37 protein-coding genes and 1 pseudogene (2 of these 38 cut by a window edge) are annotated in these 57,671 nt (G+C 68.6%); 22 read left to right on the forward strand and 16 right to left on the reverse strand.

Annotation, left to right across the window (positions count from 1 at the left end; genetic code table 11):
• From ABT369_RS26565 to ABT369_RS26575, 3 genes are all read left to right on the forward strand, one after another.
• Window positions 1–1,154, forward strand: partial view of a DUF6884 domain-containing protein gene (locus ABT369_RS26565; RefSeq protein WP_350615861.1) — the end only. 1,918 nt of this gene lie to the left of the window's left edge; only the last 1,154 of its 3,072 coding nucleotides appear in the window; its start codon lies beyond the left edge, outside the window; it ends in the stop codon at window positions 1,152–1,154.
• An 81-nt stretch (window positions 1,155–1,235) separates the two neighbouring features.
• On the forward strand, window positions 1,236–1,793 hold the full coding sequence (locus ABT369_RS26570; RefSeq protein WP_350615863.1) for a hypothetical protein: 558 nt from the start codon (window positions 1,236–1,238) through the stop codon (window positions 1,791–1,793).
• 123 nt (window positions 1,794–1,916) lie between these two features.
• Window positions 1,917–2,177, forward strand: a complete 261-nt coding sequence (locus ABT369_RS26575) for a DNA-binding protein (RefSeq protein WP_350615865.1) — start codon at window positions 1,917–1,919, stop codon at window positions 2,175–2,177.
• A 137-nt stretch (window positions 2,178–2,314) separates the two neighbouring features.
• Here ABT369_RS26575 and ABT369_RS26580 read toward each other — a convergent pair whose 3' ends face one another.
• The 11 genes from ABT369_RS26580 to ABT369_RS26630 form a co-directional block, all read right to left on the reverse strand.
• A complete protein-coding gene (locus ABT369_RS26580; protein ID WP_350615866.1) occupies window positions 2,315–7,396 on the reverse strand; it encodes an NACHT domain-containing protein in 5,082 nt (1,693 codons plus the stop codon).
• A 217-nt stretch (window positions 7,397–7,613) separates the two neighbouring features.
• Complete coding sequence (locus tag ABT369_RS26585) at window positions 7,614–8,651, reverse strand: PIN domain-containing protein (RefSeq protein WP_350615867.1); 1,038 nt, start codon at window positions 8,649–8,651, stop codon at window positions 7,614–7,616.
• A gap of 80 nt (window positions 8,652–8,731) precedes the next feature.
• Window positions 8,732–9,985 (reverse strand): AlbA family DNA-binding domain-containing protein, encoded by a 1,254-nt coding sequence (locus ABT369_RS26590; protein ID WP_350615868.1) that lies wholly within the window; start codon window positions 9,983–9,985, stop codon window positions 8,732–8,734.
• 159 nt (window positions 9,986–10,144) lie between these two features.
• Window positions 10,145–12,241: a toprim domain-containing protein gene (locus ABT369_RS26595; protein ID WP_350615869.1), complete on the reverse strand. Its 2,097-nt coding sequence runs from the start codon at window positions 12,239–12,241 to the stop codon at window positions 10,145–10,147.
• Window positions 12,238–14,256, reverse strand: a complete 2,019-nt coding sequence (locus ABT369_RS26600) for a type IV secretory system conjugative DNA transfer family protein (RefSeq protein WP_350615870.1) — start codon at window positions 14,254–14,256, stop codon at window positions 12,238–12,240. The genes ABT369_RS26595 and ABT369_RS26600 overlap by 4 nt, the downstream gene beginning before the upstream one ends.
• Window positions 14,257–14,625: 369 nt before the next feature.
• Window positions 14,626–15,342, reverse strand: coding sequence for an adenine nucleotide alpha hydrolase family protein (locus ABT369_RS26605; RefSeq protein WP_350615871.1), 717 nt, complete (start codon window positions 15,340–15,342; stop codon window positions 14,626–14,628).
• The gene (locus ABT369_RS26610; RefSeq protein WP_350615872.1) at window positions 15,339–16,802 is read right to left on the reverse strand and encodes a putative type IV secretion/conjugal transfer ATPase; all 1,464 of its coding nucleotides are present in this window, start codon (window positions 16,800–16,802) and stop codon (window positions 15,339–15,341) included. Before ABT369_RS26610 ends, ABT369_RS26605 begins: the two co-directional genes overlap by 4 nt.
• 23 nt (window positions 16,803–16,825) lie before the next feature.
• Window positions 16,826–18,310, reverse strand: a complete 1,485-nt coding sequence (locus tag ABT369_RS26615) for an SCO6880 family protein (protein ID WP_350615873.1) — start codon at window positions 18,308–18,310, stop codon at window positions 16,826–16,828.
• A gap of 5 nt (window positions 18,311–18,315) precedes the next feature.
• A complete protein-coding gene (locus ABT369_RS26620) occupies window positions 18,316–19,749 on the reverse strand; it encodes a hypothetical protein (protein ID WP_350615875.1) in 1,434 nt (477 codons plus the stop codon).
• Window positions 19,750–19,781: 32 nt separating this feature from the next.
• Window positions 19,782–20,519: a DUF8175 domain-containg protein gene (locus tag ABT369_RS26625; protein WP_350615876.1), complete on the reverse strand. Its 738-nt coding sequence runs from the start codon at window positions 20,517–20,519 to the stop codon at window positions 19,782–19,784.
• 3 nt (window positions 20,520–20,522) lie between these two features.
• Window positions 20,523–20,837, reverse strand: a complete 315-nt coding sequence (locus ABT369_RS26630; RefSeq protein ID WP_350615877.1) for a hypothetical protein — start codon at window positions 20,835–20,837, stop codon at window positions 20,523–20,525.
• A 416-nt stretch (window positions 20,838–21,253) separates the two neighbouring features.
• Here ABT369_RS26630 and ABT369_RS26635 point away from each other — a divergent pair, with 416 nt between their 5' ends.
• From ABT369_RS26635 to ABT369_RS26665, 7 genes and pseudogenes are all read left to right on the forward strand, one after another.
• Window positions 21,254–22,294 (forward strand): C40 family peptidase, encoded by a 1,041-nt coding sequence (locus ABT369_RS26635; protein ID WP_350615879.1) that lies wholly within the window; start codon window positions 21,254–21,256, stop codon window positions 22,292–22,294.
• A 523-nt stretch (window positions 22,295–22,817) separates the two neighbouring features.
• Window positions 22,818–23,108 (forward strand): hypothetical protein, encoded by a 291-nt coding sequence (locus tag ABT369_RS26640; RefSeq protein ID WP_350615880.1) that lies wholly within the window; start codon window positions 22,818–22,820, stop codon window positions 23,106–23,108.
• Window positions 23,109–23,444: 336 nt separating this feature from the next.
• On the forward strand, window positions 23,445–23,702 hold the full coding sequence (locus tag ABT369_RS26645; RefSeq protein WP_350615882.1) for a hypothetical protein: 258 nt from the start codon (window positions 23,445–23,447) through the stop codon (window positions 23,700–23,702).
• Window positions 23,703–23,740: 38 nt separating this feature from the next.
• Window positions 23,741–34,156 (forward strand): helicase-like domain-containing protein, encoded by a 10,416-nt coding sequence (locus ABT369_RS26650; protein ID WP_350615883.1) that lies wholly within the window; start codon window positions 23,741–23,743, stop codon window positions 34,154–34,156.
• A 487-nt stretch (window positions 34,157–34,643) separates the two neighbouring features.
• Window positions 34,644–34,946 (forward strand): annotated as a pseudogene (locus ABT369_RS26655) (DUF4365 domain-containing protein); the annotation flags it as partial.
• 17 nt (window positions 34,947–34,963) lie between these two features.
• Window positions 34,964–35,959, forward strand: coding sequence for a hypothetical protein (locus tag ABT369_RS26660; protein WP_350615884.1), 996 nt, complete (start codon window positions 34,964–34,966; stop codon window positions 35,957–35,959).
• On the forward strand, window positions 35,956–37,401 hold the full coding sequence (locus tag ABT369_RS26665; protein WP_350615886.1) for an argonaute/piwi family protein: 1,446 nt from the start codon (window positions 35,956–35,958) through the stop codon (window positions 37,399–37,401). The genes ABT369_RS26660 and ABT369_RS26665 overlap by 4 nt, the downstream gene beginning before the upstream one ends.
• Here ABT369_RS26665 and ABT369_RS26670 read toward each other — a convergent pair whose 3' ends face one another.
• The 4 genes from ABT369_RS26670 to ABT369_RS26685 all read right to left on the reverse strand — a co-directional run bounded on the left by ABT369_RS26670 (window position 37,402) and on the right by ABT369_RS26685 (window position 44,442).
• Window positions 37,402–41,508, reverse strand: a complete 4,107-nt coding sequence (locus ABT369_RS26670) for a tetratricopeptide repeat protein (RefSeq protein ID WP_350615888.1) — start codon at window positions 41,506–41,508, stop codon at window positions 37,402–37,404.
• A 698-nt stretch (window positions 41,509–42,206) separates the two neighbouring features.
• Window positions 42,207–42,926: an A24 family peptidase gene (locus tag ABT369_RS26675; protein WP_350615890.1), complete on the reverse strand. Its 720-nt coding sequence runs from the start codon at window positions 42,924–42,926 to the stop codon at window positions 42,207–42,209.
• Window positions 42,927–43,559: 633 nt separating this feature from the next.
• Window positions 43,560–44,024, reverse strand: a complete 465-nt coding sequence (locus tag ABT369_RS26680; protein WP_350615891.1) for a winged helix-turn-helix transcriptional regulator — start codon at window positions 44,022–44,024, stop codon at window positions 43,560–43,562.
• Window positions 44,025–44,130: 106 nt separating this feature from the next.
• Window positions 44,131–44,442 (reverse strand): hypothetical protein, encoded by a 312-nt coding sequence (locus ABT369_RS26685; RefSeq protein ID WP_350615892.1) that lies wholly within the window; start codon window positions 44,440–44,442, stop codon window positions 44,131–44,133.
• A 474-nt stretch (window positions 44,443–44,916) separates the two neighbouring features.
• Here ABT369_RS26685 and ABT369_RS26690 point away from each other — a divergent pair, with 474 nt between their 5' ends.
• From ABT369_RS26690 to ABT369_RS26745, 12 genes are all read left to right on the forward strand, one after another.
• Window positions 44,917–45,489, forward strand: coding sequence for a hypothetical protein (locus ABT369_RS26690; protein ID WP_350615894.1), 573 nt, complete (start codon window positions 44,917–44,919; stop codon window positions 45,487–45,489).
• Between the two features lie 251 nt (window positions 45,490–45,740).
• Complete coding sequence (locus tag ABT369_RS26695; protein ID WP_350615895.1) at window positions 45,741–46,433, forward strand: hypothetical protein; 693 nt, start codon at window positions 45,741–45,743, stop codon at window positions 46,431–46,433.
• Complete coding sequence (locus ABT369_RS26700) at window positions 46,430–47,122, forward strand: SAF domain-containing protein (RefSeq protein WP_350615897.1); 693 nt, start codon at window positions 46,430–46,432, stop codon at window positions 47,120–47,122. The genes ABT369_RS26695 and ABT369_RS26700 overlap by 4 nt, the downstream gene beginning before the upstream one ends.
• The gene (locus ABT369_RS26705; protein ID WP_350615898.1) at window positions 47,122–47,961 is read left to right on the forward strand and encodes a CpaE/TadZ family protein; all 840 of its coding nucleotides are present in this window, start codon (window positions 47,122–47,124) and stop codon (window positions 47,959–47,961) included. The genes ABT369_RS26700 and ABT369_RS26705 overlap by 1 nt, the downstream gene beginning before the upstream one ends.
• The gene (locus ABT369_RS26710; RefSeq protein ID WP_350615900.1) at window positions 47,951–49,462 is read left to right on the forward strand and encodes a TadA family conjugal transfer-associated ATPase; all 1,512 of its coding nucleotides are present in this window, start codon (window positions 47,951–47,953) and stop codon (window positions 49,460–49,462) included. Before ABT369_RS26705 ends, ABT369_RS26710 begins: the two co-directional genes overlap by 11 nt.
• Window positions 49,459–50,403, forward strand: a complete 945-nt coding sequence (locus ABT369_RS26715) for a type II secretion system F family protein (protein WP_350615902.1) — start codon at window positions 49,459–49,461, stop codon at window positions 50,401–50,403. The genes ABT369_RS26710 and ABT369_RS26715 overlap by 4 nt, the downstream gene beginning before the upstream one ends.
• Window positions 50,385–51,266: a type II secretion system F family protein gene (locus ABT369_RS26720; protein ID WP_350615904.1), complete on the forward strand. Its 882-nt coding sequence runs from the start codon at window positions 50,385–50,387 to the stop codon at window positions 51,264–51,266. The genes ABT369_RS26715 and ABT369_RS26720 overlap by 19 nt, the downstream gene beginning before the upstream one ends.
• A gap of 39 nt (window positions 51,267–51,305) precedes the next feature.
• Window positions 51,306–51,488, forward strand: coding sequence for a hypothetical protein (locus ABT369_RS26725; protein WP_350615905.1), 183 nt, complete (start codon window positions 51,306–51,308; stop codon window positions 51,486–51,488).
• A gap of 5 nt (window positions 51,489–51,493) precedes the next feature.
• On the forward strand, window positions 51,494–51,943 hold the full coding sequence (locus ABT369_RS26730; protein WP_350615907.1) for a TadE/TadG family type IV pilus assembly protein: 450 nt from the start codon (window positions 51,494–51,496) through the stop codon (window positions 51,941–51,943).
• A complete protein-coding gene (locus ABT369_RS26735; RefSeq protein ID WP_350615909.1) occupies window positions 51,940–52,386 on the forward strand; it encodes a TadE/TadG family type IV pilus assembly protein in 447 nt (148 codons plus the stop codon). The genes ABT369_RS26730 and ABT369_RS26735 overlap by 4 nt, the downstream gene beginning before the upstream one ends.
• The gene (locus ABT369_RS26740) at window positions 52,383–52,811 is read left to right on the forward strand and encodes a pilus assembly protein TadG-related protein (RefSeq protein ID WP_350615910.1); all 429 of its coding nucleotides are present in this window, start codon (window positions 52,383–52,385) and stop codon (window positions 52,809–52,811) included. The genes ABT369_RS26735 and ABT369_RS26740 overlap by 4 nt, the downstream gene beginning before the upstream one ends.
• A 38-nt stretch (window positions 52,812–52,849) precedes the next feature.
• Window positions 52,850–56,371, forward strand: a complete 3,522-nt coding sequence (locus ABT369_RS26745) for an AfsR/SARP family transcriptional regulator (RefSeq protein WP_350615912.1) — start codon at window positions 52,850–52,852, stop codon at window positions 56,369–56,371.
• Window positions 56,372–57,076: 705 nt separating this feature from the next.
• Here ABT369_RS26745 and ABT369_RS26750 read toward each other — a convergent pair.
• Window positions 57,077–57,671, reverse strand: the 3' portion of a protein-coding gene (locus ABT369_RS26750) for a hypothetical protein (RefSeq protein WP_350615913.1). It continues 158 nt past the right edge of the window; 595 of the gene's 753 nt are visible here — the last part of the coding sequence; the start codon falls outside the window, past its right edge; the stop codon is at window positions 57,077–57,079.

The following is a 57,671-nucleotide window of genomic DNA, read 5'->3' on the forward strand; positions in this document are numbered from 1 at the left end:
CGCTCCCAGCCGCGATCATCTTCGCCGCCGGGTTCGAGCTGTCCACCGCCTACGTCGCCCGACTGGACTGGCGCGCCCGCGCAGCCGGCGACTCGTCGCTGCTATTCCGCGCGGCCACCTGGGGCTTCGCCGCCGGGGCCGCGGTCATGAACTACTGGCACGCGGCCGGCCCGAACTTCGCCCCCACCGGGGAGGCCGTCTCCTACGGGCTGATGTCGCTGACCGGCGTCATCCTCTGGGAACTCCTGTCGACCTACCGGCACCGCACGCGGCTGCGCGCCGAAGGCAAGCTCCCAGCCGCCCGGCCCCGCTTCGGGCTGGTCCGATGGCTGTACATGCGCCCAATCACCCGCATCGCCTGGCTCTTGACGGTCCGCGACGGCTACACCACCACCGACCTTGCCTGGCACGCCGCTGTCGACGCCATCGAGCAGTACGGCTCGGCCAAGCTGGCCCGAAAGGCGATCCGCCGCGGACGTCCGGCGTCGCGCCCAACTGCGGCCGGTCCCGACAGCCCGGAGCAGGCACCACACGAGGAAGCCTCCCGAACCGTCGTCCCGCCGCGCGACAGCGCGGACGAGCCGGACGAGACGACTGCGAGCCGCGAGACGAACACGCGACAAGAGACGACCGGCGGCAGCGAGACGGGCCAGGGAGACGAGACAGCCATCGGGAACGAGACGGAGCTGGAAGACGAGACGGCCATCGGCAACGAGACGCAGCCGAGAGACGAAACGACTGCCAGCAGCGAGACGGCTCACGCAGACGAGACAGCGATCGGCGACGAGACAGAGCAGAGAGACGGGGCGCCCGTCGGCCGTGAGACGAAGGTGGGAGACGGAACACCTGCCGGCCGCAAGACGAACGCCCGAGACGCCAGCGGCAAGCCCAGCGCGACCGCCCGCCGCGGGACTCGTGGCCGCAGCACCAGTCAGCGGGGCAGTGCTGCTGGTACCGGCGGCGCCGCTGGTCCAAAGGCTCGGCGGGGTGGGTCAGGTGCGTCGCTGCGGGCGCAGATGCTCGCCTACGCCCAGGACCGGATCGCGCAGGGGGCGCCCGTTACCGGCAAGGAGCTCGACGTCGCGTTCCACACCAACAACTACGGCTCCCGAGTCCTGCGAGAACTCGCTCGCACCCGGGTCGATGGCGCCTGAACTCGCCGCCCGTCGCGGCGAGACCACGCGGCAGGGCCAAGGGGTCTCTGCGAGTCGTCACCGCACGAGAGCGAGACATCCATGGGCATGATCTTCTATCCGGCCGGCTTCGAGCTGTACGTCGACAACCCGGGCCACGGCGAGCTGTCCGTCGTCGCGGCGCCCGAACCGTGGAACGGCGATCCCCTGGTCCACCAGGAGTGGCAGCTCGACCTCTATGGGCCGCAACTGGGCGAGTTCCTCGCCCGAGTCACCGACCGGACCCTGGACACCGACCAAGCCCGGCCAGGCCGGATTCGGTTGCCGGCATTCATCACCAGCGCGGTCGCCGCCACGCTGCTGCCCGCCCTGCAACGGGCGACCATGCTGGCGGTCGGCGGCTCCGACCGATACGAGCGGACCTTCCCCGAAACCGACGAGGCACCCGCCGGGCCGCTGTGCGTCCGGTGCAACCTTGGCACCCACTACTCGCCGGGTGCGCTCCCCTCGACCTGGTGCGAGCAGCACGGCCACCGCGCATACGGCGTCCGGACCGGCCGGTGGGACCTTGCCCAGGAACGCCACAGTCACGACCTCGCGATGTGGAAACGGGAACAGGCCCGCGAGCATGAGCGAGCAGCCTTGGAATCGCGGGGTTGACGGAGACGCTACCCGTCACCGCCCCAGCGTTACGGGGCACCGCTGCATCCACCCTCGCCGAGCACGCTCGGAACGACATCGAGCGGTGCTGGCCAACAGCCGGCGGCAGGAGGAACGACCACCATGACCGTCACGACCCAGAACCCCGGCGAGGTATGGACGATCGACGCCGTCCGCAAGCTGCCCGCCACGGTGGACATCGAGACTGCCGGCGCCGTGCTCGGCATCGGCCGTTCCAAGTCCTACGAACTGGCCAAGGCCGGGGACTTCCCGGTCCGGGTGCTGCGCATCGGCCGACGCTATCTGGTGCCCACGAACCTGCTCCTCAAGCTGCTCGGCGTTGACCAGGACACTGAGAGCAGCCGGCAACCCGCGGCGGCCTAACGAGAGCGAGATTGAACGGCCACAGATGACAGCTGCGCCCGGATGGTTCGCCCATCCGGGCGCAGTGCGTTACGAGGTCGCCGCCGGTGACAGCTTGGCCGCATTGTGTCGGGGTACTCGGCCGTAGAGGTTCCAGATCACTGCGCAGCGTTTTTGACATCCCGGTGCACGTCGCCGTACCGCCAGGAGCCCTCGGCGGTACGAACGGCGGTCTGGGACAGTTCTGCCCAGTGTCGGAGGGTGTCGGTGGCTGTGGGTTGTCGGTTCGCTTTCATGCCGACGAGCAGTCCGAAACCTGTACTGCGGAGACGTTCGTCGAGCCAGTCGGTTCGGACCAGGAGTGTGTTGATGGTGCCGGTGGGTCGTCGCGTCCTGCGGTGGGTGGCGACGCACTGTCCGCTGACGTCATACCAATCCGTTCGGTCTGGGTGTTGGGTGAGGTCGGCGCCGTTCAGGAGTACATCGGAGGGTAGTGTCACGTTGACGGTGACATCGAGTGAGCAGTCCGTGGTGACGGCTTCGCCGACGTATTCCTGCGTTGCCGGGATGAGCCGTACTGGCGCGCCGTGGGCGTCTCGGCAGAAGTACACCAGGTCGTCGGTGCTGTCGTTGGCGTCGTTGTTTGCCCGATCCAGCACCAGCCCGTACAGCTGGCTGATCGGATCGAAGTCGTCGACCTCTGCATCGGATGCGGCGCCTGCGTGCTCTTCCCCGGTTTCTCCCGACCACAGCTGGGCCAGCCCGATGAGTTTCGCGTCTTGTTCGAGGTCAGATCGCACAAGCTTGGCGACACGGTGCCCGACTGCTCGCGGACGCTGGCCTTCCGCCTGGGGTGCGTCGTCGTAATCGACGACACTCTGGGGTGTGGCATCGTAATTGACGAACCGCAGTTCGCTGTCGATGTCGTCCACGTTGCGGCCGTCCGAATCGGGCTTTGGGAGTTCGCCGAGGTACCGCCGGTACGTGTGCGATGCGTCGGGCATGCGAGCGTCGAACAGCGTCCGTTTCCTGAGAAAGTCAAAAGCAAGCTCAGCGTGGTCGGCGGCGACCAACCAGCTGTCGATGGAGTACGACTGGTCGGCCTGGCCAGTCTGCCCGCGGAATCCGAGCCCGTCCGTGGTATCGCTGGCATACTCGCTCAGGACCACCCAGGGCGTTCGCTGTTCATCGTGTCGCTCAGCGGTGTCCTCGAGCGGTGGGATCGATTCGGTGCCGGTGATCCAGTCGTCGACGGCGTGCACGTCGGGGAGCTCGGGCTGCGGCGGCAGCCAGAAGCCTTCCGGCTCGGCCAGAGGGAACGTGGCGCGGTGGTCCGCGGGATCGGGCCCTTGGTCCTCGTCGAGGTGCATCGGGTGAGGTGCTGGAGGAAGGCTTGGGTCGAGGTCGCGCTGGTCGCGTTGCCACGCGGCAACCAAGTCCGGCTCGGCGGCGTTGTCGAGCCCGTTGACGTGGTAGTGGTTGATGAGTCGTTCGCCGAGTTCGTGCAGGGCGAGCCATTGGTACTTCTTGCCGATCCGCTCTGACTTGTGCGCGTCACGTCCACGGTGCCCATGGATGCTGTCGAACACGCCGAACTGGTGTGGGCTCCAGCCGAGCGAGGCCACCCTGGCCACGATCCATCGGGAAGCGGAACCGACATCCTGATGCGCGTCGAACAGCACCTCGTCGTGTGGCTGCGGGACCGGGCATGCCTTGAGCAGTTCGTATTGCTCCCGGCTGAGGACATCGCGGGCGATCCAGTCGCTGCGGAGAAGGCGCTCTATGCTCGCTGGCGTGGCTGCATTCTGGGCAGCGATCGGCAGACTGGTCTGGAACGCACGCACGGCGTCAGGACTGAGCTGGACTGTTCGTAGCCGTCGTTCGGCGCGCGGGTCTGGGCGAGATCGCTGGATCGGCAGCCGACTGATCTTCCGGACCGTGGGCCTGACCACATAATTCCCGAAATCACCCTGTTTGTGTAGAGAGAGCGTGATTCTGCCCCAGGAGGTTTGGATGTCGTCGGTGCTGGGGAATCGCGCCTCGACGTCGTCCTCGGTCGGCGGCGTCTCGACCGTCTCGGCCGCGTGGGGATGTGCGGCTGCGGTTGCTTGTTCGCGGCTGAGCACGCCCAGGTTCACGGCGCTGGTGATGACGCCTCGGGCGGCGTCGCAGAGCAGCGTGTTGCGCGATGCGTGCGCTGGATGCTTCGGGTCGCTGTAGACATGCGTGAGCAGCTGTGACGCCAACTGCTCTACGGCGGTGGGGTAGCGGGCGCCGGCCCGCATGACGACGCCGTAGGTGGTCAGTGCGAGGCGCTCGAAGAGGTACGGGTCGTCGATGCGGCGTGCGTCTTCGCCGAGAAAGCGGTTGATGAGCATGCTGAGGACGTCGGGGTGGCCGAGGAGGAGTTGGACGAGTGCCTTCGTCGCGCGGTCACGCAGGAAACGGTTGGATGAGGTGAGGGTCCAGATCAGCGTAGTGGCGGCGAGTTGGACGACCTCGGCTGGCGGCTCATCGGGTTCAGGATCGACCGCATCTGAGGTGAGGATGCCTGCTCGGTGAGCTCGTACGCGGGAGTTCCGGCGGTCCGCTGCGTCGGGGGAGAGTCGTCGTGGTGTCGGGAGCTGTTCGGCCCAGCGCACCAGCCGATGCAGGGGGCCGTGTTCGCTGAGTGTGTCGTAGATCCGGGGTGCCCACCAGACGTCGCGGACGGTGCGCTCCATCGTGAGGAGTCTCGTGTGGAGCCAGTCAGCGTTGAGTGGGTGATCGGGCTCCGTCGTCACGGCCAGGATTGACCGCATCGCTGCACGGTCGAGTCCCGGGCTCGCGAGACCATGTTCCACGAGGGCGACCGTTCGTGCGGTGACGCCGTCCGCCGCCCGTAGCGGGAGGGTGTCGCACAGGCCGCGGAACAACCCGTACGGCCGGGTAGGGTCAACGCTGACGTCGAGCACGTCGATCAGCTCGACACCGGTCCGTTCCGGCAGCAGGACCGTCGCGGCCTCTTGCAGCCCCGGTGCCGCGTCCTGCAGCCATCGGCGCAGCAAGGAGTCCTCGGGGAGGCGACCATCTGCCGTGAGCGCGTCGACGTCGGACGCGTATCGGTCCAGGATCGCCCGGACGATCTGGTCATCGCTGAATGCCTGGTAGGAGAACGCGACACCGAGCCGCGGGTCAGCGTCGGGGACGTAGTACCGATCGGCTGCGAGGATTCCGTGGGACACGAGCTTGCCGAGCATCGTGTCCGGCCACTCGGTCTTGCCGGGCGCGTAGGCGTCCACGATCACCCGGGCCTCGTCCCGGTCGAGCACGTCGCGGCCGTTGTCGGCCATTCGGGTCGCCAGCGCCGACACGGCTCGATGCACGGGCCGGCCAGCCCGGTCGATGCGCAGCTGGTCGCAGATGATCTCGGCCCGGGTGTCCAGAAACAGCTCGAACACCTCGCTCCGGTGCTGGGAGCCGCTGACCGTCACCGGCTTCGTGGACCGTGCTGCACGGGCCCGAAGCCCCTCAGCGTACAACTTGACGAATAGCGGATTCGAGAACGCCGGAAGCAACAGCGGAGTCCGTGGCAGGGCATGCGGCACGTTCCGGAGGTACTGCTCCAGCGCTTCGACCTCGACGCCGTCGAAGCCAGGATGCTCGGTGACAGGCAGGTCGAGCGTACGCAGATCGGGCAGCACCACGTCGCGTACGGTGTCCCGGCAGGATACGACCACCGCTACGTGTGGATACTGCGCAACCCGCGCAAGCAGGCCAGGTAACTCAACCTTCCACCGCGCTGCCACGTCGGAATCATTGATGGCATCGACAATCATGAGGAACCGTGCGCTGCTCGCTGCGCCGGCGGCCTCCATTGCCTGCAACAGCACGTCATGGCCGAGATCGCCAAGGCCAAGCCGGCGGCTGATCTCGGTGAGGGGGTCTTCACCTTTCAGCTCCTCGCCGAGGATCACCACGGCGAGGCGGCCTTGGTCAAGGGCGCGGCGGGCGCCGTCGAGCAGCAGATGGGTTTTGCCCTGGCCCGGAGGGCCGATCATCAGCCAGGCGCCCGCTTCAGCGGCGCGGGCCTCGTCGCTGCGCAGCGACTGCAGGAGGTCGTCGGTCGCACGGGCCGCACGCCACCAGACGCCGCCGTCCTTGAGGAGGCCGGCCAGCGCGTCTGAAGGCGTTTGCTTCTGGGGTGCCCCGAGTACGTCAGTCTCCTGTTGATCGGCGGGCACTTTGGCGCGCTGGTCATGGGCCGGGTCGGTCGAGGAACCCGAGTCGAGGGCGTCCGCCAGGCGCTGGATACGATCGAGGAGGCCCTCAAGGACGCCGCCGAGGTCGGCGGCGTTTCGGCACAGCTCGGTGGTGGCGAGCTCCGCGGTGATACCGCACTGGGCCACACCCTGCTCGAGGGTGCGGACGAGGACCTCGGCGTCTTCGCACGCCTCGCCTACCGCCGTGTGCAGTGCGCTCGTGGCATGCGTCGAGGAGTGCCTCATGAGCCAGGACTGCCACGAGCGGACAAGATCGCATACCTGGTCGTGAGCTGCGCGCACACGGTCGCGGAGCCGCTGCAGGAACTGCTCACTCAGTACAACGCCGCCAAGCACTTGCGAGGTTGGCAGTGCGACGTGCCGATCGGGGGTGTAGCGCTCCTGCGCGGTCCGCTCGGCGATCCGCCATCGCTGATCGCACCAGTCGCGCCCAAGTGCCCGTTCGCCGAAGAAGAACCACCGCCGGCCCTCGTTCCCCGGACGGGTCAGCCGTTCGAGCAGTTGCCCACCGCCGATGAACTGGACGTCAATGCCAGCGACGCCGGGAAGCTCGGACTGCCAGCGCTGCAGAGCCTCGTCCCAGCGCTGGCGCGCGGGGCGCCGAGACCTGCCCCTGCTCGATACCGGCGCCGCGTCCGGCATGTCGAACGGCGCGTAGAAGGTCATCCGGACGACTCTGCGGAATCGCATGTTCGCACCGACGGTGCGGAGGCTCTCCCGAGCCAACGGGATCAAGTCGTCAATGTCGGCGACGAATTTCGCCTGGCCGCCGTGGGTAGCACCGTCGGTTGCCTGGTCGTACCATTCCAGGCCGCCGTCAGGGTTGCCCGTTTTGACCGTCCGCCAGCCCGACGGGGCTGGGTCGCGCAGTTGGAACGTCAGCTCCTCGAACGCGCGATGTTGACTACCGTCCCACTGCCGCAGCCGTCCCCAGTCGTGCGCGGGGCCGAACACGTCCCGCGCTGGCTGCCCAGGCATCCCGCGCTCCCTTCACCGTTACGTGGCGCAGTAGAGTACGCGTCCGTGGAGGCCGCCCAGTATCGACACGCCGGTACCCGGTAGCTGCGAGTGGCTCGGAGCTACCGTTCCCAGCGTGTCGGCGCCAGCGGATGCAGGGCTCGATGCGCTCGACGGGACATCAGAGTCTGATCATCTCAGTGCGATGACTGTCAATTTCTGCGCGATGCCTGCGAGGTCATGGGAGGGAGAATCCGCCGAAGTCCATGCGATCACGGCCGAGTTGCCACCGGCCTCGGGTTGCCTCGTGGAATGCTGGGTGGTGGCTCAGCAGGTCGGCGAGTGCCGCCATGGTAGCGCGACGAGCAGGCTGACCGAGTTCGTGCATCAACTCGGTGCGAGTCATGGGTGCGTCAGCCACAGCGAGCACTCGTGCCAGCCGATGGAGCAGGGGTGCGCCAGCCTCGCCGCGCTCGGCGTCGTTCCAGGTCGCCTCGGCACGTCGTACCCTGCTCGCGGCGATGACCAGCATCCTTGCCAGGGCTTCGCCGTACTCGCGCCGGCCGGTGACGCCCTCGCGCCAGGTCGTGCGCAGCTGCGGCACCCAGCCGTTCGCATACCTGCCGAGCAACAGTGTGCAGAGCGCGGCAGCCGCGACGATCCAAGGGTTTCGGGCAGCGCGGGCTGCCATCCGACCGGCGCCGACGAGCCCGTGGCCCGCGAGGACGACGAGTCCAGTTGCGCCGGTCAGGTAGGAACGGCCTGTAGTGATGGTCTCAGCAACGTTGTAGAAGTCGCGCCACTGCTCATAAGCCAAGCCGCTGGCAACGATGTCCCGGTCCTCGGCGATCACCACCACTGGTGCGATGAGACCGGCGAGGACGAGGGTGTTCGCATCGCTCGGGTCGCGACGCGTCAGGTTCGTGGCCTGATCGGTCGTGGGCAGCCCTGTGCAGTCGACGAACTTAACCAACGGTACGTATTCGTTCCACCAGATCGCCTCGAGTACCTCAACCGGGATCCTGGCGCGACCGGCTCGTCGGGCGAGCACACGAGGCACCTCCGCCCACACATGTGACGCCGCGTATCCACGGAGCACACCAATCCGCAAGGCCACGAGCAGCGGTGACGGCATGCCACCACGCGTGCGGGCAACGCTGATCACATCGCAGGTCAGGGGACTGGTGTCCAGCACGACCGGGCGGACGCGGAGCAGACCGGAGAGCCAGTCACCGGTGGGCAACTGGCTCAGATCCAGGTCACCGCTGATCGTCACATCGCCAGCGTACGACGACATCGTCCCCTCGCCTTGGGATTATGCACTGGTGCGGCTCGCCGCGTAACGTCCCGTGTCTGCTACGGCGCTGACGGCTTCCGGAAGGGGTCACCGAAGTCGATGGAACGCAGCAGCGGTCCAAAGAGGCCGTCCATCGGCGTGGTCAGGTCGGTGGCGAGCGTGGACTCGTTGACGATGGTGGTCTGGAGGTACTCGTCGTCGCGGTAGGGCGTCCGGTTATCACGGATCTTGCCGCCCGGTGCCCAGAAGCCGTTCAGCGGCTTGGCGTACGCTCCGGCGAGGTCGCGAACGAGGACGCCAAGGCCGTAGGAGGTTCGCGTGTCGGCCATCTCGGCGACGACGGACGCAATGGCGAGGGCGTGAACAGCAACCGTCATGAGTAGCCGGGGCGCAAACTCCGGTTCTGTGGTCTCGCTGCGCAAGACGATGCCGTCGGTCGCTACCCGCACCGCCCCCGACTCGTCCAACTCGATACGGTGGGCCTGGGACTGGTCGCGCCGGATGCACCACAAGGAGACACCCCGCGGGATTCGTCGCGGGCTTCGCGTCTCCGCACCGGTGGAGAACCAACCCCACCCCGGCGAGACCACGTTGGCGACCTCGGGAGCGGTCTCCAGCAGGCCCCGCACACGTTCCGCAGCGGTGTCAACGAGCCCCGGAAGGCGCTTCGTGGCCCAATCGACGTCCGTCACGAAATCGCGCAGCGCGTCCGGCCGCAGGGCCGGGATCGGTGTCGCGGTGATGACCGCGCTATCCGGGCCGAATCCGTGCTTCCTGAACAGGTCGTACGCCTCAACGACGTTCCGCTGGGCGATATCAGCGTCGGCCTCCCGGCTGGCGAGTAGCCTGGCCACCTCAGGGTGGTCGAGGTACCGGACAGTTCTGTTAGCACGTCCGAGATACCGGTTGTCCACCATGTGAGGGACGCCGGTCGCGGGGACCTCGATGGTGATCAGTCCCTGCGTGTCGTCATTGGGATCAACGAGTCGATCGGAAACGGTCAAGGCCAGCGGAGGCTGAATACGGGCGCCGCAGACCTGGTCGATCCGCTCGATGGCGCCCTTCAGACGAACCGAGGACAGACTAACCGCTCGCCCAGACTCTTTGTCTTCCTCGATGCCGAGGACCACGACACCACCATCAATGGCCATGGCAGCGACATCCTTGGCGAGTTCCCTATTCCCAGAATCGCCAGCGTTATAATCGTCTCGCTTGAACTCGATCGTGTGACTTTCGCGAAGTTCACCCGAGCTGACGTGCTGTTCGATATCCTGCCAGGTCTGCCACTTGCCGACCCGCCATTGATTCACCATCGGTCGATGATGACATCCGGTGCTCGGGAGCTGGGCAACACCTCCAGCGTACCGAGGCGACCCACAAAGCCTTACACCCCGCGTCGAGGACGGTCCAATGATCACGCAGAGCCAAGGCAGATCAGCGGGCACCACGCGCCCTATCGGTGGGGCATCAGGTCAGCGACTCACGGACGTGCTTGCCGGTCCCGGCGGCAGTGCCAGACGCGCATCGGCGTGACGAGCGGCGGTATGCGCCTGGCGACGGGGCAGGTAGGCACCCGTCTGGTCCTGGCGGGCCAGCCGGGCGGCGGTCATCACCTCGCGCTGTCGCGCAGCATCGGGGCGCACGACGATGGCGATGGTCTGCGGGCCGGCGAGCTGGCGAAGGTTGGCCAGGGTGACGTCGGGCCGGCGCGGTTCGACGGCGGTGCGGAGGAGTTCGGTGTCGACAGCGGCGGTGCGGCGGCCGGCGAGCACGATGCTCGTGGGCGGCAGATCGAGACGGTTGACACCGATCGCGCCACCACGGACTGACGCGGTCAGCAACTGCCCGCCCGCCGGAGTGTGTTGACCGCGCGGTTGCGGCGTTCGTGGCGCAGCAGCGCTCGATGCCGGCCGCGGCGCAGTTGCGGCGCTGGGGTGCCGAGAGCTGACGGCGTGGTCGACGGTCACGGCAGCGAACCACCTGCGTATCTGGGCGGCGTCGGTGACCGCCCTGGCGTGTGGCGGGTTGGCGGTGGCGTAGGCGCGGGCGTCGCCGGCCCAGGCCACGGTGAACTGCCCGGAGCCCGGCTGCGGCCGGTCGCCGTCGAACGAGCAGAGCACGACGATGCTGGCGTTGCCCTGCCGGGTACCGGGTTCGGCGAAGGCAGCGTTGACGGCGACCCGGGCGATTTCGACGGCCTTGTGGGCGCCGACGAGGATCGCGGCGCGCCCGGCGACTTCCGCGGCCAGGCGGGCAGCGTCACAGTCGGCGGGGTCGGCGCCGACACCTTCGCTGAGGACCCAGGCGGTGTGACCGGTCGTCGGGTCGTGCTGGACCCAGGTCGCAGCGGCAGCATCGGCAGGGCAGATCCGTGCGTATCCATGCCCCACGATGCTTGGGTCGGGGAACCCGCGAGTGCCCAACGCGACGGCATCCCGCCCCGGAGGGGCCGGCACGTCGACCAGGACGGCGTCGTCGTCCTCGTGCGGCGGGTAGATGGCCTCCAGCACCGTCAACGGTTCGACCTGCAACCGCAGGGCCAGCTCCACCGAGAGCCGAGCGGCGATGTCGGGATTGTTCTGGGCAACGTCGCCGATGAACGGCGCTACTGCCCGCACGGCGTTGAGGCGGATCAGCAGCGACTCCGACGCCGGGTCGCGACCGATCCGCGTGAGCTCGTCCAGCCGGGTGTCGAGCCGGGCGAGGTGCGGCCTCAGACGGTGCTCCAGGACGACGTCGACCAACGGCCGGCGCAGGTGGGCGAAGGTGCCGACGGCGGTGGCCGGGCTGTCGGCGACGAGCGACGCAGGGTCGGCGCGGCCCTCCAGCACGATTGCGTCGACGGGTCCCGGCCAGTCCCGCAACAACTGGTAGGAGTTGTCGATGGCGGCTTGTCCGGCGTCGTCGGCGTCGAACGCAGCCACGATCGGGGTTCCCGGCGGCAGGGCCGCGGCCAGCAGCGCGACCTGTTCGGCGGTCAGGGCGGTACCGCAGGGCGCGACGGCGTAGTACGGGTCCGGGTAGAGGGTGTCCGGCAGGCTGTTGCGCAGCCGGTCCACGGCCAGGACATCGGCCGGGCCTTCCACGAGCATCACCGCCGCGGGTTGGGCGGTGACATCGAGCTGCTCGGCGAGCCCGTAGAGCAGGTCGCTTTTGCGGTAGATGGGAGTGGTGGTGGTGTTGCGGTATTTGGGTGTGCCGGCGCGGCCGGATAGGTCCCGTCCGGTGAACGCCACGACGTCCCCGTCGGTGTTGCGGATTGGGAACATCACCCGGTCGCGGAACACGTCGATGCGGTTGCCGTTGCGGGCGGTGGTGATCAGCCCGGCCTTGAGCAGTTCGTCGTCGGTGAAGCCTTTGCGGCGGAGGTGGTCGCGGAGGATAGTCCAGCCGTGGGGCGCGTAGCCGATGGTCCACGGCGGGTCCGCTGCGCTTGCGGCGATGATGCCCCGGCTGCGCAGGTAGGCCAGGGCGCGAGGCTCGTCGAGGAGGTGGCTGCGGTAGAACTTGTTGGCGACCTGGTGGGCGGCGATCAGCCGGTCCGCGTCAGGCGGGCGGGCGGCGGTCACGGCTGCCTCGTCGGACCGCGGAACTGCGGCACGGACGGCTTCACCGTGCGTCGGGCTGCCCCTGGGCCGCCCTCATCGTCGTCGGACATTTGCGCATCCGGGAACCGTGACGCGGTCCCGGGGGGCTGGGACGCGGCCGGCGGTGTGGAGGTCGGTGGCCGCAGCACCGGCGGTGCGGGCGCGGCCGGCAGCTGCACCCCGTCCTGGGTGAGGTCAGCGATCAACCGTTCGCGTTCTGCGGCGTCGCTGATCTGCGTGATCGCCTTCGCGGTTGCCAACTGCAGGGCTGGCGCGTCCGGCTGGCGGAACCACGGGTTGAGGCGGAGCAGCGCGGGCCGGGCCCCGGAGGCGAGCAGGATGGCGGTGCCGCGTTTGATGGCGCGGACGTCCTCAGGTCCCATGATCCGCTGCCGGCGGACGCTGACCTGGCGGGACACGCTGCCGGTGCCGTCGCGGGTGAGCGACATGGTGGCCACGTCGTGTTCGCCGATGAGCGAGGACACGTCGGCGGCGAAGCGGGGGTCGTCGCCGCCGGCGCCGATGAGCTTGACGGTGGCGGCGCCCCACAGGGTGCCCATGCCCTTGTCGCCCCAGACGGTGCTGCCCTGCTGGTAGGTCTGCAGGATGGTGACGAGCACGATGGAGCGGCTGCCGTAGTGGCTGTACAGCAGGGGCAGATCCGCTAGGGGGCAGATGTTGGCGGCCTCGTCGAGCATGGCCAGCATCGGTGGGTCGAGCCGGCCGCCGCGGGCCTCGGCGCGGCGTACGCCGTGCCGCATGACCTGGTCGGTCAACGCCGCGACCAGCGGCCCGGACGAACCGGCGCCGTCCTTGGACAGCAGGAACAGCGTGTCGCTGCTGACCGGGAAGGCATCCGGATCGAATCGCTCGAGTTCGCTGTCGGTGGGTTCGTTGACCCAGGCCATGATGCGCGGGTCCTGCAGGCACCTCGCCGCGGTGCGGGCGGTCTCGTAGATGCCGTCACGGGTTTCGGGCGCCCCGTGCTGCCGGCCACGCAGGGCCCGCGCAACCTCGGGATAGCCGTGGGCGAACAGGATCCCGACCGGCTGGTCTTCGCTCGCGTCGGCCAGCCATGCCTGCACGTCGCTCATCGAGCCGTGGCTGACCCCGGCGGCGAGGAAGAACGAGGTGAGCAGATCCTCGGCGGCCAACAGCCAGAAGTCCTCGCCACGGTCACGGCGCAACGGCTGCACGAAATGGCTGGCCACCCGAGCGGCATCCTCCACGGAGGTCACCGCAGTCAGCGGGTCCCACCACCAGCGCTGCCCGATCCGCGTGATGCCCTGCGGATCGAACACCCACACCCGACCGACCCGAGCTCGGGCCGCGCTGGTGGTGGCCCACAGATCCGCCTTGTTCGAGGTGGCGAGGACGGCGCCGGGCGCGTCGAGGATGAGCGGGACCGCGAGGGCGGTGGTCTTCTGGGCCCGTGGGCCCATGATGGCCAGGATGCCCTCTTCCCACGAAGCACGCAGTTGCGGACCGAACCTGCCGCGCGGTCGCTGCATGGTGCCCAGCGCCAGCCCGGTCTGCGCAGCGGGCAGCTCGCTGGCCGGCGTACCGGCCAGACTCGGCCGCAGCTGCAGGGCCCGTTCGGCGACTCCCGCGGGGGTGAGATCGGCAACCTCGTGCGGGCGCGCCAGCGAGGGCAGCGGGTCATCGGCCTCGGTGCGGTGCCGTTCCCACCACACCCACCCGGCGATCACCGGTGCCAGCACCGCGACCAGGAACAGCCCGAACACCACGGCGACCACCGGGTGATTGACGTCCGGATACAGCACGCTCCACCGGCCGTGCAGCAGCCCGGTGACGAACTCGGAGCCGTAGCCGGGTCCGGGGTGTCCGCCCGTCGCGGCGGCGGTCAAGGCGCCGGCGGCCCAGGCCAGCCACGTCACCGCGATGGCGCCCCACGCGGCACCGAGGATGACGAACGGCGTCAACGGCATGGTGCCCGCGCTGGCGCGGGGCTGCACCGGCTGTTGCGACAGACTCATCGCAGACCACCCCGAGCGGACAGTCGGTGTTGGCGACGGTGCCGGCCGCCAGGGCACAGCGGCCGGTGGTGCGCGCCGGCGAGGACTACCAGCAGCGCTACGGCAGCGCCGCCGTCAACCAGTGACGGCGGTGTCGAGACGAGGCCGCATCCAACGGTCACCGCCAGCGTGCCGGCGGCAGCGCGTGCCGTGAACCGCCGCACCACCTGCCGGGCCGGCCGCGCGGCCCGAGCAACGCGTCTACGAACCGGGAGCCGCGTCATGCGAAACACGCCCCGTTGTCGCAGCCGCCGTCGTTGCCGTCGGGCTCGAAGCCCGGCAGCGGGTCCTGCGCCGCGTCGAGGGTCCGCAGGGGCCGATTCCGGGCGGTCAACCAGACCGGGTCCCTCCCGAGCCGGGCGCGCCGCTCATTGAGCAGATCCTCCAGCTGGCAGGACCGCTCGAACAGGTCGGGGCGATCCCGGCGCAGCTCAGCCCAGTACATGCGTCGGTGCAGCGGAACCAGCACGCGCTCTTCCCGGGCACCGGCAGTCCAGCTGCGGTGATGATCCGTTCGCAGTCGATGCGCCGCAGCGGTGGCTGGTGATCCAGGAGCGGATACACCGGCTGCTCGTACGGCATGGCGCGGCGGTTGTTGACCCGGTGGATCTCATCGAGGCTGATCCCGATCCCGACCTGAGCGGGTGTTGCCGGTGCGGCACCGTGCGCCTTCAGCCACCGACCCATGATCTTGATCTTGAAATCGCTCGTGCACGACCGCGTTCCCGGCGCTCCGCTGGACATCCGGACCGGGATGGGCAGTGACCGTGACTGCGGCCGGGTCAGCCGCCCGTACAGGGTTTCGATGGACCCGTCACGCCGGATGCGATGCAGCTCGTGCAGGGTGATGCCGTGCGCGGCGGCGTAGGGCTTGGCGTAGCGCTTCAGATAGCTCAGCGTCGCCGGGTCCTCGGAGTCGGCACCGACGTTGGCGAACAGGAAGACCGGGTAGTCGATGCGGCCAGTCGCGGCCAGCACCAGCAAGGCGGTGGACTGGACACCCCCGCCGTACGCGATGGCCCTCAGCCGGCTCGTCGGCGTGCTCATGCGGCCACGCCCCGGACGGCTCGGTCGGTGTCATACAGCCGTGCTTCGTCACCGACCAGGCGCATCGCGACCGGCAGACCAGGCCGCTCACCCGTCTTGATCAAATATTTCCCGCGCCCAGGGTGGACGCTGCCGGGGAACAGCGCTTCTGGCGCCGCCCACGAACTGACCATGTCCCGTTCCGGCCCGGAGAGCCGGGTGATGCGGCTGATCCGGTCCAGCTCCCGGCCCGGCAGCGCACCGAGGATCTTGATAGCGGCCCGCTCGAAGAAGCCCCTCGCCTTCGCGCGGTCCTCCTCGGTGGGCAGCGCCTCCAGGTCGTCGAGACTGTGGGTGATCATGAGGCTGGCCATGCCGCGCTGCCGATTGAGCCGGGTCAGCGCGTCAGCATGATCGACGAGGCCGGGCGCACCGCGTAGCGCTCGCCACAGCTCGTCCATCACGCCGATGAACTGCCGTCGCGGCGCCAACCCCTGCTCGGCAAGGACGGCGGCGGCGTCGACGGTGCCGAAGGCGTAGCTCCAGGTGCACAGCATCGCCGCGGCGACGAGCTGGTCGCCGGCCGCCGACACGTGGGAGATGTCGACCGACACGGCGGGCGCGTCGAGGTCGATCGGGGTGGTGGTCGCCTGGTCGAACACCCCGCGGAGCGACCCTTCGCACAGCAGGGCGAGGGTGGGGACGAGTTCGTCGACGCGGCGGCGGTAGTCGGCGTCGGTGCCGGCTCGGGCGGCGGTGCGGATCTCGTCCGGGCCTTCCTCCAGCAGTGCGAGGACGTCCGGGACGGTGGGTTCGCGGTCGAGGCGGTCGGTGAGGATGTCGACGGCGCGGCCGAGGATGATTTCCTCGGGGTTGGTGACCCTCCCGGCCCGCACGAGGGTGCACAGGGCCAGCAGCAGCGACAGCCGGCGCCCGCGGATTTCGAGGCGGAGCCGCAATGCGTCGGGTCCGCTCATCCGGGCCAGTGCGGCGCCGAGCGGTCCGGCGTCCAAGGGGTTGATCCGGTCCATGCCGCGTCCGACGGTGATGACCTGCCCGCCGAGCTCGCGGATCAGCGGCGTGTAGTCCGGTTTGGTGTCGCCGAGGACGAGGCCGTGCACGCCGTAGCCGACCAGTCCGGTGAGCAGCCGTTTGGCCAGGCTGGATTTGCCGATGCCGGGCTGCCCGAGCTGGAACATGCCGGGGTTGGTGACCAGGCCGCTGGTCAGCCACTGTAGGGGGTCGAGGCAGACGACCTCGCCCCACAGCATGTGCCGGCCGATCGGCACCCCGAGCATCGGGGAGCCGGACCCGGCGACGAACGGGTAGAGGCCGCAGAACTGCACGGTCGTGGCCTGGTATTCCATGCCCGGTGCGAGGTGGCTGACCCGGCCTGCGCCGGGGTTACGCCATCCCCACGACGGCGCGACGGGCTCGGTGCTGAGTCGCGGGTCACGGTCCTGTGTGGACTGTCGTTGCACGATGGACTCCTGTCCGCGCGTCGTTAGCGGGGCCACTGGGTGGCCAGTTGGGGAGGGCAGATGCCGCACGGCAGCGTGACGGCGAACCCCGCGGCCTGGCTGGCGCGTAGTCGCCGGAGCCGGATCTTTGCCACCTCGGCGCGGCTTTCCGCGTCGGCGACCGCGCGCCCGAGGTCGTCCTCTTCGGTCACGGTCACCGTGACGAACATCGACATCAGGCCCACGCCCGCGCCAGACGCTTCCTCGCGGGCGGCGCGCAGCGCCCGTTCCTTGTCGGCCCGGTCCCGGGCGTTCTCGTCGCGTTTCTGCGCCGCGCGCAACGCGTCGCGGAAGCTGGCCGCGTTGACCTCGCGCTCCACGATGCGTGACGCGTCGGCGGCCGACGCTGGCCGGTATAGCAGCGTGACCCGCTTCGGATGGCCGCCCGGGGCCAGGAGCCGGCTCAGCACGTCCGCGTGGACGTTGGCGCGGGGTGCCTCGTGCCAGGCCCAGGACACCGACCAGCCGGAGTCGTGCTGGTAGCGGTCGTAGAATTCGTTCGCGGCGATCGGCCCGGCGGTGTCCCAGTCCAGGAAGCGACGCAGGCCGGTGCCGTCGCCGAGCGTGTTGGCGACGTCGCCACGGGCGGCCGGATCGTAGGCGGCCCGGACAACGCCGAGCAGGTCCGACGCGGTGGCGCGGCCCAGGACGGTCAGCCCGCAGGAACCGAGCGCGTCGGTCAGTCCGGGCAGCGCCCGGCTGACCTCGGCCAGCGACTCGTCCAGGTCCCGCGGCCGGGTCGGGGACAGGGCCGGGTCGAAGGTGATGCTGACCCGGGTTTCCACGTCCGCGGCGGCGGCCGGGGACACCTCGACGAGCTGCGCGAGGACCCTGCGGGCCGCGGCCGGGGCGTGCGGCGCGACCCGTCCAGCCACGTAGTGCGCGAGCCGCGACCCGGACGCGGGGGCGGTGTCGACAGTGACCGCGACCCACCGCACCGTCGGCAGGTAGCCGAGCCCGGCCAACCAGGAACCCCAGTTCGCCACCCACCGCTCGGCCTGGCCGGGATCGACCAGCCAGGTCGAAGTGGCGGCCACGCGCAGCGTGACGGTCAAGGTGCCGAGCCGGCGGTGCCACACGACGCCGTAGTCGCCGGCCGGGTCCTCCACCGAGAGCAGGGTGGTCGGTGCCAGCACGCCCGGCAGTTGCCAGCCGTGCGGGTGCGCTGCAGTCACCCCGGATCGGTAGGCGGTGTAGCCGCGGGTGGATCCCCAGCCCCACCGGATGCGTTGCAGCAGACCGTGCAGCAACGGCACACCGTCCCAGCGCAGCACGGTCCCGCCGATGAGCAGCAGCGCCGGTCCGGCGACGAGCATGCCGATGGTCCGGTCCACGGAGATCGCGATGATGAGCACGGTCAGGGCGATCACGACTGCGAGCGTCTGCGCCGACCCCAGGCCCATCAGCCCGATGCCGCGGCTTCGCCGCCAGCCGCCGTAGGTTCGTACCTGGCTTTCGGATGCGGCCACGACGCTCACGTCTCCTTCGTCGGGTTGTCGAGGGCGTTGGCGGCAGCGTTAGCGGCAGCCTTGGCGGTCTCGGTGACCGTGCTGACCACTTCGGTGGCGCCGACAACCGCCAGCCCAGCCGGTCCGGCTGCGGCAGCAGCACCCGTCGCCGCGCCGGTGGCGGCACCCGTCGTTGCAGCGCTGCTCGTGGCACCGGACGCTGCTGCGCTGGGAGCGGCAGTCGTGGTGGATGCAGCCGCACCCGGCGCACCGGCGGAGGTGATGTTGGCGACCTTCCCGGCACCGGCTTCACCGACGAACGCCGGTGGTTTGAGCCCCCCGCCGGGACCTGGTGCGCCGCCCGAGCCGGGGCCCGGACCGGACGTTGGGCCGGGACCGGTATTGGGCGGGTCACGATCGTCCGGACCTCGGCCAGGACCGGACGGCCCAGAACCGGGATCGGCACCACCCGGACCGCCTGCCGGACCGGGCCGGTCGAACGCGTCGGCGAGGTAGCGGGCGTGCATGCCGGCGTCGAACCCGCCCAGCACCGACGATGCAGCGTGCATACCGGCAGCGCCGGCGGTGGCGAACATGCCGAGCCCGCCGTTGCCGCTCTGCAGCGAGCCGATCGTCCAGTTGAAGAACTTCATCAGCGCGGGGAGCGCGACCAGGGCGATCACCATCATGGCCAGCCCCACGAACAGCACCCGCGGATCGGTCGACGTGTTCTCGCCGGTGACGTAGATCGCGGTGGCGTACACCATCGCCGCCATCGGCTTGTAGAAGATCAGCGCGAGCTGCCAGGCCAGCAGCTTGTTCTTCCAGCCGTTGGTGGCGTTGGTGAAACTGCCTGCTGCGGCCAGTGGCGTGAGCGCGGCGAGGATGATGACGGATCCGTCGCGGAACAGCATCAGGAACGCCTGGATGAGCGAGGCGAGCAGCGCGAGCGTGGCGGCCAGAATCACCACGACCTCTGGCAAACCGCCGCCGGAGGCGGGTACGGCGATGGCGCCGAGCCGTTTGCCGAGGCTGGGATTACCGACCGACTGCAGGGCGGCGGCCAGCACGGCGTTGCTGAACTGGTCGCATCCGGTCAGCAGCAGTTGGGTGCCGAAGATCCCGACGGCCGCCCACAGCGCTGTGTTCCACAGCCCCCGCAGCACGTTCACCAGCGGGGCCGGCTTGCGGGTCAGCACCATCATGATGGCCTGCCACAGGATGCCGCCGACGGCGACAGCCGCGGTGATCGGCATGATGAGCGCGCGCAGATGAGCAACGGCGTCGATCGGCGTCGACGATGCGGTCACGTTCTGCGGGTCGGGGTAGAGGCTGAGCGACGGCACCGCCACCCACCAGGTCGCGCAGATGTCGATCCCCCACAACGCCGCGGCGATCATCATCTGTTCGAGCCGGCCGAAAAAGGTGTCCGCGACCGCCGTCACGACGGCGTTGGCCATGCAGTTCGTGTCCCACGGGGCACACACGGCGATCAGCCCCCCGCCGCGAAGCCGGTGTAGCCGGCGGTGGTCGGCACGAGGACGGCCGCGGTGTTCCAGTCGCCGCCGCTCGGCGCCTGCAGCGCCCAGTCGTCGCCGCTCCACCGCATCTGGACCGACAGCGCGACCCTGGTTGGTCCGGACTGGCTCGGTCCTTCGATGAGCAGTCCCACTTCGACGGCGTCGGGGGATGTAGTCCCAATCCGGAAGCTGGTGACGGTCGAGTACAGCTGGCCGGCCGGCTCACCGGCCATGACGCCGAACTGTGCCCGCAGCTGCTGGTACTCCTCGTCCACGGTGGCGAGCAGCCGATCGGCGTCCGGGCCGACTACCTGCTCGCGCAGGGTGGGCTCGAACACGGCCGGCCCGACCTGCGGCGACAGCCGCACGGTGATGTGGGCTGCAGCGAAGACCGCGCCTATCGGGGTGCGGGCGAATCCGCGGGCCCGGCCGCCGCTCGTATCACGCGGCCCTGCTGCGCCGATGGGAAGGTGCGCCCCGGCAACGGTGACCCACTGCAGCGCGGCTGACGGTGCGACCTCGGGTAGCGATCCTGCGGGGGTAGCGGTCTCGTTGGTGGCCGATGGTGGCGCGGGCGCCGGGTTGCCCCGGCGCCCTACCGTCGCGGCGAGTACGCCGACGACGGCAGCCACGATCAGTGCAACGGCCGCCACCGTGGCTACCAGGGCGCGGGTGCGCCGTCTGGCCGCCAGGGTGATGTCGTCCGTCATGGCCTACAGCACCGCCCCGACGACCGTGGCGGCGACCGCGCCGAGCGTCAGACCGCCCAGTACCCAGGGAATGCCGGTGGCGCCGTCGACGGCGGTGGAACTGCGGTTGCGACGACCCATGATCATCATTCCGGCGCAGATGAACATGCCGAGGATGCCGGCCACGATCAGCGCCCACTTCGCCCAGCCCAGCAGCTGGGTCACCAGCACTCCGAGTCCGGGGATCGGCTGCGAGGCGGGGTCCAGGTCTACCGGCGCGCCGGTGGGGTCGGGGGCGGCCAGCACGTTGAACGCGACGTCTGTCAGATGTGTGAGCACGCGTGCTCCTTCGTCCAGGTGACCCACCTCGGTGGCGGGCTGTGACCTGGACGATCAGCCGGCGGTGTGGACGAAAGCGTTGACGCACAAGGTGATGCGGGCGCTACGGGCGTTACGGGTAGCGCCACCACCCACCGTTGACGGGTTCGGTGGAGCAGTCACCGATGCCGAGGAGCTGCCATGCCCGTCACGTCACGATCGCGCACCCGAATGCTGCATCCCTTCGCAGCGCAACGAGCCGGCGCCGGCACCGGCGGTCGCCACGCCGATGTGACTGGTCGGGCAGCCGCGGCTTCCGATGCAGGCCGGCACTGCGAGCGCCTCGGGCGGGGGCTGGGCGCCGGCTGGGGTGCTTGGCGGTGAGCGGACTGGAGCAGTCGGGAGGGACCGCAACACGGTGGGTGGTCATCGCGTGCGTGATCGTGCTGCTGGCCCTCGGCGGCTGCTGCTGCGGCGGGTTCGTGCTGGCGGCGTCGGTAGGCTCAACCCAGGCCGCCGCCCAGGCGGATGGCGCCAGAGGTAACCAGCTTCGGCCCGACGCGCCGGTACCCGCGCAATACCTTCCCTACGTACGGGCGGCCGGAGCGTTGTGCCCGTCGATCGGACCGGCAGACATCGCTGCCCAGCTCGACCTGGAGTCGAGCTGGAACCCCAACGCCTACACCGACATCGGCGAAGTTCCGGCAAAAGGCATTGCACAGTTCACCGATGCCACCTGGCAGACGTGGGGATACGACTACAACCACAACGGCACCAGCTCGCCCTACGACCCTGGCGACGCGATCCTCGCCCAAGGGCACCTCATGTGCGACCTGATCGCCTGGACCGAAACCAACCTTGCCAACGGTCGCCTCGTCGGCGACCCGCTCGACCTGGCATGGGCCGCGTACTTCGCCGGCCGCGGCGACATCCTCGCCGCAGGCGGTGTTCCAGCCTCTGGCCTGGCGCACGACTATCCGCAGCAGATCCGCAGCCGACTGCCGAAGTACGCCGTCGACACCGGCGGCGACGGACTACCCAACGGCGGCGGCGGCATCCCGCCCGGCTACACCCTGCCGTCCGACGCGCAGCAAGCCGCCGCCGTGTCCTTCGCGCTAGCCCAGCTCGGCAAGCCGTACGTGTTCGGCGCGGAAGGACCGGACAGCTACGACTGCTCGGGCCTGATGATGCAGGCGTGGGCGCACGCGGGCGTGCGCATCCCACGCGTGACCGGCGATCAGGTGCACACCGGCGTCGCCGTGGCCGGACTCGATGTCATGCAGCCCGGCGACCTGATCCTCATCCCCGGATCCAACGGCTCGATGCAGCGACCGGGACACGTCGGCATGTACATCGGCCGCGGCGGCGACGGCCGGCAGTACCTGGTCCAAGCACCGCACACCGGCGACTTCGTCAAGATCACGCCGGTTGCCAACTTCAAGCCGGTCGCGGCCATCCGCCGCCCGGTTACCCGCTGACGCGGCAGCAGCGGCAACAACGACAACCGACCTACGGGCCACAGCTTCGTTCCGCTGTCCAGGAAGGACTCAGCGCCGTGGTATCACCAGATCACCGCCAGCAGCCGTCCACGGACGGCCTCGCCCTGCCTGCGGACCTCGCACGCGTTGCCCGTCAAAGCTGGTTCAGCGCCCCCGCGAGCCAGGCCGACATCGCGGTCGCGGACACGATATGGGACCGCACCTACACCTCCTTCTACCGCGCGGCGTACATCGACACCGCCCAACGGATCGGCGAAGCCGCGAAGCAATGCAAGGCCGACGGTAAGGGCTGGGTCCTTACCGCCCCGATAGCACGGGCGGCCAATGAGGTCGTCGCGCACGCGCACCGACGGCCCGTGCCAGTGCCCGAGTTCGATGAGGAGGCGCTGCACTACGCCGCCGAGGTCTCCGCCCGTCGCTTGAGCCGTGGCGCGAGCTGGCCGAGACCGTGTGGAACACCGCACGGATCGAGGCAACCATCGCCGGAGCGTACGCAGCGGGCATGTACATCACGACGCACCAGTCGGTACGCACCGGTCGCAGCGTCGCGCAAGCAAACGGCATTCAGTTCGACGGCCAACCAGCCGAACCGTGGTTCCACGCGGTCCTGCTGACCGCGAACCGGGCTGTCATCGCGCCCAGTGGCGTCCCGGTCACCGCTGCGCAGCTTGCCCGGCAGAGCCAGGCCCCCGGGGCAGCGAGCAACGCACCGCACGCGCCGGCCGATCGCCCGAACCGAGCTCAGCACATCCCGGGCACTCCAGCTGCGACGGAGCCCGTCACGCGCCGCTGACCCGCCGTCACCGCTCGGCGGAGCAAGCCCCATCCCACGGCGGCAGGACACCGCATCGCTCGCTCGGCACCGGCCGGCTGCCGCATTGCCAGGACATACCCGGCCCCACTGGCGCCCCCCGATCGGCGCTCATCCGTAGCAGAATAGGAGGACAGCAGATGGCCCGGCGCCGCCGCGATCCAAGCCCTGACCAGCTTGCGTTCGATTTTACGTTCGGTCTGCCTGGCACGCACGCGCCGCAGCCGGAGTTGGAACCCGCACGCGAAGCACCGAAACATGAAGCATCGGCAGACGAGCCGATTGTCGATGAGCCGCGAGTAGACGAGGGAGCACGACGTGAACCGGTACGGTCAGCAGGCGGAGCGTCACTGGCGCCAGGCGATGCCGGCCCGCGTCCGGGATCTGGACGATCCGGAGCGCTTCTTCACAGCGATGGGCGAGGAGCTGGAGGCGGCGATCGAGGAACTGGCCCGGACGCTGGCCGGACCAACTCCGATCGACGAGCCGTACATGGCTCGGGTGCAGCGGCTGACCACGGCCCGGTTCGAGGCCGAGGGCCAGGTGCTGCGCCAGATGCTGCTGACCGTCGGGTAGCTCCGCCAGGCCCTGCGCCCGCCCCCTCGGCGGAAGCAATGCCCGGCGGCCCGACGCGCGACCGGCTGTTCGAGAAGCTGCTGCAACCCCTGTTGGCGCACGCTGCCATTGCGGATGCTGAGCTGGGCACTGTCCCTTCCGCCGAGGTTGCCTACGGCACGTACGGCATCGTGTCCGGGCAATTGCCCGACGGCCGCAACGCCCGGCTGACCGGCTACGTCGTGGCGACCCATCGGGCGGTCGCTGGGTATCAGGGCTGGACGCCGGAGCCGTGCCTGGTCGTGACCGTTGCCACCCGTCCCGAAGCATTGGACGGCGTCGCCGTCGCCGTCCCTACGGGTGCGGATCTCACGGTCGTGACGCCACCAGCGGATGCGCCGGCTGGAACTGCCGCACCATGGCGGCAGATGCCGGTCGTTGAGCAGGTCAGCGCCGCCCTTGCCGAAGTCGGCCTGAGGCTGCACGAAGACCTCGATGCGCAGGGTCGGACTCGGTGGACGATCCCCGGCGTCGGCCGCGAGTTCCGCGAGATCGAGTCGATCGCTACCTACCTGTTCGGCGACGACGTATGGCGTGGCCGAGTCGACCCGCTGCTTCGGCAGCCCCTGATCGACCAGGCCGTCATCGAAGACCGCTGGGACGGCGCCACGACCACGGGGCCGACGCCGTTGCGGTCGGTACGCCGGGGCGCCTACGGCATGATCACCGGCGTCGTTGACGGCGCCGAGGCAACCGTGACCGGTACGTACGACCGGTGGTGGACACCGAGCCACGGCATGCAGCGCAGCGATGTGGCACACGTGGCCGTGCAGGTGAGCGACCCGGATGGCCAGCCCAACCGGTATCGCGTTGTGACAGTGGGCGTGCCTGCGGCCGGCGCCCACTTCACGGTCATCGACCGGCCCCCGCTCTCCGAACCCGCGCCTGCCACACCCGCGGTAGCGGTTCCGCTCGCGGTCTCTGACGACATGCTGCCGCTCGAGATCCTGTCCCGGCCATCGTCTGCGCCGACGAGGCTCGCCCCGGCCGCGCCGGGACCGGTTGTCGCGCCCGCTCCGGTGGCGGCGCCGGTCGTCAACGCCGGCAGCGAAGCCGACGCCGACGCGGGCATCTCCGAAACGAGCACCGCGAACGGCAGTGTCGCTGCCGGTGCGGTGTTGCCACCGTCGGGTGAAGCGGCGCGGGTGCGGGCCAATCTCGATGCCCTGCGGGTCCTGGTGCACGGCATCGAGGCCGAACAGCGCCCGGCAACGAGCGAGGAGCAGGCAACGCTGGCGCGGTGGTCCGGGTGGGGCGCCACGCCGGGGCTGTTCGACGAACGACCCCGCGAAGCCGCGCGGTTCGCCGCCGAACGTGCCGAGCTGCAGCAACTGCTCGGTGATGACGCGTACCGAGCCGCTCGTGCCACGACGCTGAATGCCCACTACACCGACCCGCGCCTCGCGGCGGTGGTGTGGGCCGCGCTCGGCACGCTTGGCTTCGACGGCGGCTCGGTCCTGGAGCCCGGCTGCGGCAGCGGCAACTTCCTGGCTGGTGCCCCGGCCGGTACCCGGCTGCTGGGCGTGGAGGTCGACCCGGTGACCGCCCGGATCGCACAGGCTCGGTTCCCGCACGCCGACATCCGCTCCGAGTCGTTCGCCGACACGCAGCTGCCCGATCCCGGGCTCGATCTGGTGATCGGGAACGTGCCGTTCGGCAGCCACAAGCTGCACGACCCCACGCACAATCCACGCCGCCGCCACAGCATCCACAACCACTTCATCCTCAAGGCTCTGGCCGCCACCCGCCCCGGCGGGCTCGTCGCGCTGATCACCTCCCGATACACCATGGACGGCCGCGACGATGCGCATCAGGAGGCCCGTCACCGGATGGCGGCGCTGGCCGACCTGGTCGGTGCGGTCCGGCTGCCCAGCGGCGCGCACCAGGCCGCGGCCGGCACCGACGTCGTCACCGACCTGTTGGTGTTCCGACGCCGCGAAGCCGGCCAGCCGCCGTCCGGGCCGGCATGGACGGCCGTGCGGTCCGTCGAGCTGCCCGCCGCGGCCGAAGGCGTGCAGGCCGAGACGTTCGACATCAACGGCTACTTCCTCGACCGGCCGGAGCTCGTGCTCGGGCGGCAGCTCACCGGCACCGGACGTGCCCGCCCGACCGTCGTCGTCGAGCCCGGCGACACCGACGTCGCCGCCGCGCTGGCGCGTGCCTTCCAGCAGATCACGGCGGCCGAACCGGCAGCTCCGGCGGTGGTGCTGCGCGGTCCGACCCCCGACCAGGAGGGCCTGTTCATCGACGCCGGGGACGGGCGGTTCTGGCAGGTTCGCGACGGCCGGCGGGCCCGCCACGAACCGCCGCGGACCCAGGTCGCCGAATTGCGCGCCCTGATCGGTCTGCGGGAGACGATCCTCGGGCTGCTCGACGAGGAAGCCGCCCAACGCGCCGACACCCCGCAAACCCAACAGCTGCGAGCCGACCTGAACCAGCAGTACGACGCATACGCCGCCGCGTTCGGCGCCATCAACCGGTTCCAGTCCTCCGCCAGCACCAAGGTGGACAAGGAGACCGGCGAACTCGTCGAGACCGAACGGCGGACCTACCCGCGGATGGGCGGGTTCCGCGACGACCCGTTCTTCCCGTACGTCGCGGCGTTGGAGAAGTTCGACGACGACACAGGCACCGCAGAGAAGGCCGAAGTGTTCCGGCAGCGGGTCATTACCGTGCCGACCCCGGTCGAGCGGGTCCAGTCGGCCGATGACGCTGTCGTGGTGTGCTGGGACCGGCACAATGAGGTCCGGCTCGACGTCGTTGCCTCGCTGCTCGGCGTGGACTCCGAAGCGGCGGCCCGCGCTGCCCTGGGCGGGCTGGTGTTCGAAGACCCGCAGTCCGGTGCGCTGATCCGCAAGGCCGAGTACCTGTCGGGCAACGTCCGCGCCAAGTTCACCGCCGCGCAGCAGGCGGCTGCGACCGACGACCGGTTCGCTGGCAACGTCGCGGCACTGCAGCAGGTACTCCCGCGTGACCTCACGCCGGCCGAGATCAGCGCCCGGCTCGGCTCGCCGTGGATCGCCGCCAGCCACGTTCAGCAGTTCCTGCGCGAGATCCTCGATGACCCGGGGGTGACCGTCACCAACGTCGGCGCCGCATGGTCAGTCAGCGGCGCCGCCAAGACGGGCGTCCTGGCGACCACCGTGTGGGGCACCCGCAGCCGGACCGCGACCGACCTCGCCGCGAACCTCCTGAACAGCCAGAGCATCGAGATCACCAAGACGATCGGCACGGGCACGGACAAGCGCACCGTCCGTGACCTGGAAGCGACCGCGATGGCGCAGGCGAAAGCCGAGCAGCTCGACGGCAGGTTCCGGGCGTGGCTGTGGGAGGACCCGGACCGATCCGCCGAGCTGGCGCGCACCTACAACGACCGGTTCAACGCGCGGGTCGTGCGGACCTACGACGGCGAGCACATCACCGCTCCAGGCATGTCCGCGGCGTTCACGCTGCGCCCGCATCAGATGGCCGCGGTGGCGCGCATCCGCAACTCGCGCGGCGTCGGGCTGTTCCACGGCACCGGAGCCGGCAAGACCCTGGAGATGATCGTCGGTGGCATGGAGCTGGTCCGGCTCGGGCTCGTCAGCAAGCCGGCCTACGTCGTGCCGAAAGGTGTGCTTGGACAGTTCCGCCGCGAGTTCCTCCAGGCGTATCCGCGGGCCAAGGTGCTCGCCGCGGACACCGAGGACCTCGAAGGCGACAAGCGACGCCAGTTCGTCGCACGCTGCTCCACCGGCGCCTGGGACGCGATCATCATCAGCCACGGCGCGTTCAAGAAGATCCCGGTCTCCCGCGCGAACAAGGTTGCCTACCTGAACAAGCAGCTCGACCGGCTCAAGAGCCACCTGGAGAACGCGGTCGACGCGGACCGGTTCTCCGTCAAGGACGTCGAGAAGCAGATCCAGACGCTGCAAGAACAGATCAAAGAGCAGCTCGCCACACCGAGCGACCCGGGTGTGGAGTTCGAGCGCACCGGCATCGGCTACCTGTTCATCGACGAAGCGCACACCTACAAGAACCTCCGGGTGATCTCGGCGATCAACGAGCTGGCGCACCGCGGCAACCAGATCACCGCGGACCTGGACATGAAGCTGGAGTACCTGCGCACCATCAGCCCGCGCGTGGTCACCCTGGCGACCGCGACCCCGATCGACAACAGTCCGTCGGAGATCCTGACGATGACCAAGTACGCTGCGCCCGAACTGCTGGCCGAGATGGGCATCGTCGACGACGACCAGTACCACGCCGCGTTCATCCAACCGCGCCGACGGGTCGAGATGCGCCCGGACGGCTCGGGATTCACCTCACGGACCCGGCACACCCGCTTCGTCAACCTGCCGGAGCAGAAGCAGCTGATGTACTCGTGGGCCGACGTCAAACTCAAGGAACATCTCGACCTCGGCGAGCCAGTGATCATCGGCGGCAAGCCGGAGATCCTGTCCGTGCCGGCCTCGGCCGAACTGCAACGGCACCTCGTCTCGCTGGCAGCACGCGCCAAGGCGGTCACCGGCGGGCACCCGGACCAGCGGCTGACCACCGGGGGAGCGCTCCGCGACGACAACATCCTGTGGATCTCCACCGACGGGCGGACCGCGTCGCTCGACCTGCGGCTCATCGGCGAGCACACCGACGCACCGCAGAAACTCGACGCCGCCGCGGACTGGCTCATCGACACCTGGCAGCGGCACCGGGACGACGTCTACACCCGCCCCGACGGCACCGAAGAGCCGATCCGCGGCTCCCTGCAGCTGGTGTTCTGCGACCTTGGCGTCCCACGCGACGGACGGTGGAACGTCTACGACGGGCTCCGCGACGCGTTGGTCGCCCGCGGCATGCCCGCCGACACGATCCGCTTCGCCCAGGACGCCACCAGCCGGCGGCAGAAGGACCAGCTCGACCAGGACGCCCGCGACGGCAAGATCGCAGTCCTGATCGGCAGCCGAGCCGGGCTCGGCACCGGACGCAACATCCAACGCCGCGTCATCAGCGTGCTCCAGCTCGACCCGACGTGGAAACTCAGCCCCGTCGTGCAAAGCCTTGGCCGCGGCCAGCGCCAAGGCAACGCCAACCCCGCCATCCACCACGTGTTCGTGGTCACCGAGAACTCCTACGACCCGTTCCTCTGGCAGAAGGTCGACGACAAGGCCCGCTTCACCAAACAGATGCTCGACCCGAACGACACCACCCGCATCATCGACGCCCACGACGGCGACGGCGACGGCCAGATCGACCCAGCGGTCATGTTCGCCGTCGCGGCCGGCCGGCCCGAACTGCTGGAGCTGCACCGCATCGAGGAGACCGTCGGTGCACTCCGCCTCGAACAGCGGATCTGGGCCGATGAGCAGGTCACACTCAAGGCCACCGTCGAACAGAACCGGCGCAGCATCACCGAGCTGCACCGGGCCGTCGCCGACCTGGACGACGTCCTCGCCCGACGGACCGACACCCGCGGCGAACAGTTCACGATGACCCTCGACGGTGCCACGTTCGACAGCCGCTCCGTCGCCGGCGCCGCACTGGTGGAGCGCCTGCACCGCAGCGTGCACACCGCCTACGGACGCAGCCGCCTGAACCTTGGCGTGCTCGGCGGCATCGCGGTACACGCCGACATCGAGCCAGACCTGCTCGGCCATCGCGCCCTGCTCAGCCTTGACGGGATCGCCGACAGCACCATCGAACTGAGCCAACACAACCTCGACACCCTTGCCGCCAGCGAAGGGCAGGACCGCGTCGGACTCATTCGGCAGCTGGAGAACAAACTCGCCGGCGCCGACGACCTCCGGGCGCGTCAACAGGCGACCATCGACCGGCTCCAGACCAACATCGAACGTGCCACCGACCGCATCGGCAAGCCGTTCCCGCAGCAGGCCGACCTTGACCAGCATGCCGCCAAGCTCGCCACCCTGCACCGGAAGCTCCGCATCGTCGACGCAGCCGTCCCCGACAGCCCCGCCGCGCCGATCGACGACGCCAGCGACGCAGCCGACGACCGCAGCAGTCTGCGCGGATCCCACACCGCCGACGCCCGCCGCTCACCCGAAGCCGACCACCCGGCACCCTCCGGCCGCGCAGACGTCAACGTCGGTCCGGAAGGCGTACCGGCACCGACGGAGCAGCCGGCGGCACCCGCGGCAGGCTTGCCGGAGCTGCACCGGCAGCGACGCGGACATCCGTTCTACCCACCAGCCGAGATCGCCGCGGCCATACCCCGGCTGTACGGCACTGACGGCATCTCGCCTGAGCGGACGATGCTGCACCTGCACTACTTCGGTGGCGCCACCGACGTCTGGCTCGCCGAATACGACCCCAGCACCGGTGAAGGCTTCGGCTACATCAACCTCGGCGACCCGACCGACGCCGAATGGGGCTACGTCAACCTGCCCGAACTGGAGGCGATCAACCACGGCCTGACCATCATCGAACGCGACCTCCACTGGACGCCGGTCCAGGCCAGCGACGCGCACCTACCTGGCCCCCGCGCACCGCGCCAGGCGACCCCGCTGCCCGACGAGCCAACCACCCAGACACCGCCAACGTCGCCGCAACCCGAAACCCGACCGGTCACGCCCGTCCCGCCGGCCGGCAATCCCGAGCTCACCGACGCTCGGCCACCGGAACCGGGAACAACGCCGCGAGCAGCGAACAACGGCCCGGAAGCGACCTTGCCGCTCGCGGCCTCCGCGACCGGCCGCCGAGCAGACTCACCAGCGTCAGCCGGAGCCGCCCCAAGCCAGGCCCCACCGCAGCCGCCGAGCGGACCGCCTCCGGACACCGCCCGCACCGCGACCGCGCTACCGGGCGCCAGCGGTCACATCGTCGCGGCCGAACCTGGCTCTGGCAGCACAACAACCACGGCTTCGCCGGGCGCCACGGCGGCCGCGGTCAAGGACCTGACCGCAGCTGCCGCCGAGCCAACCATCACAGGGGACATCGTGGTGGCCGGCCCGTCGTGGGCCGAGCGGATCCAGGTCAGCGACGATCCGAAGCCCGTCGTGCGAGGCACCACCGGCGGCCGACGCGAAGACGGACTCCGAGGTCTGCTCAAACAGCACCGCTTCCGATGGCACTCGGCCACGCGCGAATGGCACTACAACGGCCGGCCCGCCGACCGCAACGCCGCACTCGGCGACATCCGCCGCTGGCTGGCGGCGCAAGACCGCTCCGACGGCCACACCCGGCCGACGGCCACCGCGATGACCCCCACCGCGCAGCAGCAACGCATCATCGAAGCGTTCCAGGCCGGACATGCCGTCGCGGTGCAGGCCCTCGCTGGCACCGGCAAGACCTCGACGCTGCTCATGCTCGCGAACGCCCGACCAGACGCCCGGATCGCTTACATCGCGTTCAACGCACCGATCGCGGCCGAAGCCGCGGCAAAGTTCCCCCGGCACGTCCGGGCCGCCACCGCCCACTCATTCGCCAGGGAGGCGCTCGGCAGCGGCCCCCTGCGCGAGAAGCGGATCCGCACCGGTGCCCGCTGGCCCGAGGAATGGGCCGCTCACCTCAACATCGATCCGCACGTGCAGGCCGACGGCAGCGGCGTTGTGGACGCTGACCGGGTGGCCCGCCTGGTGGTCGCCACCGTCCAAGAGTTCAGACAGAGCGACGCCGACACCATCGCCGCGCAGCATCTCCCCGGCGACCTTGCGACTGACCAACCCGACCTGGCCCGCGTCGTGCTCGAACACGCTCGCGCCGCCTGGGCCGACCTCGTCCATCCCACCGGCAAGCTGTTCTTCGACCACGACGACTACCTCAAAGCGTGGGCCTTGACCCACCCAGTCATGCCCTACGACGTGATCTTCTTCGATGAGGCCCAGGACATCAACCCGGTGCTGCGCAGACTCATCCAGGACCAGCCCGCGCAGACCATCGTGGTCGGCGACTCCAACCAAGCCATCTACGGCTTCCGAGGCGCTGTCGATGCCCTGCACGACTGGCCGGCCGACACCGAACTGCCACTGACGCAGTCCTGGCGGTTCGGCCCGGCCGTCGCCGAGGTCGGCAACCAGTTCCTGACCTTGCTCGGCTCTCGCTGGCGGCTGAGCGGCAACCCAGCCCTGGACAGCAGCATCGGCGACATCGCGCTCCCCGACGCCGTACTCGCCCGCACCAACGCGGGCGCAGTCGCCGCAGTCGCCGACGCCTTCGACGCCGGCCGGCGCGTCGCCCTGGTCGGCGGCGGCAAAGCCATCGAAGACATCGCCAAGGCCGCCCAGGACCTCCAGGCCGGGCGGCCCACTGCACACACGGAACTGGCGCGATTCACGTCCTGGAACGAAGTTCGCGCCTACGTCGACGACGCGGAGACCGACGCCGCCTCGCTCCGCGCATTCGTCACCCTGGTCGACCGCCGCGGCGCCGAGCCCCTGCTCCAAATGGTCCGCGACCTCATCAACGAAAACGAGACCGGGACGGACGGGAAACCCGCGTACGACGTCATCGTGTCCACCGCGCACAAAGCCAAAGGCCGCGAGTGGGACAGGGTGCGCATAGCCAGCGACTTCCCCCAGCCCCAAACCAACCAGCAGACCGGCAAGACCTCGCTGCCCAATGCCGAACAACTCCGCCTCGCCTACGTCACCGTGACCCGAGCCCGCCGACAGTTGGAGCTCGGCTCCCTCGGCTGGATCACCGAGCTAGAAACCCTGCAAGCGAGACCGACACCGATGCGCGCCGCGAACGCAGAGCGTGTTCCGACGCCTGATCAAGCGGCAGGACCTCAGCAACGTGACGTAGACATGCCAGCGCCGCAGGTCGAGCCGCGAAGCCCATCGCAGCAGGCCGCACCGAACACAGGCACGGATGAGCGCCTGCCGGACGGTGACCGCGACCACATCGGCAATCGTGGGGTAGTTGACGTTCCGGCCCTAGCCCTTGAGCCGGTCGAGCCGGCTCGGCTTCCCCCCGGTGAAAGCGCTTTGACGCCCACCCAGCAGTATGTGGCAAGCGAAGTTGCTAAAGCGGGCACCGGCTACAGCACCGCGGCCCACCGGTTCAGCGCCTACATTCAACTGCCGACGGCCGAGGTTGCCGGTCTGCCGGCGACCATCCAAGCTGCCCTCCGCGCCGACCTCGAACACGTGGCTGCGTCTGGCAGCCCACGGGAACAGTCGGCGGCCCTGTTGCTCACACACCGGTGGTTCGGCGGAGGGGGCCAGCACACCAACGCGCAGCAGGACGCCATCGCAGCGGCGGGTGTCGGGTCGCTGCAGAAGGACCACGTCCGAGTCGGCTTGTACGGAGCACTGTCCGCAGCCCAGTTCCACGCGCTGGACGACGTGCACCAGAACGCGATCCGCGCCGACCTTGAAGAAATCGCCACCAGCGGTGCGACGAAGACCATTCCGCGCAACCGGACGACGTACGGCACCACCATCCGAGGCGTCACCGCCGACCACGTCGACGCAGCAAACGCGCTGCTACGCGCGATCAGCCTCGATCAGCGCCCGGAAAGCACCAACGCCGGCAAGGTCGGCTCTCGAGTATGGCTGGCGCACCTCAATCCAGGCGACCAGATCCAGCACCGCGGCTACACAGTCACGGTCGACCGGATCGGCCTGGACGGCCGAACCTACCTCACCAACGGCGCCGTGATCGCCGACCGCACGCAACGAGCGCTCCTGCTCGCAGCGGCACCGCCGCCGCACCGGACGCCCGCAGCGGGCGACATGCAGCCGCATCACGTCGAGCCGCCAATCGGCGAGCAGCCCAGCGACACCGTGACCTTCGCCGCCACAGCCGCGGGCAATAGCGGCGAACCAGCTCACTCGCCACTCAGCGGCTTTACTGCGGTCGAGCAGGCAGTCATCCGCAACGCGGTCGACGACTATGCCGGCTTCTATGCCCTCGGACCGCTACAGACCGGAGTATCCTCAACAGCCCGCTACGTCAGTGAAGGTCATCTCCGCGACCTCGTGGACCGGCACAGCCTCAACGCCGTATGGACGGCCGTCAGCGCCGTGATCGACGCGACCCCGGACGTGCTCGAACGCTCGACCGCCGATCGAGAGCAAGCTCGGGCGGACCGTCACCACGAAGCGGGACAGGTCGCGGCCGACGCCCTCACCGCGTTCAAATCGGGCGACTTCGACGCCGCCGAGCAACTTGCCCAGCGGGGACGACTCATCGACCCGGAGTACCGCCCCGGACGAACTGAGCAGCGCCCGTACGGCGTTTCCTGGGACGAGATCGACGCTGCGATTGCCAACGCTCGGCATCCGCAAGACCGGCCGACAGCGGCGGACGTGAACCGACCGGAACATGGCGCGGACCAGCCGCAACATACCGCCGCTCAGCTAGCCAGACTCGACACCGCTGTACCGCACTCCGCAGTGAGTGGCCGGCCGGCCGCGGTCCACTCCCGCCAGCGCATCGATGCCAATGCCGACAGTCACAGCTCGGCCAGCCGTTGACGGGTGCCGAATCAGGACGATTTGGCCCGGCGGCGGCAACGCGCCGGCGGCCGTTGGATCCCATCTTCGGCGCGGCGAGCAGTAGGTGTTCGACATCGTCTGGCCGCCATCGTACATTCGTGCTATCGCTGCGGTTCGCTGGCGGAGGCTCGCCGGGTGCAGTAGGGCAATCAGACACTTCGTTGACGACCTCGGCTCTGGCGATGCGGCGCTCGGTCAGGTAGGGCCGCATGTCCGCATTACACGCCGCCGCGCCGTGGCCGCCGGAAATTGTCAGAGGGTGGTCCTACGCTGATCCAACGACACAGTGTCGGGGAACGGGAGCGAACGTGAGACGCGTGATCGCAGGCGGGCGGGGATGCCACGCGTGCTGCCATGGAGTCGTTGTGGAAGCCGCATCGGCCCGCAAGCAGAAGCCAGCTGGCCGCGGTAGTCGCCGACAGCGCCGAACGGATCGCGTCCACGTCGATCGGCGGTGTGCCTGACGATGCCGAGGCGAAGCGTTCAGCAGCGGGCTGGCTTCCGGGCCGAGGCCTTCGTCGACAAGGCCGTGTCGGACGCGGGCCACGTCTGGAACACCACTCAGCGCGACTTCGGCATCGACGGTCACATCGAGTTCGTCGATGCCGAGCGGCAGGTCAGCGGCTTTTCCGTCGCTGCCCAGGTCAAAGGCACTGAGGTCGGATTCCCCGGCGAAACCGCGGACGGTTTCCGGTTCCGCTGCGACGGCGACCGCATCGACTACTGGATGCGCTACGGCCGGCCGGTGGTGCTGATCTGCGTCGATCTGCGACACCAGCTTGCCTGGTGGAAACGCGTCGACACCTGGTTCGCCGAGCCGGCCCGCCGGCAGCGGCGGGTAGTGACTTCGACAAGGATCTGGACCGCTTCGACCCAGCGGCGTTCAGCGCGCTGTCGACCCTCGGTGTGCCGGTGGGACAGCCGCTACCCCGACTGGAGGGCAGCGAACGGTTGGTGTCCAACCTGCTGCGGATCGAGGGGTTCGGTCCAGCCATCTACTCGGCGTCCACGCCGTGCCGTGACCGTGCGGACGCGTGGGAGCGGATGGGATCCAATGGGGCCTTCGAGAGCGGCTTCATCCTCTCGTCCGGTCGGATCTACTCCTTCCGTTCGTTGGACGACGGCCCGCTCGCCGTGTTGTGTGACGGACCTGTCACGTCGTCGCCGACATCGCAGTGGGCGGACACCGAAGACGACGACGTACAGCGACGTTTCGTATCCCTGCTCAACTTCACGCTGCGCTCCGCCCACCATCCGGCCCTCGTCTGGCACCCGAAGAAGAAGATCGTCTACTACCAGGCGCCGCCCGACCTTTCCAGCCGGAAAGTCAAGGGACGCTACCGCGGCAGTAAGGGTCGCCGGTTCTTCAACCCGTACTACGGCAAAGACGACACCACCAAGGTCAAATACTGTCGGCACTACGCCGCAGGGCTGTACTTCCGGCGCTGGTCGGGCCGGTGGTACCTGGAGATCAATCCGACCTACCACTTCACAATCGATGGCCGGCGGGACTCGCTGTACGACGCCGAGTACGTCAAGAAGATCAAACGGCTGGAGCGCAACAGCGCGGTCTACCAGCTCGTCCGGGCCTGGGCGGACTACCTGCAGGGAGAGGACACCCTGTTCGCCAGCCGGGACGAACGGATCATCTTCGGTGACTTGCTGACCATAGAGGCGGACGCGGCCATCGACGAAGCGGCGTGGATTCCGCCGCCAGACCCGGTCCCGGCCGATCCCGGCACCGGCAACCTCGTCGCCGGGCTGTGGGATGTGACCGCGTGAAGGCCCGTGTGCTGCACGAGCCCGAGCTGGAGTTCCGGGCCGGCAACCGGCACATCGACCCGCGCTATGGCATTGCGGTGTACGGTCCCGCCGATGCGGATGCGCCTACCGCCCCGCGTGGCATCCCGGTCGGGCTAGTCGGACCACCAGATGCGATCGACGGGATGCGGCGGTGGCTGCAACGCTGCCGGTCGCCGATCGATGCCTTGCAGGCCAAGCCCGGCCAGGAGAACCTGCACCTGCCGTTTCCGGGGTTCAGCACGGAGTCGAGCTTCGGCGCCGAGCTCGTCTTCGACGACGCCCTGGTCCGCGAGATCCCCGACCGGCAACTGCGACGGCTGGCCAGGGCGGACGTCGCGTCCGCCATCGCGGAAGCTACCGGTCTCTACACCGACGCCGCACGGTCCCTCGCGGAGACCGGACGCTGCCGCGTGATCATCTGCGCCCGACCGGACGAACTGCATGACCACGACGACACGTCGGCCCCTGGCATCGGTGAGAACGGCGAGACTGAACCCGACGACAGCGGGCAGATCGGCCGTGACTTCCACGATCTGCTCAAGGCCGCAGCGCTCAGCCTGCCCTGCCCGCTGCAACTGATGCGCCGGGACACGTGGGAGGGCACTACCAAGGGCAGCCAACGCCCCCGCCCGCTGCAGGATGAGGCGACCCGGGCGTGGAACCTTCACACCGCTCTGTACTACAAGGCTGGCGGCACGCCGTGGCGGATGCCGCGGCACAGCGCCGACCTGGCCAGCTGCTACGTGGGCATCAGCTTCTACCGGACGCGAGACGGCGCGGAACTGCATACTGCCGTCGCTCAGGTGTTCAACGAACGTGGCGACGGTGTTGTCGTGCGCGGCGGTACCGCGAAGATATCTAAGGCGGACCTGCAACCCCATCTCACCGAAGCCGACGCGCGCAAGCTGCTCATCGACGCCCTGGCCGAGTATCGGCACACGCACGGCCATCAACCGGCGCGTGTGGTCTTGCACAAGACCTCCATGTTCAGCAGGCCGGAGACGGCGGGATTCCAGGGCGCCGCGGACGACCGGGAGATCGATTTCCTGGAACTGCTGTGGATCCAGCGCCGCGCCGCGCCGCACCTGTTCCGCACCGGTCAACTGCCACCGCTGCGCGGCACATCGGTGCGGCTCGACGAACGCAGCCTCCTGCTGTACACGCGCGGATCGATCCCGTACTTCCGGACCTACCCCGGCATGTACGTTCCGCAACCGCTGCTGGTGCGACCCGCGGGTACCGGCACCGACCTGGACACCGCGGCGATCGACGTCCTCGCCCTGTCCAAGATGAACTGGAACAACGCCCAACTCGACGAACGGGACCCGTTGACTCTGCGGACCGCGCATCGGGTCGGCGCGATCCTCAAGCAAGTGCCGGCCGACGCGCAGATCGCTACCCGCTACGCGTTCTACATGTAGTCAGGCTTGGCTTTGTCCTGGGGTCAACTCCTGCTCAATGGCGGCGCGGTGCTGCGCGGCGAGCCGACCTGCCAGTTCCGCAGGACTGGAGCGTCCGAGGCCGCGCAGGATGTGTGCGTATCGGTCCAGCGCGTCGGCGAGCAGTCGGCGGGATTCCGGTGGTGCATCCGCAGGGACGATGGTCGTATATTCGAGGATTGCTTCACGCTGTCGGGCGGCGGCAGCCTCGGGTTCGCCATCGTCGGTGAGGCGAGCGGCGAGAGTCTCCAACGCATCAGCGAGCCGCCATCGGTCGTTCGTGTCTGGCTTTCTGATCTTGCGTAGGGTGTCGACGACCTCGATCGCCGCAGCGAGCGCGGATGTGCGCTGGCCGAGCAGTGCATGCAGTTCGCCCTGGTGGCGCAAGCACCTAGCAAGGTGGGGCAGATGTGCCTCAGGGTCGATCGCGGCAAGGCGTCGGTTGGCCGCTACAGCCTCGGCTACCTCGCCGAGCGCTTCTCCGGGTTGGCCAGCGTGCAGCGCCAGGTGACCAACCTCGGCCAGGCTTTCGGCCAGATCGGACAGACGCAGTCCGGAGTCGCGGTCCACGAAGTGGCGGTAGATCACGACAGTCTCACGAGCCGCCGCCAAGGCAGCCTCGTGCTCACCCGCGCCCGACAGCGCGGTAGCCATGTTCCGAAGACTGATTGCGAGGCTGAGTCGGTGGTGATCCGCACCATCGGTCGCAAGAGCTCGATAGATCTGCACTGACTCCTGAAGTGACGAGAGAGCTGCGGCGCGGTTTCCGAGCTGCGTTTGCGCCCTGCCCAGGTTGCCGAGCGCGGCAGCCAAGTCGGCAAGGTGCCGGCGAGGGGCAACGGCGGCTAGTCGACGACATGTTTCGACTGCCTCGGTCGCGGCTGACATTCCGGCCTGTGGTTGTCCCAGCTGCAACCAGTGGCCGCACAGGTTGATCAATAAAGTCGCAAGCGCGGGCTCGTGTGTAGCCGGGTCGCGCGAGGCCAGGGTACGGATGATGTCCGCCGCTTCTTCGGCGGCTTGGATACCTTGAAGTGCACGTCCCGCCTGCGAACAGATGGCGGCAAAGTTCGTGAGCGCCGTTGCGAGGGCGCCCTCGTGTCGGCCGGGGTCCGCCGCGCAGACGCGGCGGTGCACGGCGACCGCCTCGCGGGCTGGGGCCACGGCGCGGTCACTGCGCTCGATCGCGGCCCAGCATGTCGCCAGACCGACAAGTGCAACGCCAAAGTCATGCAGGTATCGAACCGGTTCCGCGGCAGACAGGTTCCGGTAGATGTCGACGGCTTCTTCGACGTGTTGCAGCGCCTCGCGATGGTTGCCGTCGGCGAGCAGGGCAGAGTGCGCATCGAGCAGCTCGTCGCCCAGCCGAGGTAGATGTCGTGCCTGATCCCCTTCGGTTAGTTTCCGTCGGATGGCGAGCGCCTCCTGCGTGAGCTGGATGGCTTGCTCTTGCGCACCGGCTTGAGTCAACAGCTGCCCGTACCGGCTGAGCGCAGTAGCAACATAGGGAAGGTATTGCTCAGGATCGCCTGTCGCCAGGTCCCGATATACGGCCAATGCGTTGGCAGCGCGCGGCAACGCTTCCTCACCGCGACCAAGCGCATCAAGGCAGAGGGCAAGGTTGAACTGCCCGGCCGCGACGTCGCGCTGGTGACGTCTCGGGGTCGCGCTGATCTGTACGACGACCTCGATGACGTCAACCGATTCCTCGGCGGCCGGGAGGGCTGCAGCGGCCTGCCCGAGGTGTGTCAGTTGGCCGGAAAGGTTGGTGAGGCTGGCGGCCAGCCCCCGCAGGTGGTCCTCTGAGCCGTCGGCGCTTAGGCTTCGAAACGTCTCGACTGCCTCTCGAACGGCGTCGAGGGCCGCGTCGTCTCGCTCGGTCGCCGCGAGCGCCGTGCCGAGATCGACGAGCAGGCTGGCGAGATCTGCGCGGTTCGCGTCCTCGTTCAGATGGCCGAGCTGGCGACGAATCTCAACCGCCTCTTGCAGGTATGGCAACGCCTCAGTCGCCCTGTCGGCCTCCATGAGCAGGGATCCGAGGTTGCAGAGCATGTGGGCCGCGACACCACGAAAGAGATCTCTCTGCTCCGCGTCGCGCCCCGGGTCGTCGATCAGCCGGCGCAGTCCGTTCAGGTACAGCTGGTTCATCGTGGCGGCGAGGGCGTTTGACAGCGGACTGAATTCCCTGACGTGTTGTAGTGCCTCGCCGGCCACACCAACCAGCTCAGCCCCGGCCATGCCGTGTACCTCGCAGAGGATCAATGCGGCATTGAGCGACCCTGCGAGCGCAGCGTCACGGTTATTGACGGCGAGTTGTGTGAGCGGGGAAAGGTAGGTAGCGAGAACGTCGCGCAAAACCTTACGAGGGCCCGCGTGCTCTTCCGCGGCGAGGCGAACGGCATTGAGAAGCTCCGCGGCACGATGCTGGGGAAACGCCGGGTGTGCCAGGACAGCGGTCGCGACTTGCTGCAGGTCTCCGTCGTTTGTGCCTTCGGTGGCTTCCCTCATGAGATGTCCGGCCAGCAGATCCGGTGTAAGGCCGCAGTGTTCGCCCGGAAACAGATCGTGTAGCCAGCGCATGGCCTTGTCCCGCTGGTGCATGCGTGCTGGGCCGGCCAGTTCGGGCAACGCCTCTAACAGGTCCAGGCCATCGGCTGGCGTGGGCTGCGCAAGCGTGCCGAGCAACACCAGCCGTTGGACATGGTCGGGGTGCAGGCCGTCGCTGCCGTCTAGCCGGTGCGCGGCCAGGCGTTCGTTCCACCGTCGTCGTTCGCGTCCAAGCAGCGCATTGAGCAGGCGTCGCCGCTGGCCGCCGGGCGCGCTGGTCATTCTCTCACCGTGCACCGCCAGCAGGACCGCCATGTGAATGAGCAGGGGACTGTCGAAGTCCTCGGCCACAAGATCGACCTGTGCCGGTGTTGTCTTACCCAGCCGCTTTGCGAACGCCCGTGCGGCGGCGTGTGCGTGTTCGGACCGTTCGTTCGCGCTGAGTGGTTTGTCGCCAAGGTCGACGACATATGCCTCGCCGCCGCGGCAGTAGCCGGCGATTGCCGGACGGAGCCATTCCCACCATCGTCCACAATGGCGCGCGGTCAGCAGGATCCGGACCTGTGCACCGTCGGGGCGATCGGCGAGCCGAGCCAACAGCGCGGCAATCGAGTCGCCGTCCGTCTGGTCCCCGTAGTCCAACGCAAGCAACGTCGGGCGGCGGATGTGTTGCGCGGCCACCTTGGTCAGGTCTGTCGCCCATCCCGCGTCCCATCCGGCGCTTTCAAGTTGCCGGCAGACCTCGGCGGCGAGTCGGGTCTTTCCACTGCCGGCGTGGCCGATCACGACAGCGACCGCAAGCGGGTCTGTGCCTCTGCTCCAGCCGCAAAGGTCTTCGAGAATGCCTCCACGATCGACAAAGGGGACAATTCCGAACTTCGGCGCCAGTAGCTGAAGGTCTGTCGGTCTGGCGGGTTCGGGGTCGTACGCGGCGCGCAGGAGGCCCTTCCGCTCCTGTGCGTGGTCGGATGAAGACTCAAGCAGCAGGCTTGCGGGAAGGCGCAGGTATTCCTCTGCGATCCAGTGCAGATCTGGATCTGCCAGGTTGCTGGCAATCGCGTGACAGTCCCAGATGTCGAGCTCCACGTTGTAAGTGGTTCGGGCCATTTCCTGGAGGTCATGACGGATTCCAACGGGCAGGCTGTCCGCCGTGAAGGCGACGATGTGGTCGACCCGCCCGCCGGCGCTGCAGATTTTCTCGACGTCTTCGCGGATCTTGGCGGCTAGCCCATGTCGCTGCAGAGTGCACGCGCAAACGATGGCGTTCGACGAGGCCAGAGCTACGAAGGCCGACGAATTGGGCAGTTCATCGCGCAGGAACGTGCGGAACGATTCGAAGTCACGGCCTTGATCGCCGCCCGCGGATACCGGACCCGTGGCGGGCAGCACGTTGCTCGCGATCCTGCGTCTGGTCAGCTCCCGGCAAAGGTGCTCGAACTCGTGATGCCCGTTGTAGCTACTCAGCTCTTTCAACGCGGACACGATTATCTGCGCGAGCCGGGGCGGCGTCGTAGCACCTCCCATGATCACAACAGCTCCCACCGTTTCTGCTTGACGCTTCATGAGATCCGAATTCCTGGCCGAACCCGGCCCAGGTGACTCGTCCGTCCTCCCGAGATCTGTGACGGCCCCAGCTATACGAGTATGGCGCCGTCCTACGACAGTTCCGTGTCCACAGCACTGGATGTGTGCCGCCGAACGGCCGAGGCTGTGGCGGTGACGTCGACCCCGAGTTATTCACAAGCGCCTCTGTTGTCCACAGCGGTGCCCATTGGGCCTGACGCCAATAGCGCCTGGGCGGGCACGGTGGTCGCAGGCGCCGCTCACAGCCCGCCGAGTCGTACGCGGTGCGATCACGGCCAGTTCCACCACGTGTTGGACCGGGAGCCGCGGTACTTCAACGACGCCAACTGACGACTTGAATCCCACGCAGCGCCTGCCGCTCGTGCCGTGGGCCCCGCACGCCGTCGAGCCGCGACCCGCACGCCCGAGTCCGACCCGAACGGTGCGTTAGGCCGTGCAACTGTCCAGCCCGGTGCCGATTCTGTGTCGCAGGCGGCTCACAGCTGGGGCATCGGCGAGAAGGCCAGCGCACCCGTGACGTTGGCGGACGTAAACCTCTTGCTCATTCTGACCCGCGGCGAGGATGTCACGCCGTGTTGTACCTCGACCAGGCGACGTGCCGTCCCACATCGTGTCGGACATGACAGCCGTCCGACATTGGCGATGGAATTCCGACATCAGCTACGGGAACCGACAAGGCCGACCGCGGTGACTACGACGACCAATGCAGCCAGATACCAGAACGGTCCTTGCGGCAGATGGGTCTTGCGCGTAGCCCGCCGGGTCACGATGAGTCCGATGCCGACCACGGCCGCCGCGCCCGTGGCCAACATCGCCATCGCGTACAACGCCAACCAGCCGGCCCACGCCACAGCACCGCCGATGGCCAACGCGAACCGTACGTCACCCCACCTGACCGTCGTGGGCGCCACCATGGAGCAGACAGCCACCATCGCAGCGGAGCCCAGCCCCCCGAACACGAGCCGCAGCCAGGCTTCGAAGTCATTCACAGCTGCAGCCTGGCCCAGTAGCAGCGCGCCGAGGCCGCCCGCAGCCAGATAGCACAGCCTGGCCGGTAGCCGCTGCACAGCCAAGTCCACGAACAGCAGCACCGTCCCCACGGCACTCCACCAACCGAACGCCACCAACGCCAGGTCTCGGATGCCCGCCACCACCAGCAAAGCCAATGATGCGACAAAGACCAGCTCAACCGTCCACGGCGGCGGACCGAGCCGCTGACCGCAGACACCGCATCGCGCCCGCGGTGTGATCGACCCCGTATCCCCCCGGGGACCAAGCGGCGTTGAACATCGCGGGCAGGCGCGCCGCCACGATCGGCCAGCCGAAACCGAGTGACGCACGATCGTCCAGCGCAGCAACGGCGTCAGGAAGACCACGCAGCACACAGCGCGTACTGGTACACCCAGAAATCTGCAGCCGTTGACGCCTGCCACCCCGGCACCTCGAAGGCCAGCGGTTCCGGTCGAGCCGGGGCGCAGACCGATGCGGGCGGCTTCGGCCCGGCCCAGGTCCGGCGACGCGGTTGTCCCGTTCTTCCGCACAGACACCTTGGACCTCCAGGAACGCGCCGACATGGCAGCCCTGTCGTATCGCGTCGAGGGCCCGCTCCGCCACGGTCCGTGGAATCCGCACCGCCAGGTGCGTGCCACGACGCACGAACCGAGTGGCGGGCAGTGTCAACGTCGTCGACGTCGGGGCACTCGGGTGGATCGGGGGAGCACGAACCGTCGTTCCAATCGCCGATCTTGCCGTCGAGGCTCACAACCCTGCGGCCTTGCGGATGGGCGTCGCCGACCCGACCTGGCGAAAACCCTGTGCGTAGCAATCTAGAGTCAGCCAAGCGCCGCACGGTTCAGCTCGGTAAATCATGTTCGTCGGCACGGCCATGCCGACGGACACGAAACCAGCATTACGCCGCGGAAAAGGCAGCGCAGCTTCCCCGAAGTGGCGTCGTTGCCGGCGACGACACGCGAAGAATAGTCCGCTAAATGTTGGTCCGACGGTTTAACTCATCGCTCCTCGTGCGGGTCGTCGAGTTCATCGGGCTCGGACCCGTCGGCGGAAGCATCAGGCCGGCGGTACTTGTCGTAGAGTTCGCTGATCTGGGCCAGAACGCCAACAATCGAACGGCCGTCCGCGGTGAGGGCGTGTGCACGCTGCGACCGTGTGAGCGGGACCTGGTGAACCAGTCCAGCGTCAGTCAAATGTCGTAGCGTCTTGCTCAACACCCCTTCAGTGAGCTCTGAGTACTCCTTGCGAATCGCACGCGCGAGTTGCATGTAGCGGAGTGGCCCTTCCGACAGATGCGTGAGGACGACGAGGTCCCATTTGCGGGCAAAGATCTGTCTCGCGTTCTGGACATGCGATGAATCCACGCAGCTCCCCCTCAGCCCCCGCCGCTCGACGCCGCGTGATACGGCGTGAGTTAGGTCATGCGCAGCCTTCAAGGTCACAAGGCGCAGCGGCGCTGTCAAGGGAAAACCTTTGTGATGGATACGACGCCCACCGATACGTGCGGATTATGGGGATCCTTCGATTCCGCACACAATCGACATATCGAATAAAACGGTCGTTCGGGCGTCACGAAATTGAGTAAGCACCTGTCGGCATGCGAGTAATCGACACCGCCAGGGTGTCGAGCAGATCCATCAGCGCGTGTCCGGCCGGGGTCAGTGCATACAGACCCGCTGATGATCCCTCGACTGGCTCCACCATCCCCAGCACGCGCAGCGCCTTCAACTCATCAAGGAACAATCCGGTATCCACCCCGCTCGGTGCTGCGTTGGGCAAGGGCTTCCCGTCCGCAACCGTGGCGAGCGCCTCCAGCATGAGCGGTCGTCCGATCAGGTCGAGCGCTGATCCCAGGACCTCAATAGTGATGGGCTCGGCCACCGAGCGGCCCCCTCGCGGCATCGGACTGTCCATGTACGGCGGTAAATCCGCGGCGCCGTGTTGCGGTCAGTGTGGACCTCGGCAGTGGGGATGGGCAACACCCGAAGAGATGAGTGAATCGGCGAATTCTCCACCCCTCGAAGTGCGCACCTGCGAGGCCGGACCTCACGGTACGGCGATTGCGGACCGTGGCGGCTCGACTGCATTGCGAGGTATGACCTTGTGAACGGTGCTGCAACTTGCAGCTGGAGGTGGATGAATGCTCGCACGGGGGGACGTGTCCGGCCCGAAAGGGGCCGGCAGACCGATGCAAACGAAGGGGAGTGCCCGGCTTGGGTTCGGGCTCCTCCAGGGCGCATCGAACAGGCACGATGGCGGAATGACCTGGTATGGCCACGCGAGGCCGCGGTGTCGGAGCCAGGTCGGTCGCATGCGCACCAGCGCTGCGTTCGTCGTTCTGCCTGGGAGGCTCACATGATCCGCCGCTTGCACCCTGCGCCTGCGTTGGTTGCGCTCGCGATGGCTGGCTGCACGTTGAGCGCGTGCACCGACAAGGCGCCGGCGACGCGGGCGAGTGCCAGTCCGGCGGCCAGCGCGCCGTCGTCCAGCCCGACGGCCGACCCGCGCGTGGCACAAGCGGTGCAGGCGGCGACCGCGGCGTACCAGGGCTACATCCAGTACTGGGCCATCGCTTCGCAAGCTGCGGATCCGAACAACGCCGATCTGGCCCGGTATGTCGCCGACCCGCTGCTGAGTCTGACGCGGCACAACATTCAGCGGCTGCGCGACAACGGCCAGGTTCAGGTCGGCGCTCAGACGGCAAGGATTGTGAGTACGCAGGCTGATGTCGACGCGGCCCAGCCAGTCGTCACCATCCATGCGTGTCTGGACTACAGCGCCTTGAAGCTGGTCTACAAGACCAATAGCAGCCCCGTGCCCAACAGCGCCATCAAGAACCCCAAGGTCGCCACTGTCGCCACTGTGTGGCGGTACCAGACCGGCCAGTGGCTGGTCAACAAAGCCGAGGGCGGGACAGACCCATGCTAGCGGCCCGGATTCGTTCGGCTTTCGGCCTCATCGTGAGTGCGGCTGCCGCAGGCACGCTGCTGGCGGTTGGCGGTGCAAGTGTAGCGGCGGCAGCGCCGCCGATCCTGGCAGGCCCAGGCGGTGGTGGCGGCTGCGACACGAGCGTCGACCCCTGGTGCTGGTCCGATGGCCATGGGCCGGGCGGGGGCGGCGGAGGTGGTGGCGGCGGAGGTAGTGGAGGCGGCTCAGGATGTACCTGGAATGGACAGACGATGCCGTGCACCGACCCGCAGTTCGGCACCTACATGGGCGGTGGTTGCTACTGGAAGGCCATGGTTCCGCCGCCGCTGGCTCCGCCGCCCGGCGGTCAGGACCCCGCTAAAGGTGCTTGGGGCACCAAGACTTGCTATCAGAGCCCCGGCAGCGACTTCGTGACCCAGGTCTACTACTGGAATCCGAACCCGCCGGACGCCGGTCCGACTCCGGCGCAGCTGGCGCAGCAGGCGCTGGCGAAGCTGCACCTGCGGGGAGCGCAGATCGGCATCGCGCCCGAACCTGGCGGCAGTGGCGCGGTTGGCCTGCCGGTGTGGATGTGGACGGCCGTCACACCGGAGACCTGGGGTCCGCAGTCGGCCAGCGCGAGCGGCGGGGCGATCACCGTCACCATCACCGCGAAGGCGTCGCGGATCGTCTGGAACATGGGCGACGGCCACACCACGACCTGCGCGAATCCGGGCACGCCCTACGCCGCGAGCTACGGCAACACCGACTCGCCCACATGCGGCTACCGGTACACCGTGCCGTCGAGCACCACCACACACCCGCATGGGAGATATCAGCTCACCGCCACGACGTACTGGACGGTCGCATGGGCCGGCGGTGGGCAGACCGGCGTGCTCAACCCGACCAGCCAGGCGCAGAGCAGCGTTGAAATCGGCGAGATTCAGGCGGTGACCTCCCAATGAGCACCATCAACCGCAGCACCGTCGACGCTGCGAGCGCACCCCCGACCGCTGCGTCGGCCTCGCTTGCCCGGCTGCCTCGGCGACGCAGCCTGGGCATGTGGGCGCTCGGCGTCGTCCTGGTCGTGCTCGGCTCCGTCGGGGCGTACCTCCTCGTCGTCCAAGGCGGCATGACCCATCCGTATTTGGCCGTGAGTCACAAGGTGGCCTACGGCGCCGCCATCCAGGACAGCGATCTCGTCGTCATCAACGTCAACGCGGCCGTCGGGCTGAACCCGATCCCCGCGGCGCAGCGTGCGCAGGTGGTCGGGCAACACGCGGCGGCCGAGCTCTACCCGGGCACGCTGCTGACCCAAGACCAGCTGACGAAGACCGCCGTTCCGGGACCCGGTCAGCAGCTGATCGGCATCGAGTTGAAGCCCGGACAGCTGCCCGCACGCGCGCTGAAGCCCGGCGACGCGGTCGTGTTGGTGGTCGTCCCGCCGACCGGACTCGCCGGCGTCCCGGACCCGCAGAACAGCACGCCCGCGGCGCAGCCATCCAGCATCCCCGCCACTGTGGCCGGGACGTCGGGGCCGGCGACCAACGGCAACGTGCGGGTGGACGTGGCGGTCGCGACGGCCGACGGATCGGTGGTGGCGGCGATGGCTGCGGCCGGCCGCATTGTCCTCGTCGTGACGACGAGGAGCTGATGATGGCCCTGATCGCGGTGTGCTCAGCGAAAGGTTCACCGGGCGTCACCACGACAGCGCTCGCCTTGGCGCTGCGCTGGCCACGACGTGTTCTGCTGGCCGAGTGCGACCCGGCCGGAGGCGACCTCGCGGCAGGGTTTCTGCGCGAGGTTGCCCTCGACGGTCGCGGCCTGGACCGGTTGACCTCGACGCTGGCCCGGCGGCCGTTGACCACCAACACGCTGTGGAACGAACTGGTCGACCTGGCACCTGACGGGGACTCGGCGAGGACGAAACTGCTGCTCCCCGGTCTGGCCGACCCGGCGCAGGCCGCCACCTGGGGCGAACCACAACGCACTGGCCAAGCGGCCGGCTGGGACCAGCTCGCAGCACAGCTGCCGATGATCCGCGACGGTGCCGAGGAGTACGACGTCATCGCCGATTGCGGCCGACTCGCCGCAGCTCACCCAGCAACCCCGCTCATCACGAAGGCCGACCTCGTCCTGCTGGTGCTGCGCCCGACGCTCATCAGCGCCCGCGCCGCCTCCGCGGCGCTGCAGCATCTGCTCCAGCCGGGCCGTCCACCGGTAGCGCTGGTCACGATCGGCGACGGTAGCTACCGCACGAAGGAGCTGGCGCTGGAACTGCGTACCCCCGTCGCAGCGGCGCTGCCGGACGACACCAGGAGCGCAGACGCTCTGAGCCAAGGCAGCACACCCCGTCATGGCCGGCTGCTCCGCGCTGCCGGTCGAGTCGAGCCCGCAATCCGGCGGATCTGCGAGGAGGACGGCCTGCCTGCCGCATCACCGGCGGTTCTGGGTCGTCGTCGCGTTGCCGAGGAGGCCGGCGTTGTCCACTGACGCGCGCAACAACGGCAACAGCAACGGTCGCCGACCTGACCCGACGGTTTTGGGTGCGGCCGTCCGTGCGCAGATCAACGGCCGCTACACCGCACCACCACCGGATGTGCTCGAGGAACGCGCAGGGTCATCGCGGTCCGTGCCGCCGCTCGACGACGCGGTGGTGCGTGCACTGCACGAGCAGGCCGCGCAACTGCTCGCGGCGGAGTTCCGCGGCAATACCGACCAGAGCCCCGAGGACCGGCGCGCGATCGGTGAGGACATCGCAGCGCAGGTCGTCCGCGCTCACATCGACGCTCGTCGGCAGACCGGCGAACGCGTCGCGGATGAGTATGAGCAGCGGCTGCTGGACATGGTGTTGGCGTACCTGTTCGGACTGGGCCGTCTCCAGCCGGCCACCGATGACCCCGATGTCGAAAACGTCATCGTGCTCGGTCATCAGCGGGTGCGGATCGAATACGCCGACGGGCGGGTCGAGACCGGTCCGCCGGCAGCCGCCAACGACCACGAGCTGTTGCAGACGATCCAGCGCATCGCCTCGGTAGGCCAGCGCAACGAGCGGGCCCTGACAGCGTCGAAACCCACGTTGCACATGCGGTTGCCGAATGGCAACCGGCTCGCGGCGATGCACGTGGTCACTCCGGCACCGGTCATCGTGACCCGCCGGCACCGCACGAAGCGCGTCAACCTCGACGACATGGTGAACCTGGTCGCCATCGACCCGGTGTTGCGGCACTTCCTGGCCGCGATCGTCCGTGCCAACCTCAACGTCATCCTCGCCGGACCGCCCGGCTCGGGCAAGACCACCTTGATGCGGGCCATGGCCACGGAAATCCCGCGCACCGAGTGGTTCGCCACGATGGAGTCCGAGCTCGAACTCGGCTTGCACGAGACCGGCGAATTCGACTGGGTGCTGCCGATCGAGGCGCGCGAAGGTCACGGCGAACTCGGACCGGACGGACGCCCGACTGGTGAGGTGTCGCTGGAGCAGCTCTTCCCGGACACGCTGCGATTGTCGATGCGACGGGTCTTGGTCGGCGAGGTGCGCGCGGCCGAGATCGTGCCGATGTTCGACGCGATGAACACCATGCGAGGCTCCATGTGCACGCTGCACGTCCGCCACGCCGACGGCGTGCTGCTGCGCATCGCCGAGCTGCTGATGCGCTACGGCGCCGCGAACTCCCTGACCGGCGCCTGGCTCACGGTGGTCAACGCGTTGGACTACATCATCTACTGCGACATCATCGACGAACGACCGATCGGCGGTCAGCAGCACCGATTCGTCAGCCACGTCATCGAAGTCGTCGGCATGGGCGACGGACTGCAACCAACCACCCAGGCGATCTTCGGCCCGGGGCCCGACGGGCGGGCACGCCCGAAGGTCCACCCGCAGAAATCCCGCGCCCAACTGCTCCGCACTGGATTCGACCTCGACTGGCTGAACCAAACCGACGGCATGTGGACACAGCCGCTGCGCACCATCGTCGGCGGTGGCCGATGAGCCCGGCACTGCTGGCCGCGGTATCGGCGGCAGGTCTGCTTGCCGGCGCGGCCGTCCTCGTCATCGCGGCGATCGGCACGCACCAACCTGCCCGGCCGCCCTCAGCAGCCACCAGAAGGTTGAAGGCCCTCCTCGGCGTCGGGCTCTCGGCCCGAGAGCGGAACGTCCGACGGCTCCTGATCGGGCTGGCCATCGTCGCGACCGTCGCCGTCTGGCTCTACACGGGCTGGCCGGTCGGCGGCTTGACCGCTGGAGCCGCCGTGCTGGTGACCCCGCTGCTCTACACCGTCGGTGCTCGGGAACGCGAGGTGATCGAGGCGCTGGAGGGGCTGGAAGTCTGGACCCGCCGACTGAAGAATCTCGTCCTTACCGGACACGGCCTGATCTCGGGGATCATCAACAGCGCCCGGACCGCACCGGCCCCGATCGCCGCCCAGGTCGCCGACCTCGCCGCCGACCTGCAAGCCGGCACCGATCCCGAGATCGCCTTGGAACGCTTCGCCGACAAACTCGACGACTTCCGGGCCGACGAAGTGATCGCATCGCTGATGCTGCACGTCAGCGACCGCGGTCAGCGACTGTCCGACGTGCTGGACTCGGTCGCCACCACCGCCGCCGACGAGGTTGCGATGCGGCGAGACATCGCGGCGGACCGGGCGGAGCCGCGGTTCGTGGCGAGGTTCATGACCACGCTGACCTTCCTCGTCCTGGCCGTGCTGTTCCTCAGCTCCGCGTACGCGCGGCCGTACGGGATGCTCGTCGGGCAGCTCGTGCTGGCCGCGAACATGCTCGTCCTTGCCGGACTGCTCGCCTGGGTACGGCTGCTGACGCGGGCGATTCGGCACGGCCGATTCCTCGTCCCGGCGGCACAGCGTCGTCAGCCGGTAACCCCGCAGAAGATCACCTCGTCCGGTCGGCGGGAATGGACGGCCGCCCGATGAACGTCCAAGTCTTGTTCGTACTGCTGACCGGTGCCTTGGTTGGACTCGGCATCCTCGTCATCATCCGGGCGATGCGACCCGCAGTGCCTGCCCTCGGGCCAGCGCTGCGTCAGCTACGTCCAGCCACCGCCGATGAGCGCCGGCCGGTGGTCCACGTTCGCGGGCCGCTGGGCGCGCTGGCCAACCGGCTCCGCATCCCCGCGTCCGAGCTCGCCCTGATCGGGTACAGCGCGGAGCGGTATCTCACCGAGAAGCTGGTATTCCCGCTCATCGGCCTGCTGTTCCCGCCGGTCTTCTCACTGATCCTGGCGATGTCCGGCGTGCGCCTGGGCCTCGCCATCCCAGCCGCGGTGGGACTGCTATTCGCGGTGGTGTTCTTCTTCCTCGTCGACGTCTCCCTCCGGCAGAAAGCAGCAGAGGCACGCGAAGAGTTCCGCCGGCACGTCGCCGTCTACCTCAACCTCGTCGCCCTGCAAATAGCCGCCTCCCGCGGGCCGTCGGAAGCCCTCGAAGCCGCAGCAGCCCGCGGCGGCTGGGTCTGCGAACGCATCCGGGAATCCCTGCGCGTCTCCCGACTCCGGCTCGAACCACCGTGGGAAGGACTCAAGGACGTCGCCGCCCAGATCGGTGTGCCCGACCTCGGCGACGTCGGCGACATCATGACCCTCGCCGGGGACGAGGGCGCCCCGGTCTACGACACCCTGCGCAGCCGCGCGAAGTCGCTCAACTCCGCCCTGCTGGCCAAGGACAAGGCCCGCGCAAAGACCGCCACGACCGTGCTGTACATGCCGACCAGCCTGATGGTCCTGGTGCTGTTCATCGCCGGTGCCTACCCGTTCCTGTACCGACTCATCACCACCTGACGACCTCCTCTGTCACACGACGGGGAGAAAGGAGCAACGATGCAAACGATCGCACCAACAACGCACACGCTGCGTCGCCGCTGGCGCGCAGCACGCGCCGATGACCGTGGCGCCACATCAATCGAGTGGGCCATGTTCGCACTCCTCGCCCTGTTCATCGCCGGCCTCGTGGTCGGCGCCATCACCATCGCGATCAACAACCGGATCCCCGGAATCAACTAGCCGACATGACATCGGAACGCCCAGCAGCAGCTGGTGCCGCGCAACCACCCCGCCGGGAGAGCCCCCGTCCCCGGCGGGGCCAGCGCGATGACCACGGCTCCGGGTCCATCGAGTTCGTGATCACCGCCGCCGCGGTGCTCGCCGTCGTCTTCCTGGCCATCCAGGCTGCCAACTTCTACTACGCGCGGTCCATTGCGGTCGCCGCCGCGCAAGAAGCGGTTGACGCCCAACGCGCCTACAACGCTGCCACTGGCGCCGGACAGACGGAAGCGGAAGCGTTCATCGCCTCGGCCGGCGACAGTCTCTCCGACGTCAGGGTCACCGTCACCAGCGACGGCCGTACTGTGCAGGCGACCGTCGACGGGCACTGCCTGTCGATCGTGCCCGGCTTCTGCGCCGTTGTCGGTGTCCACGCGACCGCCCACGGCACCGTGGAACGGGTGACCAGCCCATGACCGAACGACGCAACCAGCGGCGCTGGTCCAGCGACCGTGGCTCGGCAGCGATCGAGGCGGCAATGCTGGCACCGGTCCTGCTCGCGCTCGTCGGTTTGGCTATCGCAGGCGGGCGCATCCAAGTCGCAGGCGGCGCCATCGAGGGAGCCGCGCACGATGCTGCCCGCGCTGCCTCGATTGCCCGCACCGAAAGCCAGGCCCGTGCCGACGCCTACAGCGCTGCCAGTGCCGCCCTCGATCAACAGGGCCTGCACTGCACGCAGCTCACCGTCGTCGTCGACACCAGCGGCTTCGCCGTACCGGTCGGTCAACCAGCCACCGTCGCCGCGTCCATCACCTGTGTCGTCGACCTCAGCGACATTGTCGTTGACGGTCTGCCAGGTTCACGAACGATCAACGCGACGTTCGTGAGCGTCCTGGACACCTTCCGGACCCGCACATGACCAGACCCCCACGGCTCAGCCGCTTCGAGCGGAACGACGACGGCCGCATCGCGCTGTTGGCGCTCGTGCTGGCGTTCGCCGTCCTCCTCATGATCGGGCTCTCCGTCGACGGCGGCGGCAAGATCCGGGCGATGCAACGGGCCGACAACGTCGCCAGCGAAGCAGCTCGCGCGGCCGTGCAGGGAATCCTGGCGCCGCAAGCGATCGAAGGTGGCGACAAGGTCGTCGACCCCGCCGCGGCAGTGGCCGCTGCGCAGAACTACCTCGCCGCCGCTGGCGTCACGGGCGTCGTCGACATAGCGCCGGACCGCAAACACGTCACCGTCACCGTGACGATCACCTACACCACCCTGTTCCTCGGCCTGATCGGCATCAACTCGCTCACCGCGACCGGACACGCCACAACCGTTCTGGTCGCCACCTAGCTGCATCCGGCAACGCCGAGCCCAGGAGAGGAGCAACCGTGCTACGCAACATCACGCGGAAGCGACGGCGGGCACACCAGGTCCGCCGCATCCTGGCCGGTCTCGCGGCACTGACGGCCATCGCTGCCCTCGTCGCCGTCGTACCGCTTGTGCTGCTCGCCGCGTGGCAGGTTCTTGGGCCGCCGTTGCCGTCCGTGCGGGACTTGACCGGCCCAGACGACGGGACCGTGTTCGTCCGCACCCTGTGCCTGGTCGGCTGGCTGGCGTGGGCCCTATTCACCTGGTCCGTGCTCGCCGAGGTCATGGCTCAATGGCGCGGCTGGCGACTTCCCGTCTGGGGTTGGCAACGACGCACCGCCGCCGGCCTGGTTACCGCCATCACCATGATGTTCAGCTCTCCAGCTGTGGCCGCGACAGCAGCACCCGTCGCGGCACCGCCCGCGACGGTGTCGATCCTGCCGGCCACCGCGAACGCCACGAGCGACACCACCATCGTCGGCAACGTGGACGTGCCAAACCAGTACGTTGACCACGCCGTCCAGCCTGGCGAGCAGATGCCGACCCTTGCCCAGCGATACCTCGGCGATCGGTACCAATGGCGGACCATCGCTGAAGCCACCTACGGCATCGCACAACCCGATGGCCAGGTCCTCAAGCCAGGCGACACCCGCGTCTACCCAGGCTGGACTGTCCGAATCCCGACCAGCACGGCGGCACCAGCTTCGATGGTGCCGGTTGCGTTGAGCTCCTCGGCACCGAGCGCCGCGCCAGTGTACGAAGTGCACAAGGGCGACTGGCTCTGGTACATCGCCGAACGCTTCCTGGGCGACCCGGAACGCTACCCCGAGATCGCAGCGCTCAACCCCCACCTCATCACCGACACCGCCGGCGTCCACGGACCAGACCACATCGAATGCGGCTGGCGCCTAACCCTCCCCGCGGACGCCCATGATCGGGGCCCGACCAGCCACGCCACCGGCACGCTGACCCTCCCGCAGCCAACGCCGCCGGTCACCCAACCCGGTGATCCTGGTACAGAAGCGGGTGCCTCCGACACCGACGGGTCGACCAGCACGTCACCGCCCGCCACTGCGCCGAGCCCAACGGCAAATGCCATGGCTTCCCCGAGCGCATCGGTCAGCACGAGCACCAGTCCGCGACCGAGCACCACCCCGCAGACCGGATCAGCATCGCCAGCGGCCGGCCAGTCCGCTTCCACGGCCCCCGCCGCCGCCCAATCGGAGCACACCGACGAGGCCGGGCTGTTCGACACCGTCCTACGCATCGGTGCGCCGCTCATCGGAGCCGCCCTGCTCGCCGCCCTGACCCTGCGGGTGCTCGGCCGCCGCCGCCAGCGCCAGCAGCAACACCGTCCAGTTGGACGCCGCCTGCCTGAACCGGCCAGCCCCACAACGGAGACACACATGCGCGTCGTAGCCGAGCCGGCCGCGGTGGACCGCCTGGATCACGCCTTGCGCGCCCTGGCCATGCAGCTCGCCGGCCGCACCACCGACCAGATGCCCGACATTGTCGGCGCCTGGCTCCGCGGCACCGAGGTCAACCTCCTCCTGACCAGCCCGCATACAGACGCACCCCACCCATGGACCAGCGACGGCCTGTCCTGGACCCTCCCGGGTAACGCGTCCCTGCCGGAGTGTGACGGCCAGCTCGCACCGCTACCTGCCCTCGTCGCGGTCGGTTCACGCCCCGGGATGCACCTGCTCCTCGACCTGGAACGGCTCGGCCTCCTCGCTATCACAGGCGACCCGGCCACCAGCGGCAACCTGCTGCGGTACCTCGCCGCCGAACTCGCACTCAACAGCTGGAGCGACCACGTCGACGTCCACATCGCGGGGTTCGACGGCGAAGAAACCGGCGAGCTGCTGGCGCTGAGCAGCGAACGCCTCACCGCCGCGCCCAGCGTTGCAATCGCCATCGAACGCATCCGGCGGCGCGCTGGGCAAGTCGTCCAGTCACTCGATCACCTCGATGCCGGCGACCCACTGGCCGGACGCGTCGGCGATATCGCTGCCGACGCGTGGATGCCGCAGATCCTGCTGGTCAACCAACCGAAGCCCGACGAAGTGACCGCCCTGGAGGCCCTTGACAGCGATCTCGCTGCCATTGGCAGATGCGCTGTTGCCGTCGCGGTGGCCAGCAGCGGCCCCATCGGCCGATGGCCGGTAGCGGTCGATGCCGACAGCGTCCTGAACATTGCGTTTCTCGGCATGGACGGCGAAGACGGCGTAGATGCCGCCCAGCTACCGCGCACCGAGCTGAGCCCGCTCGCCGATCTCCTCACGACCGCACGTCGGGGTGTTCCTGCACCCGGTCACAGCGATTACGACGGCGACGGCGACGGCGTGGATGAGTGGGCGGCAGTGCCACCAGCCACCGAGAACTACCCGTGGGCACGCGGGACCGACACGGCCGGAGCACTCATCGACACCAGCATCGCAATGCCATCCGAGTCTGACGACGAAGCAGACCCTGCCGACGACGACGCCCCAGTACCCGACGATTCTTCGGCCGAGCCGTCGTCCGGGGACCAGCACCAAGATCAAATGACCTCAGCTCATGCCGTACGGCCCACTTCACCGTCGAACGGAAGCGGCGCCGAGCCCGGCGCTGTCAGCGGTCGGCCAGCGGTGGTCGCGCTGGTTGGACCGCAGCCGGCCCGCAAACGGGTTACCGCCGCCGTACGAGGGCACCGCCACCACGACCCCACACTTGACGCTGACCTCCGCGCCTGGAGCGACGCCGATCCGACGCGACCGCGTATCGCCATCCTCGGCCCAGTCACCGTCGAAGCGCCCGGGCAGCTGCCCGACGAGCGCCTCCGGTTCTACGCCGAGATCATCACCTACCTCGCAGTCCGCGGCCAACACGGAGTCACAACCGACCAGTTCGACGATGCCATCTGGCCCGAGCAACAGGTCAAGGCCAACACCCGCCGAGTCGCCGTCGCCCGAGCACGCCGCTGGCTCGGAGAAACCCCTGACGGCGACCCATGGCTGCCCGACGCGACCGCCGACCGCCGATACCGGCTCCGCGACGGGTACCTCCTCGACTGGACGCTCTTCCGGCGGCTTCGAAGCCGCGGCGAGAGTCGCGGGCCGGCTGGCATCGGCGACCTACGCAACGCCCTCGCCCTCGTCCGCGGTGCACCCCTGGCCGGAGCCGACATCGCGTACTCCTCCGTCGCCCGCAACCCGTTCGTGTGGCTGCCGACCTCCGAGATCCAGCCCCATCACCTTGCCGCCGCAATCGTGGACACCTCGCACCGCCTCGTCGAACTGAGCCTCGACGGCGGCGACATCCCGGGCGCTCGATGGGCCGTCGAACAAGCCTGGCTCGCCGACCCTGAGCGAGCCAACGACATCGCATGGCGGGACCTCATCCGTGTCGCCGCAGCAGAAGGCAACTCTGCGGAACTCGACCACCTACTTGAAGAACTCATGACCGTCCGCGAGGCCGAAGTCCCCGAAGATCTCGACAAAGAGACGTACCGGCTCCTGTGTGATGTCATGCCGGAACGCATGCGTGCAGGCGTTCGGTAGCTCGTCACCACAACGAGAGGGCACGGCATGCCGCTTTGGATACAGGTCTTGTTGGTCGTGGTTGCTTTGACCGGCATTGTCGTTGAAAGCTGGTTCGGCCTCAGCTCAGACGAAGTGAATCGAGGCACCGTACTTTGGGTGATGGGTCCGATGTGCGTGTGGGGAGCTCGACTAGCCGCACGCCTGCAATTACATAGCTACCCCAATACCCGTATGGGTGCAATGGGTGCTGACGGTAAGCACGCCAACGCTCATCGTTGCAGCAATGGTCATAGCTGCAATCTCCAAAAGTGATCCCAAGCTGCCCGATCCTATTGGGACCTGCAGTCAATGGGGTGAATTATTAAAAGGCGGTAGCGGACGAACTACTCCGATAGTGGTTACCTTCGCCCGAGTGCCAGCATTCCCAGCACCGTCGCGACCATCTTCTCGACGAGCTAACGAACTCCGTATCGGGACGGCATGCCGATCTTGAGTAAGGATTTTAGCATCTGCGAGCAATCTGCTTGTGCCGGCAGCACGGCTCCAACAACCGCTGATGCGCGCTCACCGTGACGAGCAGGTCATCGATCTGCTGCTGCATGCCGGCCAGCGCGTGGGCGACTTCGTCAGGCGGAGGCGGTGTGGTGTTTCGGTCACTGTTCCTCCCCACGGTGATCAGCCGGTCCCGTACCGTAGTTAGTCCGTGCACGCACGAACGGCCAGTCACGAGGCCAAGGCGGCGGCCGGTGCTGGCGCGAGGGCCTCCGTCGTCAGATGCATTTTGATCATCTCGTCAGCCCGTCGCTGGTAGGCCCTGGTCTCCGCCAGAACAAGCCTGAAGGCATCTGTGAGGGAAATACTGGCTGCGGAGAAGGTCTCGGTGAAGCCGCCGTTGCGCATCTTGTCCTTGGGCACGAAGCCCAGGGCAACACCTTGCTCTCGAAGGCGGTTCAGAACGGCCGTTTCGATCGCATACGCCTGCCGTCCGGTGACCATCGCGAGGAGCTCGAAGACGTGCCAGCCCACGTTTTTGAAGCTGGCGACCCGTGTCGATCCTTGGCCGGTCACGCCCACCTTGTGCGCTCCCAGCTCGGGGTGGGTGATCAGGTACAGCACCGCTGGCCCGACGAGGTCTGGTCTGTTGTTTGCGCAGTTCTGGCAGCCGTCCGATTCCGGGCGCAGGATGTTGCTCAAGCGTGGTGTGACGATCTCATCGCAGTTCAGGCACCTGCATAGCCACGGCTTGTTGCCGCCGGGGTAGGGCTCAAGTGGGTTAAAGCCGGCGCCGCGTGCCTGTGCGATGGCGAGTGTCTCTGGT

The sequence above is a fragment of the Dactylosporangium sp. NPDC000244 genome, assembly GCF_040300725.1.
GTDB lineage: Bacteria > Actinomycetota > Actinomycetes > Mycobacteriales > Micromonosporaceae > Dactylosporangium.

Excerpts from the sequence above, each read along its gene's own strand:
- ABT369_RS26620 (WP_350615875.1), bottom strand. The coding sequence starts at position 19,749 with ATGGCCAACGCCGTCGTGACGGCGGTCGCGGACACCTTTTTCGGCCGG.
- ABT369_RS26735 (WP_350615909.1), top strand. The coding sequence starts at position 51,940 with ATGACCGAACGACGCAACCAGCGGCGCTGGTCCAGCGACCGTGGCTCG.
- ABT369_RS26625 (WP_350615876.1), bottom strand. The coding sequence starts at position 20,519 with ATGACGGACGACATCACCCTGGCGGCCAGACGGCGCACCCGCGCCCTG.
- ABT369_RS26700 (WP_350615897.1), top strand. The coding sequence starts at position 46,430 with ATGAGCACCATCAACCGCAGCACCGTCGACGCTGCGAGCGCACCCCCG.
- ABT369_RS26590 (WP_350615868.1), bottom strand. The coding sequence starts at position 9,985 with ATGGTGAATCAATGGCGGGTCGGCAAGTGGCAGACCTGGCAGGATATC.
- ABT369_RS26580 (WP_350615866.1), bottom strand. The coding sequence starts at position 7,396 with ATGCCTGGGCAGCCAGCGCGGGACGTGTTCGGCCCCGCGCACGACTGG.
- ABT369_RS26690 (WP_350615894.1), top strand. The coding sequence starts at position 44,917 with ATGATCCGCCGCTTGCACCCTGCGCCTGCGTTGGTTGCGCTCGCGATG.
- ABT369_RS26600 (WP_350615870.1), bottom strand. The coding sequence starts at position 14,256 with ATGAGTCTGTCGCAACAGCCGGTGCAGCCCCGCGCCAGCGCGGGCACC.
- ABT369_RS26715 (WP_350615902.1), top strand. The coding sequence starts at position 49,459 with ATGAGCCCGGCACTGCTGGCCGCGGTATCGGCGGCAGGTCTGCTTGCC.
- ABT369_RS26730 (WP_350615907.1), top strand. The coding sequence starts at position 51,494 with ATGACATCGGAACGCCCAGCAGCAGCTGGTGCCGCGCAACCACCCCGC.
- ABT369_RS26705 (WP_350615898.1), top strand. The coding sequence starts at position 47,122 with ATGATGGCCCTGATCGCGGTGTGCTCAGCGAAAGGTTCACCGGGCGTC.
- ABT369_RS26720 (WP_350615904.1), top strand. The coding sequence starts at position 50,385 with ATGGACGGCCGCCCGATGAACGTCCAAGTCTTGTTCGTACTGCTGACC.
- ABT369_RS26650 (WP_350615883.1), top strand. The coding sequence starts at position 23,741 with ATGCCCGGCGGCCCGACGCGCGACCGGCTGTTCGAGAAGCTGCTGCAA.
- ABT369_RS26725 (WP_350615905.1), top strand. The coding sequence starts at position 51,306 with ATGCAAACGATCGCACCAACAACGCACACGCTGCGTCGCCGCTGGCGC.
- ABT369_RS26695 (WP_350615895.1), top strand. The coding sequence starts at position 45,741 with ATGCCGTGCACCGACCCGCAGTTCGGCACCTACATGGGCGGTGGTTGC.
- ABT369_RS26575 (WP_350615865.1), top strand. The coding sequence starts at position 1,917 with ATGACCGTCACGACCCAGAACCCCGGCGAGGTATGGACGATCGACGCC.
- ABT369_RS26605 (WP_350615871.1), bottom strand. The coding sequence starts at position 15,342 with ATGAGCACGCCGACGAGCCGGCTGAGGGCCATCGCGTACGGCGGGGGT.
- ABT369_RS26740 (WP_350615910.1), top strand. The coding sequence starts at position 52,383 with ATGACCAGACCCCCACGGCTCAGCCGCTTCGAGCGGAACGACGACGGC.
- ABT369_RS26570 (WP_350615863.1), top strand. The coding sequence starts at position 1,236 with ATGGGCATGATCTTCTATCCGGCCGGCTTCGAGCTGTACGTCGACAAC.
- ABT369_RS26640 (WP_350615880.1), top strand. The coding sequence starts at position 22,818 with ATGTACATCACGACGCACCAGTCGGTACGCACCGGTCGCAGCGTCGCG.